The sequence below is a fragment of the Micromonospora sp. NPDC000089 genome (assembly GCF_042899365.1).
Classification (GTDB): Bacteria; Actinomycetota; Actinomycetes; order Mycobacteriales; family Micromonosporaceae; genus Micromonospora.
The window spans coordinates 1-57,671 of record NZ_JBIAZT010000006.1 but is presented as its reverse complement, the minus strand read 5'-3'; the positions used below and the strand labels follow the sequence as shown (position 1 = coordinate 57,671).

At 73.8% G+C, this 57,671-nt stretch carries 31 protein-coding genes and 1 pseudogene (1 of these 32 running past the window's edge); 17 read left to right on the top strand and 15 right to left on the bottom strand.

What is annotated here, in order from left to right:
- A protein-coding gene (gene rfbH, locus ACFY3U_RS13635) for a lipopolysaccharide biosynthesis protein RfbH (protein WP_387200057.1) crosses the window boundary here: on the top strand, positions 1 to 579 show its 3' end. 729 nt of this gene lie to the left of the window's left edge; only the last 579 of its 1,308 coding nucleotides appear in the window; the start codon falls outside the window, past its left edge; its stop codon occupies positions 577 to 579.
- 129 nt (positions 580 to 708) lie between these two features.
- On the opposite strand, the gene ACFY3U_RS13630 is transcribed toward rfbH, so the two are convergent.
- From ACFY3U_RS13630 to ACFY3U_RS13620, 3 genes are all read right to left on the bottom strand, one after another.
- Entirely contained in the window at positions 709 to 885 is a 177-nt protein-coding gene (locus ACFY3U_RS13630) for a hypothetical protein (RefSeq protein ID WP_387200054.1), read from the bottom strand.
- A gap of 289 nt (positions 886 to 1,174) precedes the next feature.
- Complete coding sequence (locus ACFY3U_RS13625) at positions 1,175 to 2,503, bottom strand: aspartate aminotransferase family protein (RefSeq protein ID WP_387200051.1); 1,329 nt, start codon at positions 2,501 to 2,503, stop codon at positions 1,175 to 1,177.
- Positions 2,504 to 2,685: 182 nt separating this feature from the next.
- A complete protein-coding gene (locus tag ACFY3U_RS13620; RefSeq protein WP_387200047.1) occupies positions 2,686 to 3,705 on the bottom strand; it encodes a Gfo/Idh/MocA family protein in 1,020 nt (339 codons plus the stop codon).
- A 651-nt stretch (positions 3,706 to 4,356) separates the two neighbouring features.
- Here ACFY3U_RS13620 and ACFY3U_RS13615 point away from each other — a divergent pair.
- Positions 4,357 to 5,805: an NDP-hexose 2,3-dehydratase family protein gene (locus ACFY3U_RS13615; RefSeq protein WP_387200044.1), complete on the top strand. Its 1,449-nt coding sequence runs from the start codon at positions 4,357 to 4,359 to the stop codon at positions 5,803 to 5,805.
- Positions 5,806 to 5,978: 173 nt separating this feature from the next.
- Here the strand turns inward: ACFY3U_RS13615 and ACFY3U_RS13610 are convergent, their stop codons facing one another.
- Both ACFY3U_RS13610 and ACFY3U_RS13605 read right to left on the bottom strand, forming a co-directional pair.
- Entirely contained in the window at positions 5,979 to 7,571 is a 1,593-nt protein-coding gene (locus tag ACFY3U_RS13610) for a bifunctional 3-(3-hydroxy-phenyl)propionate/3-hydroxycinnamic acid hydroxylase (protein WP_387200041.1), read from the bottom strand.
- An 87-nt stretch (positions 7,572 to 7,658) separates the two neighbouring features.
- Positions 7,659 to 8,441 carry a thioesterase II family protein gene (locus ACFY3U_RS13605; protein WP_387200038.1) on the bottom strand — a complete coding sequence of 261 codons (783 nt, stop codon included), beginning with the start codon at positions 8,439 to 8,441 and terminating at the stop codon, positions 7,659 to 7,661.
- A 1,192-nt stretch (positions 8,442 to 9,633) separates the two neighbouring features.
- On the opposite strand from ACFY3U_RS13605, the gene ACFY3U_RS13600 reads away from it, so the two are divergent.
- From ACFY3U_RS13600 to ACFY3U_RS13585, 4 genes are all read left to right on the top strand, one after another.
- Complete coding sequence (locus ACFY3U_RS13600) at positions 9,634 to 10,968, top strand: LuxR C-terminal-related transcriptional regulator (protein WP_387200035.1); 1,335 nt, start codon at positions 9,634 to 9,636, stop codon at positions 10,966 to 10,968.
- A gap of 31 nt (positions 10,969 to 10,999) precedes the next feature.
- Positions 11,000 to 11,824: an SAM-dependent methyltransferase gene (locus tag ACFY3U_RS13595; protein WP_387200032.1), complete on the top strand. Its 825-nt coding sequence runs from the start codon at positions 11,000 to 11,002 to the stop codon at positions 11,822 to 11,824.
- A 188-nt stretch (positions 11,825 to 12,012) separates the two neighbouring features.
- On the top strand, positions 12,013 to 12,663 hold the full coding sequence (locus tag ACFY3U_RS13590; RefSeq protein ID WP_387200624.1) for a thiamine pyrophosphate-dependent enzyme: 651 nt from the start codon (positions 12,013 to 12,015) through the stop codon (positions 12,661 to 12,663).
- On the top strand, positions 12,660 to 13,571 hold the full coding sequence (locus tag ACFY3U_RS13585; RefSeq protein ID WP_387200030.1) for a transketolase family protein: 912 nt from the start codon (positions 12,660 to 12,662) through the stop codon (positions 13,569 to 13,571). The genes ACFY3U_RS13590 and ACFY3U_RS13585 overlap by 4 nt, the downstream gene beginning before the upstream one ends.
- A gap of 672 nt (positions 13,572 to 14,243) precedes the next feature.
- Here the strand turns inward: ACFY3U_RS13585 and ACFY3U_RS13580 are convergent.
- A complete protein-coding gene (locus ACFY3U_RS13580; RefSeq protein ID WP_387200028.1) occupies positions 14,244 to 14,876 on the bottom strand; it encodes a response regulator in 633 nt (210 codons plus the stop codon).
- A 260-nt stretch (positions 14,877 to 15,136) separates the two neighbouring features.
- Between ACFY3U_RS13580 and ACFY3U_RS13575 the strand changes: the two genes are divergently transcribed.
- Both ACFY3U_RS13575 and ACFY3U_RS13570 read left to right on the top strand, forming a co-directional pair.
- Positions 15,137 to 16,093, top strand: coding sequence for an RICIN domain-containing protein (locus tag ACFY3U_RS13575; protein WP_387200025.1), 957 nt, complete (start codon positions 15,137 to 15,139; stop codon positions 16,091 to 16,093).
- A 162-nt stretch (positions 16,094 to 16,255) separates the two neighbouring features.
- Positions 16,256 to 17,485 carry a sensor histidine kinase gene (locus ACFY3U_RS13570; protein WP_387200022.1) on the top strand — a complete coding sequence of 410 codons (1,230 nt, stop codon included), beginning with the start codon at positions 16,256 to 16,258 and terminating at the stop codon, positions 17,483 to 17,485.
- A gap of 72 nt (positions 17,486 to 17,557) precedes the next feature.
- Here the strand turns inward: ACFY3U_RS13570 and ACFY3U_RS13565 are convergent, their stop codons facing one another.
- The 6 genes from ACFY3U_RS13565 to ACFY3U_RS13540 all read right to left on the bottom strand — a co-directional run bounded on the left by ACFY3U_RS13565 (position 17,558) and on the right by ACFY3U_RS13540 (position 21,960).
- On the bottom strand, positions 17,558 to 18,592 hold the full coding sequence (locus tag ACFY3U_RS13565; protein ID WP_387200019.1) for an RICIN domain-containing protein: 1,035 nt from the start codon (positions 18,590 to 18,592) through the stop codon (positions 17,558 to 17,560).
- Between the two features lie 186 nt (positions 18,593 to 18,778).
- Positions 18,779 to 19,615 (bottom strand): shikimate dehydrogenase family protein, encoded by an 837-nt coding sequence (locus ACFY3U_RS13560; protein ID WP_387200016.1) that lies wholly within the window; start codon positions 19,613 to 19,615, stop codon positions 18,779 to 18,781.
- The gene (locus tag ACFY3U_RS13555) at positions 19,567 to 20,139 is read right to left on the bottom strand and encodes an NADPH-dependent FMN reductase (RefSeq protein ID WP_387200013.1); all 573 of its coding nucleotides are present in this window, start codon (positions 20,137 to 20,139) and stop codon (positions 19,567 to 19,569) included. Before ACFY3U_RS13555 ends, ACFY3U_RS13560 begins: the two co-directional genes overlap by 49 nt.
- Entirely contained in the window at positions 20,136 to 21,101 is a 966-nt protein-coding gene (locus ACFY3U_RS13550) for an ROK family protein (RefSeq protein WP_387200011.1), read from the bottom strand. The genes ACFY3U_RS13555 and ACFY3U_RS13550 overlap by 4 nt, the downstream gene beginning before the upstream one ends.
- A gap of 7 nt (positions 21,102 to 21,108) precedes the next feature.
- On the bottom strand, positions 21,109 to 21,462 hold the full coding sequence (locus tag ACFY3U_RS13545; protein ID WP_387200007.1) for a DoxX family protein: 354 nt from the start codon (positions 21,460 to 21,462) through the stop codon (positions 21,109 to 21,111).
- Positions 21,463 to 21,528: 66 nt separating this feature from the next.
- The gene (locus tag ACFY3U_RS13540; RefSeq protein WP_387200004.1) at positions 21,529 to 21,960 is read right to left on the bottom strand and encodes a type II 3-dehydroquinate dehydratase; all 432 of its coding nucleotides are present in this window, start codon (positions 21,958 to 21,960) and stop codon (positions 21,529 to 21,531) included.
- 184 nt (positions 21,961 to 22,144) lie between these two features.
- Here ACFY3U_RS13540 and ACFY3U_RS13535 point away from each other — a divergent pair, with 184 nt between their 5' ends.
- Genes ACFY3U_RS13535 through ACFY3U_RS13525 form a run of 3 tightly spaced genes read left to right on the top strand, consistent with a single transcriptional unit; the run spans position 22,145 to position 25,147 of the window.
- The gene (locus tag ACFY3U_RS13535) at positions 22,145 to 23,302 is read left to right on the top strand and encodes a DegT/DnrJ/EryC1/StrS family aminotransferase (RefSeq protein ID WP_387200001.1); all 1,158 of its coding nucleotides are present in this window, start codon (positions 22,145 to 22,147) and stop codon (positions 23,300 to 23,302) included.
- Positions 23,299 to 24,420 carry a Gfo/Idh/MocA family protein gene (locus tag ACFY3U_RS13530; RefSeq protein ID WP_387199998.1) on the top strand — a complete coding sequence of 374 codons (1,122 nt, stop codon included), beginning with the start codon at positions 23,299 to 23,301 and terminating at the stop codon, positions 24,418 to 24,420. Before ACFY3U_RS13535 ends, ACFY3U_RS13530 begins: the two co-directional genes overlap by 4 nt.
- A gap of 37 nt (positions 24,421 to 24,457) precedes the next feature.
- On the top strand, positions 24,458 to 25,147 hold the full coding sequence (locus ACFY3U_RS13525) for an HAD-IA family hydrolase (protein ID WP_387199994.1): 690 nt from the start codon (positions 24,458 to 24,460) through the stop codon (positions 25,145 to 25,147).
- Between the two features lie 19 nt (positions 25,148 to 25,166).
- On the opposite strand, the gene ACFY3U_RS13520 is transcribed toward ACFY3U_RS13525, so the two are convergent.
- A complete protein-coding gene (locus tag ACFY3U_RS13520; RefSeq protein WP_387199991.1) occupies positions 25,167 to 26,219 on the bottom strand; it encodes a 3-dehydroquinate synthase family protein in 1,053 nt (350 codons plus the stop codon).
- A 50-nt stretch (positions 26,220 to 26,269) separates the two neighbouring features.
- Positions 26,270 to 27,034, bottom strand: coding sequence for a hypothetical protein (locus ACFY3U_RS13515; RefSeq protein ID WP_387199988.1), 765 nt, complete (start codon positions 27,032 to 27,034; stop codon positions 26,270 to 26,272).
- 186 nt (positions 27,035 to 27,220) lie between these two features.
- On the opposite strand from ACFY3U_RS13515, the gene ACFY3U_RS13510 reads away from it, so the two are divergent.
- From ACFY3U_RS13510 to ACFY3U_RS13500, 3 genes are read left to right on the top strand one after another with little or no spacing between them, the layout of a single operon-like run.
- Entirely contained in the window at positions 27,221 to 41,836 is a 14,616-nt protein-coding gene (locus ACFY3U_RS13510; RefSeq protein ID WP_387199986.1) for an SDR family NAD(P)-dependent oxidoreductase, read from the top strand.
- 29 nt (positions 41,837 to 41,865) lie between these two features.
- Positions 41,866 to 43,428, top strand: coding sequence for a bifunctional 3-(3-hydroxy-phenyl)propionate/3-hydroxycinnamic acid hydroxylase (locus ACFY3U_RS13505; RefSeq protein WP_387199983.1), 1,563 nt, complete (start codon positions 41,866 to 41,868; stop codon positions 43,426 to 43,428).
- 29 nt (positions 43,429 to 43,457) lie between these two features.
- Positions 43,458 to 44,345, top strand: a complete 888-nt coding sequence (locus tag ACFY3U_RS13500) for an SAM-dependent methyltransferase (RefSeq protein ID WP_387199980.1) — start codon at positions 43,458 to 43,460, stop codon at positions 44,343 to 44,345.
- Between the two features lie 52 nt (positions 44,346 to 44,397).
- On the opposite strand, the gene ACFY3U_RS13495 is transcribed toward ACFY3U_RS13500, so the two are convergent.
- A complete protein-coding gene (locus ACFY3U_RS13495) occupies positions 44,398 to 45,153 on the bottom strand; it encodes a thioesterase II family protein (protein WP_387199977.1) in 756 nt (251 codons plus the stop codon).
- Positions 45,154 to 45,386: 233 nt separating this feature from the next.
- On the opposite strand from ACFY3U_RS13495, the gene ACFY3U_RS13490 reads away from it, so the two are divergent.
- From ACFY3U_RS13490 to ACFY3U_RS13480, 3 genes and pseudogenes are all read left to right on the top strand, one after another.
- Positions 45,387 to 50,816: an SDR family NAD(P)-dependent oxidoreductase gene (locus ACFY3U_RS13490; RefSeq protein ID WP_387199974.1), complete on the top strand. Its 5,430-nt coding sequence runs from the start codon at positions 45,387 to 45,389 to the stop codon at positions 50,814 to 50,816.
- Between the two features lie 21 nt (positions 50,817 to 50,837).
- Positions 50,838 to 50,885, top strand: a pseudogene (locus tag ACFY3U_RS13485) (polyketide synthase docking domain-containing protein); the annotation flags it as partial.
- A 3-nt stretch (positions 50,886 to 50,888) separates the two neighbouring features.
- On the top strand, positions 50,889 to 57,671 hold a 6,783-nt coding region (locus ACFY3U_RS13480), incomplete at its 3' end, for a type I polyketide synthase (RefSeq protein WP_387200620.1).

Sequence of the window (57,671 nt, the reverse complement as noted above, 5' to 3'; positions counted from 1 at the left end):
TTCCGCGACTGGGGCCGCGACTGCTGGTGCGAGCCCGGCGAAGACGACCGCTGCCTGAAGCGGTTCGAACTCCAGCTCGGTACGCTCCCAGAGGCATACGACCACAAGTACGTCTTCTCCGAGGTCGGCTACAACCTCAAGAGCACCGACATCCAGGCCGCACTCGGGCTGAGCCAGCTGGCCAAGCTGCCCGACTTCATCGAGGCGCGCAAGCGCAACTGGCGCCAGCTGCGGGAGGGCCTGGACGGCCTGCCTGGCCTGCTCCTGCCCGAGCCAACGCCGGGCAGCGACCCGAGCTGGTTCGGCTTCATCATCACGGTGCTGCCGGACGCGGGCTTCGACGTCGCGGACATCGTCGGCTATCTGGAGGGCCGAAACATCCGCACCCGGCGGTTGTTCGCGGGCAACCTCACCCGTCACCCCGCCTACCTGGGCCGGCCACAGCGCATCGTCGGCTCGCTGGCCAACAGCGATACGGTGACCGAGCGGACGTTCTGGATCGGCGTCTACCCGGGCATCACCACGGAAATGATCGAATACGTCATCGGCACGCTCAAGGAGTTCGTCGCCTCGCGCTGAATGAGCGAGCTCGCTCAGCGCGCCGTCCGCGGCAGCGGACGGCGCGCTGTGTCACGCGCTCGTCCGGAGCTGGTGCCGTGTCGGGCAACCAGGCATGCCGAACGGCTTGCTGCGCTGATGCACTTCACCTCACAGACGTCGTCGGACGTGCCGGTGCAGTTTCTGGTCCAGTGGGACGACATGACGCCGCGAGACCAGAGCCTGGCATTGTTCGATGCCCTGGCCTCGGCTGAGACGCTGCACGCCGACGCCGGCGGGCACCGCGATGTACCCGTCGATCGAAGTGGACAGCTCGCTGAGGATCATCGCCCGGCGCCTGAGCTGGCGGAGAGCGCAGTGCTCCTCGCGATGGCCGGAACGTCGAGCGGCGGGTGGCAACGAAACCACCCGCCACGCCGCCGTCATACCCGGCCAGACGCGAGCTCGCTGATGTCTCCGTCGAGCTCGCCCGCCGCGTGCATCACGTGGAGCTGGTGGGCGTCCCGAGCGGTATCGTCTCCAACTCCCACCTGGGGCTGCGGAAGCTGCCCGCCAGGCTGGTGCGCAGGTAGGCGAGACGCCCAAGGTGCTGGCCAGATCCTGCGGGCGGTCGCCATCACTCGATCGGCGAGTCCACGCGCTCGCCGAGCCCGACCAGCGACGTGCGCAACGCCTGGCCGAGAAAGTCCAGGTCGGCATCCGTGGCGTTCAGCGGCGGCGCCACCAGCAGGCCCTCACCACTGCCATCTCTGCGGTATCCGACGAACGGGTACAGCAGCAGGCCGTTGCTCCTGGTGATCTTGAGGGCGTCGCCGACGGTGCCCGGGGCCAGCTCGATGCCGTGGAAGTAGCCAAGGCCACGCACATCCGTCACGATCGGCAGATCCCGCGTCACCTCGGCTACGATCTGACCCACCGCCGCGCCGCGTACCTGGTCGCGGTCAAGAGCACCGAGCTCGTCCAGTACCGACAGCACCGCGAGCCCGACCCGGGCCTGTAGCGGGGTCGCGGACATCGTCCCCATGAGAGGCAGCCATCTGCCGCTCGACAGGATGTCCTCGGCCAGGTCGGGTGCGATCATCGTGGCAGCCAGTGGGATGAAACCCGCTCCGAGCCCCTTCGCCAGCGTCACGATGTGCGCCTCTGCGCCCGGCGCGTGGTGCGAGCCCAGCGGGAGCCCAGTGCGGCCCAGGCCGGTGAGCACCTCGTCATGGATGAGAAGGACACCGTACTCGTCGCAGATCTCGCGGACCGCCCGCAGATATCCCGCCGGCGGAACGTACCCGCCTCCGGTCGTGCCGTTGACGGGCTCCATCAGCACCGCGGCGACGGTCTCCGGACCAGCCGTGACGATGGCCTCGCGTACGGCCTGCGCGCATTCCACTCGGCAGGCAGGAAAGGGACAACCGAGATGCTGGCCGGGGTAGGGCGGATCGAAGGCCGGTCCAATGCCGAAGCTGTCGTCCTCGTGCGGCCTCCGAGAGCGGTGACCGGACAGGGCGAGCACGAAAGCGCTGTTCCCGTGGTAGCCCAGCGACCCCGTCAGCACCTTGTGGCGGCTCGTCTCACCCCGTGACCGCTGCGCGAGTCTGGCCAGCGCGATGGCGGCCTCTACGGCATGCGTGCCGGTGGGGGTGAACATGACGCGGTCGTCCGGCCTGTGCACGGCCCGCGCAGTGGCGGAGGCCAACTGCTCCATGTGGCCGGCCACCAGCGATCCCGGGCTGGCGTAGGTGCAGATCCCCGCCTGGTCCCTCAGTGCTTCTACCACTGTGGGATGGGCGTGGCCGATGTTCACGTTGATGATTCCACTCGATGCGTCGAGATAGCGCTGACCGTCGGAGGAGAATATCCAGGATCCATAGGCGTGGGTGTAGGAAATCGGTGGAATCTGTAGCCGCGCGGCCAGGAGCTGCGGCGAGGCCTTAGCACTAGTCGTAGTCACGGGCGGGATCCTACTGGCACCTCAACCCCAGGCCCACTGTTCCAGACGTCAAATAGCTGCATGCAAAACTCCTGCCATGTTCGTGTGTCAGCGGACCGGCCCGTGATCGGGAATGAGCTGTCTGAGCATGGAATAGCTGAGGGGGCGGGGCGTCTCCGATTCGTCGGCCAGCACCGGCGCCCTCATACCAACTTCTCCGTCCGGATGGCGTCCGCCTGCTCGATGGGGTGATCGCCGTGAAGCCTCGCTTTGGTGCGTATATCGTTGACAAGGACAGCCTGCCGCAGAACGCTGCCATTGTCGGGGAGCTGTCCCGACCGGACGGCCGTCGCGAAGGCGCTCACCGAGTTCGCCACCTGGTCGTCGGGCGCCAACCGAATCTCCTGAACGCCCGACTGACGCTCCAGGCGCACCACCGGGACGTGGTCGGCGGGTGGGGTATAGGCATGCTCGACGACGATTCGTCCCTCGCTGCCCCAGAGCTCGTAACTGGACCGGTAGGAGTGGTCGAGGCCGAAGGTCACCTGCGCTCCCACGCCGCCGTCGGTACACAGCAGCGCCTGCCCGGAGGTCTCGACGGGATGGCCGTGAGGGAGGGTCAGAACCGCCGAGAGGACGTCCAAAGCGCTGCCGCCCAAGAAGCACATCGCCGCGCGGACCGGATACACCCCGGTGTCCATCAGGGCACCGCCCCCGAGTTCGGCGCTGTAGCGGACATCGTCGACCGGGCGCCTCGGCACGCCGAACGAGGCGTGGAAGGCGCGCAGGTAGCCGATCGCGCCGTCTTCGAGCTTGTTCCGCACCACCGCGTGCTGGCTGTGGTGAAGGAACATCATGTTTTCCATGAGCACCAGACCGCGGGACCGCGCCGTGGCTATCAGCTCGGCCGTCCGGGACACGCTGGTGGTCAGCGGCTTTTCGGCCAGCACGTGCTTGCCGGCGTGCAGGGCGTCCTCGATCCAGCTGGCATGCATGGCGTTCGGCAGCGGAATGTAGACGGCATCAGCCTCATCGAGGTCCAACAGCGCCTCGTAGCCCTCGACCGCGCGGCAGCCGTAGGTCCGGGCGACCTCCACGGCCTTGTCGAGGTCCCGGCTGGCGACTGCCGCGATCTCGATCTCGGGAAGGGCGGCCATGGCGGGGAGCATCTTCCGGCGGGCGATGCTCGCGCATCCCATGATCCCGATTCGCACGGGAGTCACAAGATCTCCTTCCCTAGTGTCATGGCAGGCCTGCGGCAGTCCCCGCCGGGACGCAGACTTGGCGGCCGTGCCGGACCAGCGAGGGCGACCCCCACAACGGACCGTCGCTGGCGGAGCCGTGTCGAGCCTCAGACCGGCGATGGTCCCTTGGGGATAGTAGGACAGCTGTGGCTCGACCGGCATCCCTAGTTCTGATAGGACGCCGGCCGGTTGCACTGCTCGCGGAGCCATCAGATCGAGGGATACCGGGTCGATCGCGCCTGATCTAGCGTACCGATGAATCACGCAGGTCGCTGTTGATCGAAGGGTGGTCAGGCACATGGCAGAGCTCGACCACTGCGTTGACCGGCGGCGCTCCGCCGCGGTGCTGGGTGGCGAGGCACCACCGGACGTGCTGCGGAGCAGTGATGCCCCGTCGGCCGGGGGACAGGCTGAACACGGCAGCCCTGCACCGAGCGGCGTGCCATGAGTGTCGGGTAGCGACAGGCACGGCCGGCGTCAACCCCAGGGCATGGGCGGCCTGCTCCGCCCCGCTCCTGAGGAGAGGCTTCAGCGACCGGGACCCCGATCTGTGGCACTGGCACCTCACCGCCATCCACCGGTTCCGGGTCGGCTGACCCCGACGAGTAGGCACGACATCGAGGGGATCATGTGATCGACAGCGCGAGCGCGACACGCACAGATGCGAAGACGGTACGCTCCGGACGGGCCATCGCCTCGGCCGACAACGCGATCACTTCCATGGCGGACTTCCACTCCTGGTTCAACGCGCGGACCCGTGCGAACAGCTTCCGGGTGGATCGGATTCCGTTCGCGGAACTTTCCGGGTGGAACTTCGATCCGGACACGGGAAACCTCCTCCACGAGAGCGGGCGGTTCTTCTCCGTGGAGGGCCTGCGGGTCCGGACCAACCGGCCGTGGGTGAGCGAGTGGGGCCAGCCCATCATCGTGCAGCCGGAGATCGGCGTGCTCGGCATCCTCGTCAAGCGGTTCGACGGTGTCCTTCACTGCCTGATGCAGGCCAAGATGGAGCCGGGCAACATCAACGGCCTACAGATCTCTCCGACCGTGCAGGCCACTCGCAGCAACTACATGAAGGTCCACGGCGGCGCGGGCACCAAGTACCTCGAGTATTTCCGCCCGGACTCCCGCGGCAGGGTGCTGTTCGACGGGCTGCAGTCCGAGCAGGGGTCGTGGTTCCTGCACAAGCGCAACCGCAATATCGTCGTAGAGACCAGCGACGACGTACCGCTCGACGAGGACTTCTGCTGGCTCACCCTCGGCCAGATCCGCCGCCTGCTGTTACTCGACCACATGGTGAACATGGACTCCAGAACGGTCCTGTCCTGCATCCCGCCAGCGCTGACCGGGCCGAACGACAGGGACGCCGGCGACGACTCGTTCACCCATGCGGTCCTGTGTTCGCTGTCCGGTCACGGCAAGGCCCTGCACGCCGACGGGAAGATCCTCAGCTGGCTCACCGAGGTGCGAGCCGGCCAGGAGCTGGTGCAGAGCCGGGTGCCGCTCAGGCACCTTGCCGAGGACGGCTGGCGCCTCGGCGCCGACGTCATCGACCACCGCGACGGCAAGTACTTCGACGTCGTCGCGGTGGCCGTACAGGCCAGCAATCGCGAGGTCGCCGCGTGGACCCAGCCGCTGGTGGCCCCCAAAGAACCCGGTCTGCTCGCCTTGCTGGTCAAGCGGATCGGTGGCACGTTGCACGCGCTGGTCCAGGCCCGTAGCGACGCGGGCATGCTCAACATCGCCGAGCTGACCGCCACCGTGCACTGCCAGCCGGGCAACTACGTTGACGTGCCAGCGGAACACCGCCCGCCCTACCTCGATTACGCGCTGGCGGTACCCGCCTGCCGCGTCCGGCTGGATGTCATGCACTCCGAGGAGGGCGGCCGCTTCCACCACGCCCAGAACCGATACCTGATAATCGAGGTGGAGGACGAGGACGACCTCGCCGAGTCCCACGACCGGTACCTGTGGACCACGCTGCACCAACTCACGTCGCTGCTGCCGCACAGCAACTACCTGACGGTGGAACTGCGCAGCTTAATGGCTAGCATGCGAAGCCTGACTCAGCGCTTCTGACAGACACAGGGAAGGCCCTCCATTCTCACCACCACCTGGTGCCGAGCCGGCGCAGGCGGCGGTGGCAGCGTCGACAATCAACTCGCCGAGTTGCCCGTTGCCCCGCTGCCGGTGGGGCCCGTCCCCGCCGGGTGGCGCGATGTCACCCTCGGGCCTCCTCGACGGGTGCCGCGTCAGGCGGCCCGCGGCGGCACGCCGGCCGACACCGGGGCCCGCAGCTGGTTCCGCAGGTCGTCCACCAGGTCCCTGGTGTCGCCTGGTCCGCTCACGGCACCGAAGACGTGGTAGTCGGGACGGACAAGCAGGGAGGTCGCCCTGAACTGCGCCAGGTATGGGTGGTAGACGTTATCCACATCCACCACGCCGTGCTTCGGTGCGTCTCCGGGTGGTAGCAGCCGCACAACGTGTGCGTCGAGCTCGGCGAGGAAGGACAATCGGTCGTCGTCGAGCGCGGCGTGCGGGTCCTCGGTGGTCAGCAGGACGAAACCGCGGCCGACGACGTCGTCGAACAGCCCGGTGGCACCGTGCAGGGTCACTCGTCCCTGCGGTACGACCGCACCCGCCGGTGGCTCGGCCGCGTCCGCTCCGGGCCGTCGGTGGAGTAGCCCGTCCGAGAGCGACTTCGCCGGCTCCGGCCGGTTCGCCGGCTGCCCGCGGCGGTTGGCCAGCACCGTGGCGTCCCGCTCGGCGGCGGCCGCCGGGTCGGTCACGCAGATCACCCTCCCCAGCTGGACCGAGGCCAGGATCGCCGCCTTGGCCTGTGCGCGGCGCTCCTCCGTGTAGGAGTCCATAAGCGACTCCGGCGCCAACCCGCGGAGGGTGAGGTCGAGCTTCCACGCCAAATTGACGACGTCCCGGATGCCGGAGCACATGCCCTGCCCGGCGAACGGCGGCATGAGGTGGGCCGCGTCGCCGGCCAGCAGGATGTGACCCACCCGCCACTGCTCGGCCCACCTGGCCTGGAAGATGTACGTGGTGCTGCGCAGCAGGGTGGCGGTGTCGGGGCGCACGCCGAACGGTGCCAGCAGGCGCCACGCCGTCTCGTCCTTGTTCAGCTCGGCCGTGCTCTCGCTGGGCAGGCGCATGAATTCCCAGCGCCGTCGCCCTGGACCGCTGCCCACCTGGGTCGTGGGCCGCGCCGGATCGCAGATCTGCACGTTCGTTGGGACGAACTCACGCGGCTCGTGCAGTTCGACGTCGCAGAGCAACCACTCGTAGGAGAACCCGAGGTCCGTGACGGAGACGTCGAGGTGGTTGCGGACGAAGCTGTTGGCGCCGTCGCATCCCACCACCCACCGCGCGGAGAGGGGCCGGGTGGCGCCGTCCTCGTCGGTGGCGAGCACTTCGACCAGATGGTCGCGGTCGGTGACGCCCACGACCTCGTGTCCGCGCAGCACGGTGATGCCGGGAAGCGTCGCCACCCTGGTCGCGATGAGCTCCTCGAGGGCCGGCTGGTGCATTGTGTTCGCGTCCGGCCAGCCGTACGGGCCGGTCGTGCTGAACGCGATGTCCAGCAGCGTCTCGCCGGCGGTGGTGCGCCACTGGTAGCCGCTGGCCGGAGCCGTGATCCGGCCGAGGTCCGGGCCTATCCCGGTGGCAGCCAGCAGACGGGCGGTCTCGCCGTCGAAGCTGGTCGCCCGGGGAAGCCGATACGGTCGGGGGCGGCGTTCGAGCACGGTTACCCGCCAGCCGCGTTGGGCGAGCAGCACCGACAGGGTGGCACCAATCGGCCCGTTGCCAACGATGACGACGTCCGCGTCCGTCACGGAAACCTCACAGGTCGACGCTGTGTAAAGGGCGGAAACAGTGACCCGTCATCGGGTCGAGCCGGTTGATGTGAAGCTGACCAATGCTCATCGGGTCCGTCGTTCGCCGGTTGGTGTCCTATCCACCAGTTCCCGCTTCAGAGTCCCGATCACGTTCTCGCTCTGGTCGATGAGGAAGAAGTGCCCCCCCGGGAGAACCTTGAGGTCCGTCGGCCCGGTGGTGTGCTCGCTCCAGGTGTGAGCCTCGTCAATGGACACCCGAGGGTCACTGTCGCCGGTAAGAACGGTGATGGGGCAGTCCAGTCTCCGCTCGGGGTCGTGGCGGTACGACTCGACGGCGTGGTAGTCGCTGCGGACGGCCGGCAGGATCATCTCCAACAGTTCCGGGTCGGCCAGCATGGCCGGTGCGGTGCCGCTCAGGGCCCGGAGCTCGGACACGATCCGGGCGTCCGACAGCTGGTGCACCCGCTCGTCGCGGTAGCGGGACGGGGCCCGTCGACCGGAGACGAAGAGGTGCGCCGGTGACGGCAGTCCGGCGTCCCGCATCCGCAACGCCACCTCGTAACCGAGGACCGCACCCATGCTGTGCCCGAACAACGCCAGGGGACGGTCGTCCAGGTGGCGCAGCGCGTCGAGGATCTGGTCCGCCAGATCCGGGATGTTGCCAACAGGCGGCTCGTGGCGCCGCTCCTGGCGACCCGGATACTGGACCGCCAGGACCTCCACCGCGGGGGCGAGCGCCTTGGACACCGGGTGGAAGAAGCTTGCCGAGCCGCCGGCGTGTGGCAGGCACACCAGACGGGCCACACAATCGGGCGCCGGGTGGAACCGGCGCAGCCACTTCTCGACATGCTCCGCAGATTGAGGCACGGCCAGAATTCCTTTCCGGGATGTCCGTGGCGGTGTGACTTCACGACGCCGGGGGTCTTCAGACGGCCTTCTGCTGGTGGTTGCTGGTCCGGCGCATCCGGGGCCGCCGCATGTGCGGGCCTCTCCTTGGGCGGCATCGCGAGGGACAGCTCCGGGATCCGGGCGGACATCCCGGGTGGTGCACCTCCGCCTTCCGGTAGGCCCGCCCGTGGCCACCAGTGACGGGTCTACCTTCGGCCACGCGAACTGGTCCGGGTTCTCGGGGAGGACAAGCACCGAGATCCCGATCAGGTTCTTCGCTGTCTGCCCTCGGGACGTCACGAGGCTGAGGAGAGTCCCGACCGTCGAGTCCGCCGGCGGGTTGCTGAGGGGCGCGGGTCGGCGGTCATGTGGCTCTTCCTTCCGGGTCGGAAGGCCGACGATCCGCCGGCCTCGGACGGACGCGCTGCGGCCCCTCTTCGCCAACGATAGGGATGAGCCGGGCCGCCGAGCACCCCTCAACCTGGTAGCGCCAGGAAGCCACCGTGCCTGGATCTGCTCCAGCAGCGGTGCGATCGCCGGACTCGTCCTACGGCACCCTGCCATCAGGCCGGTGACACCGCAGACCCCCAGCTCATTAACACCCTCAGGCGCCTACGCGAAGCCCCGCAAAGCTGTCTTGATCACGTCCGACCCGAAGTGCTTGGCGATGGTGGCCTTGGAAATCAACGACCGACCCTCGTAAGAGCCACAATTGGAAGAAGTTCTCCGGAACTTTTCGCCGAACTCGTAGCGGCAAATGCTTTGACTTCTTGAATCTGTCGGCGGCTCGGTGTCGACGCTGCGCCTTCTTGGGTTTGCCGGAGTGGTCCGCCCGCGAGGCCGCCCGCTGGAGGCTCGGATCTTGCCCCATGGCCGTGGTGTCGCGTGATCCTACCTGCGACTACACCCGCACCAAGGCGCTTTCGCACCTGCTGCTGCGCCGGCGATGATAGATATCCTCCTATGCAGTGTCAACGCTTAGCCGATTCTCACAGGAGCCTAGTAGTGCGCAACGCTGTGACCAGCGGAGATGTTGATCGCGAAGCACTTCGCAATCTCCACTGGACGCAGGGCCTCGCCGGTAGTAGTGTCGGTGATGGGTTAGCTACTACAAGTAATTGCCCATAAGGCAATTATTTGAGATCTGCTGGGGGGATTCTTGTCGTCTTTGTTGACGCTGGCGTATGCCAGCGCGGAGATTCCCTGTGACCGAAGCCGTTACGCGCCGCGGGTGTCTTTTCCTCAACATCCGTTTGTCGGATGCGCGGATGATATCCCGGCGAGCTCGTGTGAAACCGCCGTTCTTTTCCGCCGCTCCGCTCTGTCGTGGTACGGCGGGCGGCTCGACGCGGGATTGCAGTATTCGGCGGCGGCAGTTGGTGTCAGATGTGAAAGAGGTCACGAGTTCTGTGAATTGGCCCCCCTGTGGCACGTTGCGTTGCTGACCAAGGCCAGGGAACTTGAGGCTGGCTGGCAGGCGATCAACTCCCTTGAGGCGCGCAGGGACAAGTCGAATTCGCAACTCATGACTGCGACGACGCTCATCATTCGGGGTGAACTGCTATTCGCCATGGGCTGTGCCGACGACGGTCTCGCCGAGGTCAACGCGGGGCTGCGGATCGCAGAGTGTTGCGATGCCCGGTCGTTGCTGCCCACCGGCTACGTCGTGATGGCACTCGCAGCGCTCCGCCGGGCGGACATGAGAACCTGCCTTCAATTTGTGGACAAGCTGACCGGTGAAGCCCTGCTCGGCTACTTCGGGCAGGCTGCGGGGGCGTGGGTGACCGCTCAGGCGGCGGAGGCACGTGGCGGGGTGGACAGGGCGGCTGGTCTCATTGCTGGAATAGTCACCAATCACCTTGTTCTTCGTCAGCTTCTGGTCTCCGAGCCGGCGGCGGCTTCGTGGCTGGTTCGCGCATCCCGCAAGTTGGGCGCCCAGGACCTCGCGGAAGCAGCGGTGGCGGCGGCCGATGCGGCGTCAGCCGCACATCCGGGTTTCAGTGTCGTTCGAGGGGCGGCGTTGCACGCCGCCGGCCTGCTGGAGGAGGACTCCAGTAAATTGCTTGAGGCGGCGAATATCTATCCTGATCGGTGGTGCGGGGCGTCCGCGCGGGAGGACCTGGCCGACTTGTTGGCCAAGCGACGCTCCGAACGGAACGACACAGTCCGCATCTTCGAATCGGCTCTGCATTCCTACACCGCGGTCGGTGCCGCGCGTGATGCTTCCCGGGTCGCGAACAAACTCCGCGAGTTCGGCGTGCGACGCGGCGTGATCCGGACCGTGGAGCGTGAAGGCCATTTGCCACACGGACTCACCAACACGGAGTTCGCGGTCGCGGAGCTCGTGAGCCAAGGGCATACCAACAACGAGGTCGGCAGGCAGCTGTTCATCTCTCGGCACACCGTGGCTTTCCACCTCAAGAAGGTGTACCAGAAGATGAGCCTCACATCGCGGGTCGAATTGGCGGCCAGCTGGAGATCCAGGCAATTGCGGAATGAGTCCTAGGATTATGGAAGATGATGGTGGAGGGGCACTGGTGAAAAAGCCGACGCCGAACGAGATTGGTCAAGGCTATGACGTGTTCGCAGATCTGCTAGACCAACTCTGGGGCGAGAATCTGCACCACGGCTACTGGGACGACACGTCCGACGACGTGTCGGTGGAGGACGCCGCCAATCGGTTGACCGACAAACTGACCGGACTACTGGCCATTGAGCCGGGCGATCGCCTGCTCGATCTCGGTTGTGGCATCGGCGAGCCGGCCATCAGGCTGGCCACGGCGCACAAGATTGAGGTTGTGGGGGTCTCGATCAGTCGGCGGCAGGTGGAACGGGCAACTGATCGCGCTGCGTCCGCCGGCTTGGCCGACCGATTGTCCTTCCAGTTGGCCGACGCGATGGACCTGCCATTCCCGGATGACTCGTTTGACATCGTCTGGGCACTGGAGTCCCTGCATCACATGCCAGATCGGGGCCATGTTCTCCGTCAGGCAGCCAGGGTGCTGCGACCCGGGGGGCGGATGGCGATCGGTGACTTCATGCTGCTCCCGAGCGCCGACGGGTACGGAGCTGGCGCCGCCCGTGTCAAGCAGGCCAGCAAGGGTGTCCTGTCGGTCGTTGGACTTGACGAGTACCTGTCCGTCATCCGGGCAGCCGGACTCGTTCCCGAGGCCACCGAGGACGTCAGCAAATACACCCGGCCGTCATGGGCCAAGGCGGCGGAGCGGTTCGCGGCCTTGCGGGAACAGGCCCTGCCGCACATCGGGGCGGAGCAGTTCGACCTCACGCTCTCCAGGTTCCGCGCATTCAGCGAGGAGCCGGCGTTGGGGTACGCCCTTCTGACTGCCCGCAAGGCCGCCTGACCATCCACGATCCGCTGGTCGTGGCACGTGACGAGGTCGCGGGCTGGTGGGCGGCGAGATAGACCCCACACCAAGTGAACACCGCATTGCCCAGGCAGTGGGGAGCACGGCCCTTTCTCCACTATCGACATCTCCCAGGTGGGATCATGCAGACGACAGAAGAGACGTTACGAGGCCTTTTCGGCAGGATGGTCGGGGACGAGAAGCACCTGTGGGCGGCAGCGTCGACGCTGAACGCCATCTGGGTGCTCTACGATCGTGTGCTCGACATCTCGCCGGCCAACATCGACGACCCCGACCGGGACAGGTTCTATCTCTCCAAGGGCCACGGACCGATGGCCTACTACGCCATGCTCGCCGCGAAGGGCTTCATGGCCCCCGAAACGCTGGACACCTGGACGCAACTGGGCTCACCGCTCGGCCTTCACCCGGACCGCATGCTGGTGCCCGGCGTGGAGATCAGCAGTGGCTCGCTCGGCCACGGGCTCCCGCTCGGCGTGGGGACCGCACTCGGGCTGCGTGCCGAGGGGCGGCGCTCCCGCGTGGTGGTGCTGATCGGTGACGGCGAGTTCGACGAGGGCAGCAACCACGAGGCCATCGCGATCGCCGGTCGCCTCGGGCTCGATCGCATCACTACGGTCGTGATCGACAACCGCTCGGCGAGCCTTGGCTGGCCGGATGGTATCGCCAGGCGCTTCGAGGTGGAGGGCTGGCGCGCGACCACGGTGGATGGGCGCGACAACGACGAGCTCTACCGAGCACTGACTCAGGAACCCGACGGACGGCCGCAGGCCGTGATCGCGGAGATTCGCCAGACCCGGGAAGGGAGCGCGGCATGAGCACCCAGGTGGACCGGAAGCAGATGCGCGCCGTCTTCGTCGACACCGTGATCGAGTCGCTGGCCACCCACGAGAAGCTGGTCCTGTTGACGGCGGACATCTCGTCGTGGTCGTTCGACGCGGCCCGGGAGACCTACCCGGACCGGGTGATCAACGTTGGGATCCGCGAGCAGGCGATGATCGGCATGGCCGGTGGCCTGGCGCTGAACGGCTTCCGGCCGGTGGTGCACACCTACACGCCGTTCCTGATCGAGCGTCCGTTCGAGCAGATCAAGCTCGACCTCGGGCACCAGGATGTCGGTGCTGTGCTGGTCAGCATCGGTGGCTCCTACGACGACCTGGCGCGGGGTCGGACCCATCAGGCGCCCGGCGACGTAGCGCTGCTCGACACGCTGCCCGGCTGGACCGTGCACGTACCAGGGCACGAGGACGAGGCCGAGAAGCTGATGCGGAACGCACTGTCCGGCGAAGGGCGGGTCTATCTGCGGCTGTCCGACAAGGCCAACCGCGAGGCGATGCCTGTCCTGGACGGCTTCACCGTGCTGCGCCGAGGCGGCGCCGGCGTGGTGGTGGCGGTCGGACCGGTACTGGACGACGTGCTCGCCGCCACGTCCACGGCGGACGTGACGGTGCTGTACGCCTCCACGATCCGGCCGTTCGACCACGCTGGCCTGCGAGCGGCGGTGGCCGACGCACGACCGAACGTGGTGGTGGTCGAGCCGTACCTGCGGGGGACCTCAGCACACGAAGTAGCCGAGGCGCTCGGTGACGTGCCACACCGGCTGCGGTCGCACGGGGTGCGGCGGGACCAGGAGGTGCGTGCCTACGGCAAGGCTGCGGACCACGACCGGCTGCACGGCCTGGACGCCGCGAGCCTGGCTGAGTCGATCAGTGACTTCCTCCGATAGCCCCTCTGCCGGGCAGTGGGATCCGGATCCTGCTGTCACTGGCCGGGTCGAACGGCCTTGAGGTCGATCGTGGTGGTGTTGGTGGCGTGACGGACGTGGGTCGTGCTGGCTGCAGATCGGCGAGCACGGCCCGGTCGAGGCTCCGACGAGGTCGATGGTGGTTGTGGCGATCCCCCCGACGGCTGCTCGTCACCACGCTGGCCAGCAGTGTTGACGAGTTGTAGGCGGACGCCGTGCTGGGGCCTCGGCGTGATCTGCCCGGCAGGCAGGTCACGCTGACCGACGTACCGTTCCGGGACCATGTCCTCCGGCTGCGCGACGGCACCGCCGAGGCGGCCTGCCGTTGGCCGCCGTGCACCCTGGATGCGACGAGTGACCTCCACCTGGAGACAATCGGCGTCTTCCCGCGCCTGCTCGCCGTTCCCGAGCGCCACCGTCTGGCCGGGGCGGCGGGAGGTGACCGTCGACGATCTCGCCGGTGAGCCGCAGGCGCCGCTGCCGGCCGACGTCGAGGCCGCCGTCGTCGCGCGCCGGGCCCGTCGAGCACCCGCCGGTTGACCGCCGGTCCCGGGCACCGCTGCGGCCTGCCCGGTCGCGCGCGTCCGCCCCAGCTACTCGATCACCCCCGCTCACCCGCCGGAGCGGGACCCGGCCCGATTGGGGTCGTACCGATCAGCAGGGCTGGTCGGGCGGGTGCTGCGGCGATCGGCGCAGGGCGACCCGGGTCAGCTCCGCCTTGTTGCCCACGTGCAGCTTGGCCCGGATCCGCTCCACGTAGGTATCCACGGTGGCCTTGCTGACGCCCATCCGGGTCGCCGCCTGTGCGTGGGTGAATCCTCGGGCGATCAGATCCAGGGTCTGCTCCTCGCGCGGCGACAGGCGCACCTCGGCCTCGGCCGGCGCGCTGAGCAGCGTCTGCATGATGTCGGCCAACTGGGAGGAGAGCCAGAACCCTCCGCCGGCCACCAGCTCGACGGCGGCCACGAACTCCGCCGGTTGGGCGTGTTTGGTGAGGTAGCCGCGGGCGCCGGCCCGGACCGCGCCCAGCACGTCCTTCGGCGCGCCGGACGCCGACATCACCAGCACCCGGGCACGTGCCGACAACCGGGTCACCTCGGGCAGGCAGGGGCGCTGGTCGTGGTAGAGGTCCAGGACGATGACGTCGGGCAGCGCGTCGGGCGCGTCCACCAGCGCGGCCGGCGAGTCCACCGAGGCGACCAGCTCGAACGTGCCACTCTCGGTGAGGGTGGCCTGCACCCCTCGACGGGCGATCGGATGGTCGTCGACGATGGCGACGCGAATCATCTCGCGATGCCGTTCCGGCCCGTTGTCATCGGTCGCTGTCACATCGTCTCCGGCCCGCCGCGTCCACCGATCGACCGGCCCCGCCGGTCGACGCGCCCAGCATGACCCCGTCCCGGCGCCGGTGTCACGTCGGACATGTGCACCACGCGGCTGTGGTGCGACACGGTCGACGAATCACGGATCCTGCCCACACTTCGACAGCTGGCGATGCTTTCGGTGCAGGTCGTCACCCGACGGCCCTTGGACAGCGGGAGCTGCTCATGTCTGTTCGTACCCGTGTCGTCAACGCGGTGGTCGCGCTGGTCACCGCGCTGGCCGCCACGTTGCTCGGCCTCGGCGGAGTCGCGCACGCGACGACCGGCACCAACGACTACCCGTACGCGGGGTCGGGGGTGGACCAGGTGGACCGGTGGAACTTCTACACCCGGGAGTGCACCTCCTTCGTCGCCTGGCGGATCAACAACGACGCCCACGTGAACTTCACCAACCAGTACGGCGGGGTGACCTGGGGAAACGCCAGTAACTGGGCCAACGCCGCGCGGCAGACCGGCGTGCCCGTCGACGGGACCCCGACCGTGGGATCGGTGGCGCAGTTCCCGCCGGACGTGGACGGCGCCGGCCCGGCGGGCCACGTGGCCTGGGTGATCGGCGTCGGCAACGGCACCGTCACCGTCGAGGACTACAACTACGCCGGCCCGTGGAACGGCAACGCCTACCACGTGTACGGCCAGCACACGGTTGCCACCGCCGGTCTGAACTTCATCCACTTCGGTGGTGCGGTCGGCACCCCGGGCGGCCCGGAAACCTGGATCAACCCGGCCACGAACAAGTACCTCGACCTGGACCACTCCTCGGCCACCAACGGCACCAAGATCCAGATTTGGACGGGCAACAAGACCGACGCCCAGTGGTGGATCCGCAAGAGCAACGGCGACGGCTACTGGCGGCTCACCAACAAGGCCACCGGCAAGTGCGTCGGGGTGGGCGGCGGTCGCACCGACGACGGCGCCCCGGTCGTCGAGTGGGACTGCAACGGCCACGCCGACCAGCTCTGGGCCTGGGAGAGCAGGGGCCGGACGGTCAACGGCTGGCCGGTCTGGCAGATCCGCAACCGCAACAGCGGCAGATGCCTGGACATCACGGGCCGGGGCACCACCGACGGGACCCCGCTGCAGCAGTGGAGCTGCGGCGGCGGCGCCAACCAGGAGTGGTACTGACCTGACCTCGCTCCACCGGCGCCCCGCCCCCTCCGGGCGGGGCGCCGTCCTTGCCCGTCGCACCATCCATAGGGGACGATCTGAGCGGATCGATTGCCGAGCGGGCGGGATGACGACATGGCCCAACGGGGCTCGTCCGGGCCGGGTGGCCAGGGTCAGGCGGTGCGCTCCGACCGTCGACCGGCGCCCACCGCAGGGCCGACGCCGTCCGTACCGGTGCCCACTCTCGGGGCCAACGGGCTGCGCGCCGAGACGGTGCTGACCCGGGCGGCGGTGCTGTTCCGGCTCGGCGCCCTGGCCCAGCTCGCCCTCGCCCTGCCCGCGGTGGCGGGCCAGCTCCCCGACCTGGGCGTGGCCCTCGTGCTCGCGCTGGTGGTGACCGGGGAGTCGCTGGCCCTCAGCACGTACTGGTGGCGGAAGCGACGGGTGGACCGCCGTACGCTCACCGCCGACGTGCTGTTCTGCTCCGTCGCGCTCTACGCCGAGGCCTGGCTGCCGACGTCGTCCGGCCTGCACACCTGGGCCTTCTTCATGTATCCGTTCACGCTGCTGGCGGCGATCGCGATCGGCATCGGCTATCGGCGGCTCGGCCAGGTGCTCGCCGCGGCCGCCGTGCTGATGGTGGCCTACTGGAGCGCCCGGCTCACCGTGCAGGGGGAGTCGTTCGGCAACTTCATCCCGGACTCGCTCAGCTACGGCATCAACGCCGTGGTCACCTTCCTGGTCTCGAGCGGGGTGCGCCGCTCCGGCGCGGTGGCCGACGCCGCCGAGGAGCAGGCGATGGCCCGTGCCGCCGAGGCGGCCGCCCAGCGGCAGGCGGCCGAGTACGCCCGGGTGCTGCACGACCGCGCCCTGCAGACGCTGGAGATGCTGAGCCGGGACGCCACGCTCACCGACCCGGAACTGCGCGCCCACGTACGGGACGAGGCGGTGTGGCTGCGGGCGCTGGTCGAGGGCGGCCGGCCCGGGCCGACGGATTCCCTCCTCGGTGTGTTGCACGAGGTGGTCCGTGAGCAGACCCGGCGCGGACTGCGGATCGACCTCAACGTGGTGGCCCTGCGGGCGGGCCCGCCCGGCGCGGACCCCGGTCCGGGTGCCGCGGCCGCCATCGGCGGCGCCGTCCGGGAGGCGCTCACCAACGTGGCCAAGCACGCCGGGGTACGCAGCGCGGTGGTGCGCGCCGCGCGGGATCCCGGCGGCCGGCATCTCGTGGTCAGCGTCGTCGACAACGGCGACGGGTTCGACCCCGGCGCCGTCGAGGAAGGGCTGGGCCTGCGGTGTTCCATCCGGGAGCGGATAGCGGCGGTGGGCGGTCACGTGTGTGTGACGAGTCAACCCGGCGCCGGCACCGACGTGGAGCTGTGGATCCCGATCCGCGACGAGCCGGCCTGACCCCGCCCGCGCGGCGCGAGGTCGAGGATCCCAGCCCCCGGCTGTTCCCGGCCCCGATCCGCCGCCGGCGGCTCAGTACCAGCGCTGGTCCGGGTTGCCGTTGCAGCTCCACTGCACGGCGATGGCGCCCTGTGCCCGGCTGCCGCCACTGATCCCCAGGCACAGCCCGGACTTCTCGTTGACCAGGTTGTAGGCGGGCCAGCCGTCCTGCCAGGCGCCGGTCGAGCGCCAGTACCAACGCTGGTCCAGGTTGCCGTTGCAGTCCCACTCGATGACGTGGGCGCCCGCTGCCGTGCTGCCGCCCGAGACGCCCACGCACTTACCGGTGGGCCGGCTGAACAGCTCGTACGCCCCGTCGCCGGTCACGGCGCGGTTCCACCACTGCGGCTCGGTGTTGTTGATCGACCACTGGTGGATGGCGGTTCCGTTGGCGGAGTTGCCGTGGTCGAGGTCGAGGGCCATCGAGGAGTTGACGTTGTCCCAGGTCTCGCCGAGCCACCCGGTGCTCCACTCGGAGCCGAGGGCGTTGAACCAGTTGTTCGGGTACGGGTTGGTCTGGACCCAGGGCAGGCCGGGGACGCCGTACGCGCTGAGCACCCGGTAGGTGGCGTCCAGGCAGTTGTTCCCCACCCCGGCGTACCCGGAGGACTTGGTGTCGGCGACCGCGGTGTTCGCGGCGCCCACCGAGCTGTTCGCGGTGCTGCGGCATCGGTAGGTGGTGTAGGGGTGGCCCGGGACGGGCTGCTTGGTGGTGCCCGGGAAGTGCGCCTGGAAGGTGAAGGCCGCCATCATCTGCTGATAGCTGCCGTTCGCGCTCCACGCGCCGTTGAACAAGCCGGCGTCGATCGTGGTGTTGCCGTTCGGGTTCTCCGTCGAGCCGAAGACCCAGGTGCTGGTGCCGCCGACGAGGTAGCCCCAGCCGATGTGGCCGGCGTTTCGCCCGAGAACCTGCCCGCCCTGAGGTTGCAGGAACACGCAGGCCTCACCGGGCCCGAGCGCGAGCGCCGGTTGGGCGGTGAGCACGGTCAGGCCGGTCGCGGCCAGCAGTGCGGCCAGCACGATGCCGAGGGCGCGGCCGAGCCGGTCGCGCAGGTGGTGCAGTCCCATGGCTCTTCCTCACGTCCACGGGTGTCGTCGGGGGACGTCACCATGTCCCCGCAGCATCCATCGACCCGGCCGGCGCGTCGCGTCGGGTGATGGCGGGACGACGCGGTGTCCGCCCGACGCACCACACGCCCGCCCGTCGCCGCGGTCACGAGCCCGCATCGGGATTGAATGGGAGCGCCCACCCGTTCAGAGGCCGAAGAAGTCGAGGTAGCCGTCGATCTGGTGGGTCAGCATCGGCTCACCGGGATGGGCGGGCAGCCCGCGGTCGCGGGCCGCGCGCAGCAGCGGCGTCTCCGCCGGGGACATGATGATGTCCGCGACCACCGCCCGCGCGGGCAGCTCCGCCACGGGAAACGGTGGCCCGTCGGTCGGGCGCAACCCCACCGGCGTCGCGTTGACCGCGAGGTCCGCGTCGCCCAGTCGCGGTCGGGACGCGGCGTGGACCCGACCCGGGTACGCGTCCGACAGCCGCCCACCGAGCGCGGCTAACCGGGCCGGGTCGGTGTCCGCCACGTGCAGCTCGGCCACCCCGGCGTCGAGCAGGGCCACCGCGATGGCGCTGCCCGCGCCGCCGGCGCCAACCAGGCACACCCGCCGGCCCCGCGGGTCGTGCCCGGCCGCCACCAGCCCGCGGACGAACCCGTCACCGTCGAAGGTGTCGCCCGACCAGGTGCCGTCCGGCTCGCGCCGCAGCGCGTTGACGCTGCCGGCCCGGCGGGCCCGGTCGGTGACCCGGTCGGCCAGCTCCAGCAGGGCCGCCTTGTGCGGCACGGTCACCAGCATTCCGTGCAGGTTGGCAACCTGCCGCAGCCCGGCCACCACGTCCGGCAGCGCGGCGGCCGGCACGTGCACCGGGACCAGCACGGCGTCGACGCCGCGCCGGGCCAGCACCGGGTTGAGCAGGCCGGGCGCGCGTACCTGGGCGATCGGGTCGCCGAGCAGCGCGTACAGGCGGGTGCCGCCGCCGATCACGGTCACCGCACCGGCTGGGGGCGGCGCAGCGTCCGCAGGGCGCCGGCCCACGCCACCACCTCGTCGAGCATCGCGCCGACCGCCTCCCGCTGGTGCGGCCCGGGACGGAAGTCCCGGAAGGCCACGAAGTCGGTGTGCAGGGAGAGCGCCACCTGGGAGCGGACCACCGGCACCGACACCTGCCCGAGCACCAGCCGCAGGTGCTCGGCCGCGCGGGTGCCGCCGTGCACCCCGTAGCCGACCAGCCCAGCGGGCTTGTGGTGCCACTCCTGGTAGAGCGCGTCGATGGCGTCCTTGAGCACGCCCGGGATGGAGTGGTTGTACTCCGGGGTGACGAAGACGAACGCGTCCAGCGCGCCGACGACCGTGCCCCAGCGCCGGATCGCCGGCCGGCTCGACGGCGCCATCGACGGTGGCAGCGGCTCGGCGAAGTGCGGCAGCGGGTGGTCCGCCAGGTCGACGACCTCCGCGCTGACGTCCGGACGCCCGGCGGCGATGTCGCACACCCAGCGCGCCACCGCGTCGGCCTTGCGGCCGGGGCGGGTGCTGCCGGCGACGACCCCGATCCTGATCATTGACTGGCCTCCCTGGTCGGCTCCCGGGTCCCGGACGGGACCGGAGCACTGGTAGGTACCACCGCGCCCGCGAGGTCGCGGGCGAGTTGAAGCGCGCCGTGCAGCGAGGAGAGCCCGCCGAGCGCGGCGGCGGTGACCCGGGGCGCGGGCCGCCCCGGACGGCCGGCGGCGGCGACGAGCCGCCCGACCAGCGGCACGAATCCGGGCAGGCCGGTGGCGAACCCACCACCGACGATCGCCAGGTCGGCGGCGACCAGCTCACCGAGGCTCACCACCGCGGCGGCCAGCGCGGCGCCGGCGGGGTGGACCGCGTCCAGCGCCCACGACCGGCCGTCGCCCAGGCCGGCGCGCAGCCGGTGGTGGTCCACCGGCCCACCGCGCAGCCGGGCGGCGCGACGCAGCGTGGCCGGCCCGGAGGCGATCGCCTGGAGGCAACCGGACCGCCCGCAGTCGCACCGCTCCCCGTCCAGGTCGACCACCATGTGCCCGACCTCGGCCGACCGGCCGGCCGGGACGTTACGGCCGGCGAGCACGATCCCGCCGCCGACGCCGGTGCCCACACCGAGGTAGAGCACGTCGGCGCGGCCGGCGTGTCGGGCCTCGGCCAGCGCCGCCAGGTCGCCGTCGTCGGCGTACCCGGTCGGGGTGTCCGGGAACAGGCGACGCAGCGCGCCGGCCAGGTCCAGGCCGACCCAGCTCGGCCGACCGGGCCAGGCCACGACGGCGCCGGCCCGGTCGACGGTGGCCGGCATGGCCACGCCGACCGCGCCGACTGGCCCGAAGCCGGCGCGCAGCGCGGCCACCTCGGCGGCCAGCACGGCCAGGTCGGCGGCCGGGTCCGCGCCGGCCGGCCAGGTGACGATCCGTTCGTACGCGGGCCGGCCGGCCGCCTCGGCGCGCAGCGCGACCTTCGTGCCCCCGACGTCGACGCCCAGCACCGCGGCGCCCGGCCCGCCCGTCACGCCGGCCTCAGTGCGCCAGCAGGTGCAGGAACGCCAGCGCGGCCGAGGCGAACGCGAAGAACAGCGGCACCATGATCACCTTGCCGTCGTCCTTGGCGCGCAGGTGGTACGCGACGGCGGCGATCAGCAGTACGGTGATCGCCACCGCGGCGGCCACGCCGAGCTGCCAGAACTTCAGGCCCAGCAGCAGCCCGGCGACGCCGGCCAGCTCCAGCAGGCCGATGACGCGGGTCAGTCCGGCGGAGACGCCGAGGTGCGACATCCGCTGGCGCATCTGCGCGTTGCCGGTGAGCTTCTGCACGGCCAGCGGGATCAGGATGATGGCCAGCAGGATGGTGAGAACGATGATCGCGACGGTCACAGGGGGAATCCTCGGGGGTCGGGTCGTCGCGGCGGACGACCGGTACGGGTGCGACGGGGTGGACGGTCAGGGAACGGTGGCGACGAGCGCGCGGGCCGCCAGCCGGTAGCCGAGCGCACCGAGGCCCACGATCACCCCCGAGGCCAGCGGGGCGAGCACCGAGTCGTGCCGGAAGCTCTCCCGGGCCCACACGTTGGACAGGTGGACCTCCAGCCACGGGCGGGGATAGTTGGCCAGCGCGTCGCGCAGGCTCCAACCGGCGATCATCAACGCGCCCGGGTTGACGATCGCGCCCACCGTTTCATAACTGTCCTGGATGGTACGGATCAGCTCACCCTCGCAGTCGTGCTGTCTCGCCACGACGCGCCACCCCCGCCCGGCCACCTCCTCGCCGACCGCCCGTTCGATGTCCGCCAGCGTGTCGGTGCCGTAGATCTCCGGCTCCCGTCTGCCGAGGATGCCCAGGTTCGGGCCGTTGAGCAGGAGCACCTCGGACACGTGGCACCTCACCGGGAGCGGACGACGACAGGCCCTCAGAGTATCGGCCCGGCGCCGCCTCCGGCTCCCGTCCCGCAGGGGGCGGTTAGGGGCGGCTAGGGGCCGTTAGGGGAGGTCAGCGGCGTGCCGGCCCGGCTACCGTCCAGCCGGGGGAGTTCCTATCTGGATCAGGGAGTGGGACATCATGAGTGATCTGCCGGCACCGGAGTTCCCCGAGTGGCCGCAGTTCGGTGACGAGGAACGGACCGGCCTCATCCGGGCCCTCGAGCAGGGCCAGTGGTGGCGCGTCGGGGGCAACGAGGTCGACACGTTCGAGGCCGAGTTCGCCGCGTACCACGGGTCGTCGCACGCGCTGGCCGTCACCAACGGCACCCACGCGCTGGAGGTCGCCCTCGAGGTGCTGGGCGTCGGCCCCGGCACCGAGGTCATCGTCCCGGCCTTCACCTTCATCTCGTCGTCGCTGGCCGCGCAGCGCCTCGGCGCGGTCGCGGTGCCGGTCGACGTCGACCTGGACACGTACTGCATCGACCCGGCGGCGGTCGCGGCGGCCGTCACCCCGCGGACGAAGGTGATCATGCCGGTGCACATGGCCGGGCAGTTCGCCGACATGGACGCGCTGGACAAGATTGCGGCCGACGCCGGCGTCGCGCTGCTCCAGGACGCCGCACACGCGCACGGCGCGCAGTGGCAGGGCCGGCGGGTCGGTGAGCTCGGCTCGGTGGCCGCGTTCAGCTTCCAGAATGGCAAGCTGATGACCGCCGGTGAGGGCGGCGCGGTGCTCTTCCCCGACGAGGAGAGCTACGAGAAGGCGTTCCTCGTGCACAGCTGCGGCCGGCCCCGCACGGACCGCGACTACCTGCACCGCACCACCGGCTCCAACTACCGGATGAACGAGTTCAGCGCCGCCGTGCTGCGCGCCCAACTGTCCCGGCTGGACGGTCAGATCGCCGTGCGTGAGCAGCGCTGGCCGCTGCTGGCGAGCCTGCTCGCCGAGATTCCGGGCGTGGTGCCACAGGGCAGCGACCCGCGCGGCGACCGCAACCCGCACTACATGGCGATGTTCCGCATCCCCGGGATCACCGTGGAACGGCGCCGGGCCGTGGTCGACGCGCTGATCGCCCGGGGCGTCCCGGCGTTCGTCGCGTTCCGCGCCATCTACCGCTGCGAGGGCTTCTGGCTGGCCGGCGCGCCGGACGAGAGCGTCGAGCAGATCGCCGAGCGCTGCCCGAACGTCGAGCAGATCCACGCCGACTGCGTCTGGCTGCACCACCGCACGCTGCTCGGCACCGAGGAGCAGATGCACCAGATCGCCGCCGTGCTCGCCGACGTGCTGGCCGGATGACCGGGCCGCAGCCGGCCGCCGCGCCGGGGCGTACCGTCCGGGTCGCGGTGGCCGGTCTCGGCTGGGCCGGGCGGCAGATCTGGCTGCCCCGGCTGGCCGCGCACCAGCGGTTCACGGTGACCGCCGTGATCGACCCGGACGTCCGCGCCCGGGACCGGGCCCGCGCCGCGCACGGCGTCCCCGACGCGTACGCCGACGTGACCGACCTGCCCGCCGACGCGGCCGACCTGGTGGTGGTGGCGGTCCCCAACCACCTGCACGCCGAGGTCGCGGCCCGGCTGCTGCGCCGGGGCGTGGCGGTGTTCCTGGAGAAGCCGGTCTGCCTCACCTCGGTCGAGGCCGACGACCTGGCCGCCGCCGAGCGGGCCGGCGGCGCGGTGCTGCTGGCCGGCAGCGCGGCCCGCTACCGCGCCGATGTGCGGGCCCTGCTCAGGGCCGCCCCCGACCTCGGGACGATCCGACACGTCGACGTCGCCTGGGTACGCGCCCGCGGCGTGCCCGCCGCCGGCGGCTGGTTCACCCGGCGGGACCGCTCCGGCGGCGGAGCGCTGGTCGACCTCGGCTGGCACCTGCTGGACACGGTGCTGCCGCTGCTCGGCCCGGCGCCGATCGTGCACGCCGTGGGCAGCGTCTCCGACGACTTCGTCAACGACGGCGCGGCGCGGGCCGCCTGGCGGGACACCGCCGGCCCCGGCGGGCGGGGCGACGTCGAGGACACCGCGCGGGCGTTCCTGCTCACCGCCGACGGCGCGTCCGCCGCGCTGCACGCCTGTTGGGCCTCGCACGAGGCCACGGACCGGACCACCGTCGCCGTGCACGGCACGCGCGGCTCGGCGACGTTGCGCTGCACGTTCGGCTTCAGCCCGAACCGGCTCGGCGCGCCGGAGCTGACCCGTACCCGCGACGGCGAGACCGTCGACCTGCCGTTCCCGGCCGAGCCGGTCGGCGCCGAGTACGACCGGCAGCTCGACGCGCTGCCCGGCCTGCTCCTCGACCCGGCCAGCCGGGGCGTGGCCGCCGCCGACGCCCACCGCACCATCGACGCCATCGAACGTGTCTACCGCAGCGCCCGGCCCACCCCGCCGGTGCCCGCGCTGGCGGGAGCGCCCGACCGGTGAGAACCACCGGCGACCTTCTTACCCCTGGGGAGCAGCCATGAGCCAGCCGCCGTCGACCGCCGGCGCCGCCGTCCTCGCCCCGCGACCGGGCCCGATCCGCGCCGTCGTGTTCGACCTCGACGGGGTCGTGGTGGACAGCTCGGCGGTGATGCGCGAGGCGTTCAGCGTCGCGTACGCCGAGGTGGTGGGCGGCGGCCCGGCGCCGTTCGAGGAGTACAACCAGCACATGGGCCGGTACTTCCCGGACATCATGCGGTTGATGGGGCTGCCGCTGGAGATGGAGGCGCCGTTCGTCCGGGAGAGCTACCGGCTCGCCCACCGGGTGCCGCTGTTCCCCGGCATCCGGGAGACCCTGGAGGCGCTGCACGAGCGCGGGGTGCGGATGGCGGTCGCCACCGGCAAGAGCGGGCCCCGGGCCCGGTCCCTGCTCGACCTGCTCGGCGTGCTCGCCCTGTTCGACCACGTGATCGGCTCGGACGAGGTGCCCCGGCCCAAGCCGGCGCCGGACATCGTGCTGCGCGCGCTGGAGCTGCTCGACCTGCCGCCCGGGGTGGCCATGATGGTCGGCGACGCGGTCACGGACCTGACCAGCGGCCGGGACGCCGGCGTGACCACGGTCGCCACGACCTGGCACGGCGGGGACGTCACGGCGCTGCTGGCCGCCGGCCCGGACCTGGTCGCGCACAAGCCGGAGGAGCTGCTCACGCACTGCCCGGCGGTGCGCTGACCGCCGCGTCGCCCAGCCGCTACATCTCGGTCAGGGCGGCGCGGACCTCGTCCTCCGGCACGTCCGCGACCAGTTCCGGGCCGTTCGCGCCGTCCAGCACGAAGGTCAGGCCGGCGGTGGACTTCTTGTCGCGGCGCATGAACGCGATCAGCTCGTCGTGCGCCACCCCGCTCGGCAACGTGGTGGCCAGGCCGTAGCCGGCCACCACGTCGCGGTGCTCGGCCACCCGCTCGGCGGGGATCCGGCCGAGCCGGCCGGCCAGGAGGCCCGCGAAGACCGTGCCGACGCCGACCGCCTCGCCGTGGCGCAGCCGGAAGTCGGTGGCCCGTTCCAGCGCGTGGCCCAGCGTGTGGCCGTAGTTGAGGATGTGCCGCAGCCCGGCGTCGCGCTCGTCGGCGGCCACCACCAGGGCCTTGAGCGCCACGCACGCGGTGATCTGCTCGGTGACCGACCGGCCACGCAGGTCACCGGCGCCGATGAAGTGGGCGCGGGCGATCTCACCGTAGCCGTTGCGCCGCTCCACCTCTGGCAGCGTGCTCAGGTATTCGGTGTCGCAGAGCACCGCCCGCGGCTGCCAGTAGACGCCGACCAGGTTCTTGCCCTCCGGCAGGTTCACCGCGGTCTTGCCGCCCACGCTGGCGTCCACCTGGGCCAGAAGCGACGTCGGCAGGTGCAGCACCGCGACGCCCCGGTGGTAGAGACCGGCGGCCAGGCCCACCACGTCGGTGGTGGTGCCGCCGCCGCAGGAGACCACCGCGTCCGCACGGGTCAGCCCGAACTCGGCGAACGCCCGGCACAGCGCCTGCACGGTGGCCAGCGTCTTGTCGTGCTCGCCGTCGCGCGCCGGCACCACCCGGTGCGGCACACCCGGGTCGGGCGTCCACTCCGGCGGCCGGGCCGAGACCACCACGACCCGGCGGGCGCCGGTCCGCGCCACCTCGGCGGCCAGCCGGTGGCGTACGCCCGGACCGACGAGCACCGGGTACGCGCGGTCGCCGAGCTCCACGTCGACGCGATCCGGCCCGGTCCCGCGGCCCGGCGTCGACGCGACCGGAGGGTCGGACACGGTCATGCGGCTCTCCCAGGGGTCGAGGGGGGTGTGGCGCGGCGTCGCCGCCCCGGTCACGCGGGCGCCCCGGCGGCCGGGCCGGCCAGGCGCAACGCCAGGGCGGCCAGCGAGTCTACCGTCGGGTCGATGCCCCACCGGCGGTGACTCAGCTGGGCGTGCTCGGCCAGCAGGAAGCCGCGCGGGGCGGCCGGATGGTCCTGGGCGGCCACCTCGGTGACCCGGTCCAGGTAGCCCCGCCAGGCCACCGACACCGGGCCGCCGGCCAGCGGCAGGTCGGCGGCGGTCAGCACGATCTTGTCGGCGCCGGCCTGCGCCTGCGCGGCGAGGTCGCGGCGCTGCGCCCCGGTCAACGGTCGGCTGCGGTCCTGCCAGTGCAGGAACAGGAAGGCCGCCCGGTCGCCGGCCGGCAGCAACCCGCACAGGTGCCGCAGGTGCGCCACCGCGAGCGGCAGCTCCAGCCCGGCCAGCCACGGCGGCTCACCGCCGAGCAGGGCCAGCGCCAGCTCACTGCCGGCGTGGGCGAGCGGCCCGCCGCGGGCCGGATCCCGCACCGCGTACGCCGGTGGCGCCGGCCGGGCGGCCGGGCCGAGCCGGTCGCGCGCCAGGTCGAGCGCGGCAGGCCCGGCATGCACGCCCAGCCGCAGCCGCGCCGGGCCGGGGACGTCGGGCCGGTCGAAGAACCAGCATCCGCCCGGGTCGGCGGCGCGCAGGTCGGACACGAGGGCCGCCACCACGGTGCCGACCAGCTCGGCGGCCCGAGCGTGGACGCATCCGGTGCCGGGCACGGCGAGGTCGGCGAACAACCAGGAGCGTTCCATGGCACCTCGACTGTCGGCGGGTGGGTACGCGGCGTCCTCGGGGCCTGCCCATCATCACCGCGCCGGCCCGCCGCACGACCCGCGGGCGGCCGGGAACCGGGGTCCGGTTAGGGGGCGGCAGGGGTAGGTCCCCGCCTGGCCGCTGGCCAGACTTGGGCCGTTACGGCGAAGGACGGATGTGGTGACATGCTTCGGAGCGACCTGGTCCAGCCGTTGCCCGAACTGCTCCGGGCGCACGCCGAGCGGCTGCCGGACCAGACGGCGTTCCGCGACGCGTACCGGACAGTGACCTGGGCCGGGCTGGAGGCGGTCACCCGCCGGCTGGCCGGGCACCTGGTCGACGCGGGCGTCGGCCGGGGTGAGCGGGTCGCGTTCTGCCTGGGCAACCGGGTGGAGACGGTGGAGACCTGGCTGGCCGTCACCCGGGCCGCGGCGGTCGGCGTACCGCTCAACCCGCGCAGCACGGGCACCGAGCTGGCCCACCTGCTGGACGACTCCGGCGCGGTGCTGGTGGTCACCGACCCGCAGCACCTCGACCAGGTGGCGCGGCTGCGCGCGGACCGGCCCGGCCTGCGGATCTGGGTGACCGGTGCCGGACCGGGTGCGGACGGGGTGACGGCCTGGCCGGCGCTGGTCGACGTGGCGCCGGTCGCCGACGCCCGCGACGACCTCGGCCTGGACGAGGTCGCCTGGATGCTCTACACCTCCGGCACCACCGGCCGGCCCAAGGGCGTGCTCTCCACCCAGCGCACCTGCCTCTGGTCGGTGGCCGCCTGCTACGTGCCGGTGCCCGGCCTGACCTCCGCCGACCGGGTGGTGTGGCCGCTGCCGCTGTTCCACAGCCTGTCCCACATCGGCTGCGTGCTGAGCGTGACAGCGGTCGGCGCGAGCGCCCGCCTGGTCGACGGGTTCGCCGCCGCCGACGTGCTGCGCGCGGTCACCGAGGACGAGGCGACCGTGCTGGCCGGCGTCCCCGCCATGTACCACCACCTGGTCGACGCCGCCCGCGCCGACGGGTTCCGCGCGCCCGCGCTGCGGGCCTGCCTGGTCGGCGGTGCGATCACCACCGGGGAGCTGCGTCGCGCGTTCGAGGACGTCTTCGACGCGCCGCTGCTCGACGCGTACGGCAGCACCGAGACGTGCGGCTCGATCGCGGTGACCCGCCCGGACGAGCCCCGGGTCGAGGGCTCCTGCGGTCGGGCCGTGGACGGCGTGCAGGTGCGCCTGGTCAGCCCGGACACCGGCCGGGACGTGCCGACCGGCGACGAGGGCGAGGTGTGGGTACGTGGCCCGAGCGTGATGCTCGGCTACCACGGGCTGCCCGAGGCCACCGCGGCGGCGCTGCGGGACGGCTGGTACCGCACCGGTGACCTGGCCCGCCGCGACGCCGCCGGGAACCTCTTCGTCACCGGCCGGCACCGGGAACTGATCATCCGGGGCGGGGAGAAGGTGCACCCGACCGAGGTGGAGGACGTGCTGCGCGCCGTGCCCGGCATCGCCGACGTGGCGGTCACCGGCCGCCCGCACGAGGTGCTCGGCGAGGTGCCGGTCGCGTACGTGGTGCCCGGGCCGGACGGGTTCGCGCCGGCCGCCGCGTACGCCGCCTGTCGGGAGCGGCTCGCCTACTACAAGGTGCCGCAGGAGCTGTACGAGATCGACGCGGTGCCGCGTACCGCCTCCGGGAAGGCCACCCGGCGGCTGCTGCGGGACCAGCCGGCCCGGCTGCGCGCGGTCAACGGCCCGCAGCACGAGGCGCTCACCCGGCTCACCTGGCGGCCGCTGGAACCGGCCGAACGGGTGCCCGGCCGGCGCTGGGCGGTCGTCGGGGCGGACGCCGGTGCGGTCGCCGCCGCGCTCACCGCCGAGGGCGAGGATGCCCACACCGTGGCGCCCGAGGCCGGCGCGGACGTGCTGGTGTTGACCGACGCCGAGCCGGCGGTGCTGGCCGGCTTGCTCGACGACCAGCGGTACGCCGCCGCCCGCCTGGTGGTGCTGACCACCGGCGCGGTGGACGCCTCCACCGTGGACACCCCCGACGACCCCGACCTGGTGCCGGGCGCCGACGTCGCCTGGGCGCGGGGACGCTGCCGACAGGCCGCCCGGCCGGGCCGGATCGTGCTGGTCGACCGGGACACCGACCCTCGTTCCCTCGCGCTGCTGCCGTCCGTGGTGGAGGCCGGCGCCGCCCAGGTCGCGCTGCGCGCCGGCGCCGCCCGGTACGCCGTGCCCGCGCCGGCCACCGCGCCGGCCCGGGAACGCGCCGCCACGGTGCTCGACCCCACCGCGCCGGTGGTGCTGGTCGGCACGGACACCGCCGAGGGCGCGGCGCTGGCCAGACACCTGGCCGGAGCGCACGGCGCCCGGATCGTCCGCCCGCTGCCGGCCGGTCCCGGTCCCGCCGCCGCACCCGAGGGCACCGGGCGGCACCCCGACGGCCGGCACGATCCGGCCGGCCCCGACGGCACGCCGGTCGACGTCGCCCGGCCCGAGCCGGCCGGCCGCGACGGGACGACCGCGGAGCACGAGCGGATCGGGGCTGCCGTGCTGCGGTTCTCCGACACCGACCTGACCGACCCGGACCGGGCCGCCGAGCTGCTCGACCTCGCCGGCCGGTTGGACCTGCGCACCCGGCACGCCGCCGCCACCGCGTACACCGTGCTCGTCCCCGCCGACCTGCTGCTCGGCGCGGCCGGGCGAGAACCGGCGGCCGGCGCGGTGGCCGCGCTGCACGCGCTGGTCGCCCGGCGGCACGCGGCCGGACTACCGGCGCGGCTGGTCGGCGTGGCCGGCCCGGCCTGGGCCGAGGCGGCCGCGTTCGACGCCGCGCACGACGGCGACGACCTGGTGCTGGTGGCCGGCCCGGCCGAACGGGTGGCCACCCACCCGGCCTGGCGCGGCCCGGCCCGCGCCGACGGCGACGCGGACGCGCTGCGCCGCCGCCTCGCGGCGCTGACCACCGCCGACGGCGACCGGCTCCTGGCCGACCTGGTCCGCGCCGCCACCGCCGAGGTCGCCGGGCTGCCCGGCCCGGGTGCGGTCCGACCCGGCCGGGCGTTCACCGAACTCGGGTTCACCTCGATACGCGCGGTCGCGCTGCGTGACCGGCTGATCCGGGCCACCGGCGCCCGGCTGTCGGCCACCGCTGCGTTCGACCACCCCACCCCGGCCGCGCTGACCCGGCACCTGGCCACGCTGCTGCGCGGCGCCGGCCCGGCCGACGCCACCGTCCGGACCGCGGACGCCGCCGCCCGGGCCGCGGCCGCCGCCGCCGACGATGCGGTGGCGATCGTCGCCATGGCCTGCCGGCTGCCCGGCGGTGTCACCGGCCCGGACGAGCTGTGGGAGCTGCTCGACGCCGGCGGGGAGGGGCTGACCGGTTTCCCCACCGACCGGGGCTGGGACCTGGCGCACCTGTTCGCCGACGACCCCGACCGGGCCGGCACCTCGTACGTGCGGGTGGGCGGGTTCCTGGCCGGCGCGGGGGACTTCGACGCCACCCTCTTCGCGATCAGCCCGCGCGAGGCACTCGCCATGGACCCGCAGCAGCGGCTGCTGCTGGAGACGTCCTGGGAGCTGTTCGAACGGGCCGGGATCGACCCGACCGGGCTGCGCGGCAGCGCCACCGGCGTGTTCACCGGCGTGATGCACCACGACTACGCGGCCAACGTCGGCCAGGCGCCGCCCGGCACCGAGGGCTACCTCGGCGTCGGCACCGCCGGCAGCGTGGTGTCCGGGCGGGTCGCGTACGCGCTGGGCCTGGAGGGGCCCGCGGTGACCGTGGACACCGCCTGCTCGTCGTCGCTGGTCGCGCTGCACCTGGCCGCGCAGGCGCTGCGCGCCGGGGACTGCGCGCTCGCGGTGGCCGGCGGCGTCGCCGTGATGGGCACCCCGCAGGCGTTCGTCGAGTTCAGCCGCCAGCGCGGCCTCGCCCCCGACGGGCGGTGCAAGGCGTTCGCCGAGGCCGCCGACGGCACCGGCTGGTCCGAGGGCGTGGCCGTGCTGCTGCTGGAACGGCTCAGCGACGCCCGCCGCCACGGCCACCCGGTGTTGGCGTTGCTGCGCGCCAGCGCGGTCAACCAGGACGGGGCCTCCAACGGGCTGACCGCCCCGAACGGCCCCGCCCAGGAACGGGTGATCCGGCGGGCGCTGGCCACCGCCGGCCTCGGACCGGGCGACGTGGACGCGGTCGAGGCGCACGGCACCGGCACCCGGCTCGGCGACCCGATCGAGGCGCAGGCGCTGCTGGCCACGTACGGGCAGGGTCGGCCGGACGACCGGCCGCTGCTGCTCGGCTCGCTCAAGTCGAACCTCGGCCACACCCAGGCGGCGGCCGGCGCGGCCGGCGTGATCAAGATGGTGCTCGCGCTGCGCCACGGCACGTTGCCGCGCACGCTGCACGTGGACGCCCCGACCGGTGAGGTGGACTGGTCGGCCGGCGCGGTGGAGCTGCTCACCGAGCCCCGACCATGGCCCGACGTCGACCGGCCCCGCCGGGCCGGCATCTCCTCGTTCGGCATCAGCGGCACCAACGCCCACGTCGTCGTGGAGGCGGCACCCGCCGCACCGGCGTCACCGCCGGTCACCCGGCGGGCCCGGGCCACCGCCGTGCCGTGGCTGCTCGCCGCGGCCAGCGGCGAGGGCCTGCGCGACCAGGCGGCCCGGCTGCTGAGCTGGCTCGACCACACCGACACCGACCCGGCCGACGTGGCGTACGCGCTGGCCACCACCCGGGCCGCGCTGGAGCACCGGGCGGCGCTGCTGGTCGGCGACCCGGCCGACGCCCGCGCCGGGCTGACCGCGTTGAGCCGGGGCGACACCGAGCCGGCCGGCGTGCTCACCGGCCGGGTCGGCGACGGACGGCTCGCCGTCCTGTTCGGCGGCCAGGGCGGGCAACGCCCCGGCATGGGCCGCGAGCTGCGCGCGACGTACCCGGTCTTCGCCGAGGCGTTCGACGCGGCCTGCGCCGAACTGGACCGGCACCTCACCGGGAACCCGGTCGCCGACGTGGTCCTCGCCCCGGACGGCGACCCGCGGGCGGCCCTGCTCGACGAGACCCGCTACACCCAGCCCGCGCTGTTCGCCGTCGAGGTGGCGCTGCACCGGCTGCTCGAATCCTGGGGCGTCCGCCCGGACCTGCTGCTCGGCCACTCCATCGGCGAGATCGCCGCCGCGCACGTCGCCGGCGTGCTCACCCTCGCCGACGCCGCCGCGCTGGTCGCCGCGCGGGGCCGGCTCATGCAGGCGCTGCCGGCCGGCGGCGCGATGGTTGCGGTCGAGGCGGACGAGACCGAGGTGCTGCCGCACCTGACCGACCGGGTCGGGCTGGCCGCGGTGAACGGGCCGCGCAGCGTGGTGCTCTCCGGCGACGCCGACGCGGTCGAGGCGGTCGCCGCGACGCTGCGCGCCGCCGGGCGCCGCACCAACCGGCTGCGCGTGTCGCACGCCTTCCACTCGCCCCGGATGGCGCCGATGCTCGACGCGTTCCGTGCGGTCGCCGCCGGGCTGACCTACCGGGTGCCGCAACTGCCGGTGGTGTCCACGCTGACCGGCGCGCCGGTCGACCCGGCCCGGCTCGCCTCGCCCGAGCACTGGGTCGCGCACGTGCGCGACACGGTGCGCTTCCGCGACGGCGTACGCGCCCTGCACGCCGAGGGCGCCACCACGTTCCTCGAGGTCGGCCCCGGTGGCGTGCTCAGCGCGCTGGCCGCGGACTGCCTCGCCGACACGGGCGACGACCTCGCGTTCGTGCCCACCCTGCGCGCCGGCACGCCCGAACCGGCGGCGCTGCTCACCGCCGCCGCCCGGCTGCACGTGCGCGGCGCGCCGGTGGACCGCGCCGCGCTGGCCGGGCCCGGCCCGCACGCGCCGGTCGCGCTGCCCACCTACGCGTTCCGGCACCGGCACTACTGGCTGCCGGCCAACCCCGGCGCGCCGGCCGGCGACGGCGGGCACCCGCTGCTCGCCTCGGTGCTGCCGGTCGCCGGCACCGGCCAGGTGCTCGCCACCGGACGGTTCACCGCGAGCCGGCACGGTGGCGCGCCGCTGCTGCCCGCCACCGCGCTGCTCGACGCGTTCGGCCACCTCGGCGAACGCCTCGACACGCCGGTGCTGGCCAGCCTGCGCATGCCGGAACCGGCGCCGCTGCCCGCCGGCCTGGCCGTGGAGCTCCAGATCGACGTCGCCGGCCCGGACCCCACCGGCCGCCGCGCCGCCCGCTGCCACGTCCGTGCCGGCGAGAACGAGCCCTGGCGGGCGGTCGCCGACGCGGTGCTCGCCCCGGCCGACCCGCTCGCCGCGCCGGGCGTACCGGCACCGACCTGGCCGCCGGCCGGCGCCCGGGCGGTGGACGCGGCGCACCCGCTGCTGCGGGCCGCCTGGACCGCCGGGGACCGGCTGCACCTCGACGTACGCCTGCCCGACGACACCGCCGACCCGGACGCCGAGCGGTACGGCGTGCACCCGGACGTGCTCGACGCCGCGCTGCGCCTGCTGCCGCTGGCCGATTTCGCCCCGCCGGCCGGCCCGGGGGAGCAGCTCGTGCCCACCGGATGGACCGGGGTGCGCCGGCACGCCGGCGGCGCGTACGCGCTGCGGGTCAGCCTCGCCCCGGCCGGCGCGGACGCGGTGACGCTCAGCGCCGTCGACGACGCCGGCCGGCCGGTGCTCGACGTCGACCGGATCGCGCTGCGGGCCGTGACGCCGCCGGCGGCCGGGGACCCGACCCCGGAGACCGGCCCGGCCGCCCTGTACACAGTGGACTGGCTGTCCGCCCCGACCGGCCCGGTGCCCACCTGGACGCTCGCCGACGCCGTACCGCCGGCCGGCCCGCTGCCCCCGGTGCTGGTGCTGCGCCTGCCCGACGGCGACCCGGACGCCACCGTCGCGCGACGCGCCGACGCGATCGGCCTGGACCTGCTCGGCGTGCTCCAGCGCTGGCTCGACGACCCGCGCGCCACCGACACCCGGCTCGCGGTGGCGGTCCGCGACGGCGACCCGGCGCACGCCCCGGCCGCCGGACTGCTGCGGGTGGCCCGGGCCGAGCACCCCGACCGGTTCCTGCTGCTGCACCTGGACGCCTTCGACGACGCCACGGTCCGCGCCGCGCTCGCCGCCGCCGATGACGAGCCCGAGGTCGCCGTCCGCGACGGCCGCGCCCTGCTGCCCCGGCTGCGCCCGGCCGCCGACCCCGACGCCGACGCGCCGCCCACCCTGGCCGGTGGCGCCGTCCTGCTCACCGGCGGCACCGGCGGCGTCGGCCGGCACGTCGCGGTCCACCTCGCGCGGGCGTACGGGGTGCGCGAGTTGGTCCTGCTCAGCCGCACCGGCCGGCCCGCGCCGTGGACCGAGGAGCTGGCCCGCACCGGCGTCACGGTCCGGGCGGTCGCCGCCGACGTGGCCGACCGGGACGCGCTCGCCGCCGTGCTGGCCCCGCTCGCCGACCGGCTGGTGGCCGTCGTGCACGCCGCCGGCGCCACCGACGACGCGCTGCTCACCGACCTCGACCCGGACCGCTGGGCCGGCGCGCTGCGGGCCAAGGTGCACGGCGCCTGGCACCTGCACGAGCTGACCGCCGGCCTCGACCTGGCCGCGTTCGTGCTGTTCTCCTCCGCCTCGGCCACGTTCGGCAGCCCCGGCCAGGGCAACTACGCCGCCGGCAACGCGTTCCTCGACGCGCTCGCCGCGCACCGCCGCGCCCACGGGCTGCCCGGCACCGCGCTCGCCTGGGGCCTGTGGGCCGAGACCGACGGGATGGCCGGCCGACTCACCGCCGCCGACCTGGCCCGGCTCGCCCGCACCGGCACCCGTCCGCTGGACGCCGCCGCCGGGCTGGCGCTGTTCGACGCCGCGCTGCGCGCCGAGCCGGCGACGCTGGTGCCGATCGGACTGGACCTGGCCGCCGTCCGCGCCACCGGGGAGGTGCCGGCGCTGCTGCGGGCGCTGCTGCCGCCGGCCCCGCGTCGGGCCGTCGTCGCCGAACCCGGCACCAGCACCGGAACCGGCTTCGCCGACCGCCTGGCCGGCCTCGGCGAGCCGGAACGGGCCGCGCTCCTGCTCGACCTGGTCCGCACCCGCTGCGCCACGGTGCTCGGCCACTCCGGCCCGGAGCAGATCGAGCCGCGCCGGCCGGTCAAGGAACTCGGCTTCGACTCGCTGATGGCGGTGGAGCTGAGCAACCGGCTCTCCGCCGCCACCGGCGTCCGGCTCGCCGCGCACGCCGTGTTCAACCACCCCACCCCGGAGCTGCTCGCCGCGCACCTGCACGCGCGACTGCTCGGCACCGCCGCCACCGAGGTCACCGACGCCGCCACCGTGGCTCTGGACGAACCGGTCGCGGTCGTCGCGATGGCCTGCCGGTTCCCCGGCGGCATCGGCTCCCCGGAGGAGCTGTGGCGGGTGCTCGACGCCGGCGGCGAGGTGATCGGCGACCTGCCCACCGACCGGGGCTGGCCGCTGGCCGACCTGTACGACCCGGAGCCGGGCACCCCCGGCCGCACCTACACCCGGGCCGGTGGCTTCCTCACCGGGCTCGCCGACTTCGACGCCGCGTTCTTCGGCATCAGCCCGCGCGAGGCGCTCGCCATGGATCCGCAGCACCGCCTGCTGCTGGAGACCTCGTGGGAGGCCCTGGAACGGGCCGGCATCGACCCGGACGCGTTGCGCGGCAGCCGCACCGGCGTCTTCGCCGGCACCCACGGGCAGGACTACACCGACCGGATCGTCCCCGGCGCCACCTCCGACGACGGGGAGACCACCGCCGACGAGGGGCACCTGCTCACCGGCACCGCCGCCAGCGTCCTGTCCGGACGGGTCGCGTACGCGCTCGGGCTGGAAGGACCGGCGGTCACCGTGGACACCGCCTGCTCCGCCTCGCTGGTGGCGCTGCACCTGGCCGCGCAGGCGCTGCGGCAGGGCGACTGCGACCTCGCCCTGGCCGGCGGCGTGTCGGTGCTGTCCGGCCCGGCCGGGCTGACCGGCTTCAGCCGCCAGCGTGGCCTCGCCCCGGACGGCCGGTGCAAGGCGTTCGCCGAGGACGCCGACGGGTTCGGCATGTCCGAGGGCGTCGGCGTGCTGGTGGTGGAGCGGCTCTCCGACGCCCGGCGGCGCGGCCACCCCGTCCTCGCCGTGGTGCGCGGCTCGGCGGTCAACTCCGACGGCGCGTCCAACGGGCTCACCGCCCCCAACGGGCCGTCCCAGGAACGGGTGATCCGGGCCGCGCTGGCCGCGGCCGGGCTCGACCCGGCCGACGTGGACGCGGTCGAGGCGCACGGCACCGGCACGCCGCTGGGCGACCCGATCGAGGCCGAGGCGATCCTCGCCACCTACGGCCGGCGGCCCGACGGCGCACCGCCGCTGCTGCTCGGCTCCGTGAAGTCCAACCTCGGCCACACCCAGGCCGCGGCCGGCGTCGCCGGGATGCTCAAGGTCGTCCTCGCCATGCGGCACGGCCGGCTGCCCCGCACGTTGCACGCCGAGCACCGCACCAGCCGGGTCGACTGGGCGGCCGGCGCGGTCGACCTGCTCACCGAGGCCCGGCCGTGGCCGCGTACCGACCGGCCGGCACGCGCCGGCGTCTCCTCGTTCGGCATCAGCGGCACCAACGCCCACGTGGTGCTCGAGGCCGTGCCGGACGAGCCGGCCGTCGACGCCGAGCCGCCGGCCGGGCCGGTGGCGCTGCCGTGGCTGCTCTCCGCGCGTACCCCGGAGGCGCTGGCCGGGCAGGCCCGCCGGCTGCGGGACCACCTCGCCGACCGGCCCGACCAGCGACCGCTGGACGTGGCCTGGTCGCTGGCCACCACCCGGGCCGGCTTCGACCACCGGGCCGTGCTGGTCGGCGGCCCGGCCGAGATCACCGCCGGCCTGGACGCGCTCGCCGCCGGTGAACCCGCCACCGACCTGGTACGCGGCGAGGCCACCGCCGCCGGCAAGGTGGTGTTCGTCTTCCCCGGCCAGGGCTCCCAGTGGGCCGGCATGGCGGTGGACCTGCTCGACGAGTCACCGGTGTTCGCCGAGCGGATGGCCGCCTGCGACGCCGCGCTGCGGCCCTGGCTCGGCCACCCGCTGCGGGACCTGCTGCGCCAGGCGCCCGGCACGCCCGACGCCGAGCGGGCCGACGTGGTGCAGCCGCTGCTGTTCGCGGTGATGGTGTCGCTGGCCGAGCTGTGGCGCTCGTACGGCGTACAGCCCGCCGCCGTGGTCGGCCACTCGCAGGGCGAGATCGCCGCCGCCTGCGTGGCCGGCGTGCTGTCGCTGACCGACGCCGCCCGACTGGTGGCGCTGCGCGCCCGCGCGCTGCGCAAGCTGGCCGGCGCCGGGGTGATGGCCGCCGTGCCGCTCCCGGTCGAGGTGGTCCGCGAGCGGGTCGCCCGGTACGGCGACCGGCTGGCCGTGGGCGCGGTCAACGGCCCGGCGAACGTGGTGGTCTCCGGCGAACCGGACGCGGTCGACGCGTTCGCCGCCGAGCTGGACGCCGACCGCATCCGGCTGCGCCGGATCCCGATCGACTACGCGTCCCACTCCCCGCAGGTCGCGCGGATCCGCGCCGAGCTGGCCGAGGCGGTCGCCGGCGTCACGCCCGGACCGGCGGCCGTGCCGATCTACTCCACCACCGACCTGTGCTGGCTCGGCGGCGAGGAGATGGACGCCGACTACTGGTACCGAAACCTGCGCCAGCCGGTCGAACTGGCGGACGCGGTACGCGCGCTGACCGCCGAGGGCCACCACACGTACGTCGAGTGCAGCCCGCATCCGGTGCTCACGCCGGGCATCGAGCAGACGCTCCAGGAGCACGACCACCCGGCGGTGGTGGTCGGCTCGGTGCAGCGCGGCCGGGGCGACCGGGCCCGGTTCCTGCTCTCCGTGGCCGCGCTGCACGTGCGCGGCGTGCCGGTGGACTGGCAACCGGCGCTCGCCGGAGGCCGCCGGGTCGACCTGCCCACGTACGCGTTCGCGCACCGCCGCTACTGGCCCCGCCCGGTCACCGGCGCCGCCGACGTCGGCGCGGCCGGGCTGGCCGCCGCCGGGCATCCCCTGCTCGGCGCGTCGGTGCCGCTGGCCGACGGGCGCGGGCACCTGTTCACCGGCCGGCTCGCGGTCGCCGAGCAGCCCTGGCTGGCCGACCACCGGGTCGCCGGCCGGGTGCTGGTGCCCGGCACCGGGCTGGTCGAGCTGTGCCTGCGCGCCGGCGACGAGGTCGGCTGCCCGGTCCTCGACGAGCTGGTCATCGAGGCGCCGCTGGTGGTGGGCGAGGCGACGGCCACCCAGGTGCAGGTGGCCGTCGGGCCGGCCGCCGACGACGGTCGCCGCCCGGTCACCGTGCACTCCCGGCCCGCCGCCGGCCCGGCCGACGCGCCGTGGACCCGGCACGGCAGCGGCATGCTCTCCGCCGCCACGCCCGCCCCGGCGGCGGTGCCGGCCGGACCGCCGCCGGACGCCCGCGCCGTCGACCTGACCGGCTTCTACGAGCGCCTGGTCGACGAGGGGTACGGCTACGGGCCGGCGTTCCAGGGCCTGCGCGCCGTCCGCGCCGGCGACGACGAGGTGTACGCCGAGGTGGAGCTGCCGACCGGGCCGCACGCCGACGCCGACCGGTACGCGCTGCATCCCGCGCTGCTCGACGCCGCCCTGCACGCCGCGCACTTCGGCGGCCTCGCCGACGCCGGCGGTGACCGGATCCTGCTGCCGTTCGCCTGGAACGGGCTCGTCCTGCACGCCACCGGCGCCACCACGCTGCGGGTACGGCTGCGCCGGGTCGGCCCGCACGCGTTCGCGTTGACCGCCACCGACCCGGCCGGCGCGCCGGTGGTCGAGGCGGCGTCGCTGGCCATGCGCCCGATCTCCCGCGCCGAGCTGGGCGCCCGCGACGACGCCGTCACCGAGGCGTTGTTCCAGCTGACCTGGCAGCCCCTGCCGGTGGCCCCGGCGCCCGCCCCGGCCCGGATCGTCGTGCTCGGCCCCCCGACCACCGGTTCCGACTCGACCGCTGCTCCCGGCTCGCCGGCAGCTTCCGACCTGCCGCGCCACGCCGACCTGGACGCCCTGGCCGCCGCGATCGACGGCGGCGCCCCGCTCCCGGACGCGGTGATCGCCCCGCTGACCCCCGGGATCCTGACGAGTGCCGGTCCGTACCGCGCGACGAACCGTCACGATGCGCCGGGCGGCAGCGCCGCGGTGCCGGACCGGGCGCGACGGTTCGCCTGCGACGCGCTCGCGCTGGTGCGGCGCTGGCTGGCCGAGCCCCGCTGGGCCGACACCCGGCTGGTGCTGGTCACCTCCGGCGCGGTCGGCGTGCACGCACCCGCCGAGGTCCACGACCCGGACGCGGCCGCCGCGTGGGGGCTGGCCCGGTCCGCCCAGTCCGAGCACCCGGACCGGTTCGTGCTGCTCGACGCGGCCACCGGGACCGACGCGGCCACCCTGACCGCCGTCCTCGCCGCCGACGAGCCGCAGGTGGCGCTGCGCGACGGCGGCGCGTACGCGCCCCGGCTGGCCCGCCGCGCCGACGCGCCCACGCTCGCCCCGCCCGTCGACGCGACCACCTGGCGGCTGGACGTGCCCCGGCGGGGCAGCCTCGACCATCTGGCGCTGGTGCCCACCGACGCGGCCGACGCGCCGCTCGGCGCGTACGACGTCCGGGTCCGGGTCCGCGCCGCCGGCCTGAACTTCCGCGACGTGCTCAACGCGCTCGGCCTCTACCCGGGCGATCCCGGCCCGCCCGGCGGGGAGGCCGCCGGCGTCGTCGTCGAGGTCGGCGCGGCGGTCACCGACCTGCGCCCCGGCGACCGGGTGCTCGGCGTGTTCACCGGCTGCTTCGGCCCGGTCGCGGTCACCGACCGGCGGCTGCTCGCGCCGGTGCCGGACGGCTGGACGTTCGCGCAGGCCGCGACCGTGCCGGTGGTGTTCCTCACCGCCTGGCGGGGGCTGGTCGGGCTGGGCCGGCTGCAAGCCGGCGAGTCGGTGCTGGTGCACGCCGCCGCCGGCGGCGTCGGCATGGCCGCGGTGCAGATCGCCCGCCACCTCGGCGCCGAGGTGTTCGCCACCGCCAGCGAGGGCAAGTGGCCCGCGCTGCGGGAGCTGGGCATCCCCGCCGACCACCTGGCGTCGTCCCGCACGCTCGACTTCGAGGCCCGCTTCCTCGCCGCCAGCGGCGGGCGGGGCGTGGACGTGGTGCTCGACTCGCTGGCCCGGGAGTTCGTCGACGCGTCGCTGCGGCTGCTGCCGCGCGGCGGCCGGTTCCTGGAGATGGGCAAGACCGACCTGCGCGACCCGGCCCGGGTCGCCGCCGACCACCCCGGCGTCGACTACCAGGCGTACGACCTGACGCAGGTCGACCCGGACGAGATCCAGCGGATGCTCACCGAACTGTTGGCGCTGTTCGCCACCGGCGCGCTGCGCCCGCTGCCGGTGCGCGCCTGGGACGTGCGGCAGGCCCCGGACGCGTTTCGCTACGTCAGCCAGGCGCGGCACGTCGGCAAGGTGGTGCTCACCATGCCGGAGACGTGGGACCCGGACGGCACGGTGCTGCTCACCGGCGGCACCGGCCTGCTGGGCGGCCTGGTGGCCCGCCGGCTCGTCACCGGGCACGGCGTACGGCACCTGCTGCTGGCCAGCCGGGGCGGCCCGGACGCGCCCGGCGCGGCCGAGCTGACCGCCGAGCTGACCGCGCTCGGCGCCACCGTCACCGTGGCCGCCGCCGACGTCGCCGACCGGGACGCGGTGGCGGGGCTGCTCACCGCCGTGCCGGCGGCGCATCCGCTCACCGCCGTGGTGCACCTGGCCGGCGTGCTCGACGACGGGGTGGTCACCGCGCTCACCCCGGACCGCATCGACACCGTGTTCCGCCCCAAGGTGGACGCCGCCCGCCACCTCGACGAGCTGACCCGTGACCTCGACCTCGCCGGGTTCGTGCTGTTCTCCAGCGGCGCCGGCGTGTTCGGCGTGCCCGGCCAGGGCAACTACGCCGCCGCCAACGCCTGGCTGGACGCGTTGGCCCGGCACCGGCGCGGCGCCGGCCAGCCCGCCCGCGCGTACGCCTGGGGGCTGTGGGCGCAGGCCAGCGCGCTGACCGCCGGCGTGGACCGCGCCGGCACCACCCGGGACGGGCAGCTCGCCATCCCGTCCGACCTGGGCATGGCACTGTTCGACGCCGGCCTGGCCGCGCCGGAGGAGCACCTGGTGCCCACCCGCGTCGACCGGGCCGCGCTGGCCGGCCGGCCGCAGGTGCCGGCGCTGATGCGCGGCCTGGTCCGCGCCGACCGGCCGAAGGCCCGGGCCACCACCACCGGCGGGGGAGACCTGGCCGGGCGGCTGCGCGCGCTCACCGGCGCGGAACAGTCCGCGCTGCTGCTCGACCTGGTCCGGGCCACCGCCGCGGCGGTGCTCGGCCACGGCAGCCCGGACGCCATCCGGGAGGGCCAGGCGTTCCACGAGTTGGGCTTCGACTCGCTGACCGCGGTCGAGCTGCGTAACCGGCTCACCGAGGCGACCGGGGAACGGCTCCCGGCCACCGCCGTCTTCGACTACCCGGACCCGGCCGCGCTCGCCGCGTACCTGCGCTCCCGGCTGGCGCCCGACGGCGCGCAGGCCGCCCCGGCGGTGCTGACCGAGCTGGAACGCCTCGAACGGGCGCTGGCCGAGACCACCGTCGAGGCGGAGCTGCACACCCAGGTGGCGGCGCGGCTGGAGGTGCTGGTCGCCAAGTGGCGGACCATGCGCGGCGCCTCCGCCAGCGACGACGACCTGGACCTCGACCGGGCCAGCGACGACGAGATCTTCAGCCTGATCGACACGGAACTCGGGCTGTGACGGCCCAGGCGGACGAACGAGGGACGGCGATGACCGACGTACTGATCGTGGGCTACGGCCCGGTGGGCCAGGTGGCCGCGATCCTGCTGGCGCAGCGCGGGTTCACGGTACGGGTGCTGGAGAAGTGGGCCACCCCGTACAGCATGCCGCGGGCGGTCTCCTACGACGGCGAGGCCAGCCGGATCCTCGCCGCCTGCGGCGTGGCCGACCGGCTCGGCGACGTGACCGAGCTGTCCGGCGAGTACACCTGGAAGAACGGCTTCGGCCGGACCCTGCTGCACGTGCGCGCCGCCCCGGACGGCCCGGCCGGGTGGCCCGACTCCACGTCGTTCTACCAGCCCGGCGTGGAGGAACGGCTGGCCGAGCGCGGCGCGGAACTGCCCGGCGTGCAGGTGCAGCGGGGCGTCGAGGTGACCGGCCTGGCCGACCACGGCGACCGGGTCGAGGTGACCGCCGTGGACGGCGACGGCGACCCGCACACCTACACCGCGTCCTGGGTGCTCGGCTGCGACGGCGCGAACAGCTTCGTCCGGGACTGGCTCGGCTCGGGCGTCACCGACCTGGACTTCACCCACGACTGGCTGGTCTGCGACGTGGTGCTGCACACGCCGCGCGAGTTCACGCCCAACAACCTGCAGATCTGCGACCCGGCCAGGCCGCGGACCGCGGTCTCCGCCGGGCCGAACCACCGCCGCTGGGAGTTCATGCGGGTACCGGGGGAGACCCTGGAGGAGTTCCGCACCGAGGTGAGCGCGTGGCGGCTGCTCGGCCTGTTCGACATCACCCCGGACAACGCCCGGCTGGACCGCTACGGCGTCTACACCACCCAGGCCTGCTCCGCCGACCTCTGGCGGCGCGGCCGGGTGTTCCTGGCCGGCGACGCCGCGCACGTCATGCCGCCGTTCCTCGGGCAGGGCATGAGCTCCGGCTTCCGTGACGTGGTCAACCTGGCCTGGAAGCTGGACCTGGTGCACCGCGGCCGGGCCGGGGAGACGCTGCTGGACACCTACCAGGCGGAGCGGCGGGCGCACGTGCAGCACGCCATCCGGATGTCGATGGACTCCGGCGCGGTGATCTGCGAGACCGACCCGAAGAAGGCCGCCGGGCGGGACTCGGTGATGCTGGCCGCGCTGCGCCGGCGTACCCAGCAGCGGCACGTCCGCTCGCTGCGCGAGGCGATCGTCGACGGCGTGCTGCACCGCGACGCCACCGGCGCCCCCGCGCCGCGCGCCGGTGAGCCCGTGCCGCAGGGACGGGTGACGGCCGGCGGGCGCACCGGCGGCTTCGACGACGTGGTGGGCGTCGGCTTCGTGCTGCTCACCCGGGAACCGGCCACCCTCGACGCCGACGCGGTCGCGTTCCTGGACGACCTCGGCGCGTACCGGCTGACCGTGCGGCCCGCCGGCGACGGCGCGGCGGCGGACGAACTGGCCGACCTCGACGGCACCTACCTGGGCTGGCTGGGCGGCGCGGACGCGGCGCTGCTGCGGCCGGACTTCTATCTCTTCGGCGCGGCGGCCGGCCCCGACGCCGCCGCCGGCCTGGTGGCGGACCTGCGCCGGCAGGTCTCCGCCCCCGCCCTGCACCCCTGACCATCCCTGCGCAGCCCTGAGGAGCTGACATGCTGGAGAACCTCCGCACCCTCGGCCGGGTCGTCCGGACCCTGGCCACCAAGGACCCGGTGACCCGGGTCCGCCGGTTCTACGAGATCCAGTCGCCGGACGTCGAGTTCGCGGCCCGCACCTCCCGCTACATGAACGTGGGCTACTGGGAGGAGGGCGTCACCGACATCGACGTGGCCGGCGAGGCGCTGGCCAACAAGCTCGCCGACGCGGCCGGGTTCAAGCCGGACGACACCCTGCTCGACGTCGGCTTCGGCTACGGCGACCAGGACTTCGCCTGGCTGCGGGACCGCCGGGTGGCGAAGGTGCACGGCATCAACGTGACCCCCCGGCACGTCCAGCACGCCCAGGAACGGGCCCGCCGCGAGGGCCTGGCCGACCGGGCCGACTTCCAGCTCGGCACCGCCACCGCCCTGCCGTTCCCGGACGCCAGCGTCGACCGGGTGGTGGCGCTGGAGTCGGCGTTCCACTTCCACCCGCGCAGCGCGTTCTTCGCCGAGGCGTTCCGGGTGCTGCGGCCGGGCGGCACGCTGGCCACCGCCGACATCATCCCGCTGAGCGACGACACCGCGCGCATGTCGATCAGCTCGGGCCCGCTCAGCTTCGTCAAGTTCAGCCTGCCGGACGAGAACTGGCACGACCGGAAGACCTACGGCGAGCAGCTCACCGCGGCCGGCTTCGACGGCGTGGAGGTGAACTCCATCGCCGACCGTACCTGGGAGGGCTGGCGTCGGTACCAGGCCGCCCGCCCGTCCGACCCGGCGTTCCGCGCCGCCGCCGACAGCAGCGCGGTCAAGGGGATGGCCAACCACTGGCGGGACACCGAGCTGATCAAGAAGGAGCTCGGCCTGCTCGACTACGTCATCGCCGTGGCGCGGAAGCCCTGAACCGTCCCGGCCCCCGCCGTCCGGACCGGACGGCGGGGGCCGGCACACCCGCTCAGCCGGTCGCCGCGCGGGTCAACGCCGCGGAGAGGGTACGCAGGATCGCCGGCTGGTGAGACGCCAGGAAGAAGTGGCCGCCCGGGAAGACGTGCAGGTCGAACGGCCCGGTGGTGTGCTCCGCCCAGGCCTTCGCCTCGTCCACCGTGGTCTTCGGGTCGTCGTCCCCGGTGAACACCGTCACCGGGCAGGAGAGCTTCGGGCCCGGGGTGTACGCGTAGGTCTCCGCGGCCCGGTAGTCGCTGCGGATCGCCGGCAGCGCGGCGCGCAGCATGTCCGGGTCGCCGAGCACCGCCGAGTTGGTGCCGCTGAGCTTGCGCACGTCGGCCAGCAGGCCCTCGTCGTCGAGCAGGTGCACCGTCTCGTCCCGGTGGCACGACGGGGCCCGCCGCCCGGACGGGAACAGGTGCGCCACCGCCCCGCCCTCCGCCTCGAGCAGCCGCGCCACCTCGAAGCCCAGCGTCGCGCCCATGCTGTGCCCGAAGAACGCCAACGGCCGGTCCCGCCAGGGGCGCAGCACGTCGGCCAGGTGCCGGGCCAGCTCACCGATGCTCGGCACGCACGGCTCGTGCCGGCGGTCCTGCCGGCCCGGGTACTGGATGCTGAGCACCTCCACGGCCGGCGACAGCGCCCGGGACACCGGGAAGAAGAAGCTCGCGGAGCCACCGGCGTGCGGCAGGCACACCAGCCGCGGGGCGTCCGCCGGGGCCGGGTGGAACCGGCGTACCCACAGGCCGTTGTCGTGGTCGGTCATCGTCAGGCGGTCCTTCCAGCGGTGGTGCCCGCGCCGCGGGCGCCAGGGCGGTCCACCGGACGCTAACCGCGCCGCCGCCAGCCGGGCCACCCCTAGCCCGACGGGCGTACGGGTTAGGGGTTGTCGCAGCTCAGCGCGGTGCCATAGCTTCCCCGCAGAGGGGACCCGTGGCTCTGGAGATGACGCGTGGGCGCCGGACGACGGCAGGTTCCCGCCGACCGAGGGTCAGGTTGATGGACACCGAAGAGAAGCTCCGGGAGTACCTGAAGAGGGTCACCACCGACCTGCGGCGGACCCGGCAACGGCTCCGCGAGGTCGAGGACTCCGCCCACCAGCCGATCGCGGTGGTCGGCATGGCCTGCCGTTTTCCCGGCGGCATCACCTCGCCGGACGCGCTCTGGGACCTGGTGGCCGCCGGCGGGGACGCGATCGGCCCGTTCCCCGACGACCGGGGCTGGGACCTCGCCACGCTCTATGACCCGGGCCGGGAGCGCCCCGGCACGTCCTGCGTTCGCGACGGTGGCTTCCTCGCCGACGCCGGCGGCTTCGACCCGGCCTTCTTCGGCATCTCGCCGCGCGAGGCGCTGGCCATGGACCCGCAGCAGCGGCTGCTGCTGGAGGTGTCCTGGGAGGCGTTCGAGTCGGCCGGGGTGGACCCCACCGGGCTGCGGGGCGGCCGGGTCGGTGTCTTCGCCGGGCTGACCCACGCCGACTACGCGGCCGGGGCCGCCGACGTGCCGGAGGCGGTCGCCGACTACCTGGGGCTGGGCAGCGCCGGCAGCGTCAGCTCCGGCCGGGTGGCGTACGCCCTCGGGTTCGAGGGACCGGCCGTCACGGTGGACACCGCCTGCTCGTCGTCGCTGGTGGCGCTGCACCTGGCCGTGCGGTCGCTGCGCTCCGGCGAATCCGACCTGGCGCTCGCGGGCGGCGTGACCGTGCTGCCCACCCCGTCGATCTTCGTGGACTTCACCCGGCAGAACAACCTGTCCCGGGGGGCCCGGTGCCGGGCGTTCGCCGACGCCGCCGACGGCACCGCCCTCGGCGAGGGCATCGGCGTGCTGCTGGTGGAACGCCTCGCCGACGCCCACCGGCTCGGCCACCGCGTCCTCGCCGTGGTACGCGGCACGGCGGTGAATCAGGACGGCGCCTCGAACGGGCTCACCGCCCCGAACGGGCCCTCGCAGCAGCGGGTGATCCGGGCCGCCCTCGCCGACGCCCGGCTCTCCGCCGCCGAGGTGGACGTGGTGGAGGCGCACGGCACCGGCACCACGTTGGGTGATCCGATCGAGGCGCAGGCGTTGCTGGCCACGTACGGGCAGGAGCGGGAGCAACCGCTGCTGCTCGGGTCGATCAAGTCGAACATCGGCCACACCCAGACCGCCGCCGGCGTGGCCGGCGTGATCAAGATGGTGCAGGCGATGCGGCACGGCGTGGTGCCGGCCACGCTGCACGTGGACGCGCCGTCGACCAAGGTGGACTGGTCGACCGGCGCGGTCGAGTTGGCCACCTCGGCCCGCCCCTGGCCGGCTGTCGACCGGCCCCGCCGCGCCGCCGTCTCCTCGTTCAGCATCTCCGGGACCAACGCGCACGTGATCCTGGAGGCGCCCACAGCGGTCGAGGACGAGCCGCCGGCCGTCCTCGACGCGGATGCGGTGCCGGTGCTGCCGTGGCTGGTGTCGGGGCGGTCGGCGGACGCGCTGGCGGGTCAGGCGGCGTGGCTGCTCGACCACCTGCGCGCGCACGTCGACGTGTCGCCGGCCGAGGTCGGCTTCTCCCTGGCGACGACGCGGGCGGCTCTGGAACACCGCGCGGTGCTGCTCGGCGCGGACCGGGATGCGCTGCTGGCCGGCTTGTCCGCGCTGGCCGAGGGTGCGTCGGCGGCCGGCGTGGTGAGCGGTGAGGTGTTGTCGGGTCGTCGGGCGGTGTTGTTCACCGGTCAGGGTGCGCAGCGCGCCGGGATGGGTCGGGAGTTGTACACGGCGTTCCCGGTGTTCGCGGACGCGTTCGACCGGGTGTGCGCGTCGTTCGAGGGTCGTCTCGACCGTCCGTTGCGGGAGGTGGTGTTCGACGGCGGTGACGGCCTGTTGGATCAGACCGTCTACACGCAGGCGGGCCTGTTCGCGGTCGAGGTGGCCCTGTGGGAGCTGCTCTCGTCCTGGGGAGTCGGCGTCGACTATGTGGCGGGGCATTCGATCGGTGAGGTGACGGCCGCTCATGTGGCGGGTGTCCTGTCGTTGGCGGATGCGTGTGTGCTGGTGGCGGCGCGGGGTTCGTTGATGCAGGCGTTGCCGGCCGGTGGCGGGATGTTGGCGGTGGGGGCGTCGGAGTCCCAGGTCCGGGAGCTGGCCGACGTGGATGTGGCGGCGGTGAATGGTCCGTCGTCGGTGGTGGTGTCGGGTGCGTTGGCGGAGCTGGATCGGTTGGCGGGGGAGTGCGCGGCCAGGGGTTGGCGGGTGAAGCGTCTCAGGGTCAGTCACGGGTTTCATTCCCGGTTGATGGAGCCGATGCTGGCTGATTTCCGGGCTGCCATCGCCGGCCTCGAGTGGCAGTCCCCGCGGGTGCCGGTCGTGTCGAATGTGACCGGTCGGCTCGCGGACCCGACGGAGATCGCGGGTCCGGATTACTGGGTGCGGCACGTGCGGGAGGCGGTGCGGTTCGGTGACGGGGTGGCCGCGTTGCACGAGTTGGGTGTGTCCACGTTCCTGGAACTCGGCCCGGATGCGACGTTGACGGCGATGGCCGCCGACACGATCACCGACCGGCCGGTGCACCACATTCCGGCGTTGCGTCGGGGCCTGGACGAGGTGACCGCGTTGGCCACGGCGTTGGCCCGACTGCACGTGACCGGGACGCCGGTGGAGTGGGCGGCCTGGTTCACCCGGGCCGGGCGGCGGCCGGCCATCGTGGACCTGCCCACGTACGCGTTCCAGCACCAGCGCTACTGGCTCGACGCCCGCACCGCCGGCCACGACGCCGCCGGCCTGGGCGCCCACGACGCCGGTCACCCGCTGCTCGACACCGCGCTCACCACCGCCGCCGGTGACATCCGCGTCCACGGCGGTCGGCTGTCCGTGCGTACCCAACCCTGGCTCGCCGACCACCTCGTACGCGGCCGGGTCGTGGTCCCCGGCACCGCACTCGTCGAGCTGGCGCTGCACGCCGGTGCGCAGGCCGGCTGCGACACCCTCGAGGAGCTGACGCTCGCCGCTCCGCTCGTCCTGCCCGACGACGGCGCCCGCACCCTCCAACTCCAGCTCGCCGCGCCCGACGACGGCGGCCGGCGCCGCATCACCATCCACTCCCGACCCGCCGATGAACCGCACGCCGACTGGACCGGCCACGCCGACGGCGTCCTCGCCCCCGGCGAGGGAGAACCCGCCGAGTCGCTGACCGAGTGGCCGCCACCCGAGGCCGACGCCGTGCCGGTCGAACCGATCTACGTCCGGCTCCGGGAGCTCGGCGTCGCCCACGGGCCCACGTTCCGCGGGCTGCGCGCCGCCTGGCGTACCCCCGAAGCGGTCTTCGCGGAGGTGGAGCTGCCCGACGGCACCGCCACCACCGGGTACGCGCTGCACCCGGCGCTGCTGGACGCCGCGCTGCACGTCGTCGGCCTCGCCGCCGACGACGCCGACGACACCGGCGCCCGCCTGCCCTGGGCCTGGACCGGCGTCAGCCTCGCCGCCGAAGGCGCCACCCACCTGCGGGTACGCCTCACCCGCAGCGGCCCGGCCAGCACGCTCACGCTCGCCGACGCCGCCGGCGCGCCGGTGGCCCGGATCGCCGCCCTGGTGTCCCGGCCACTCGCCGCCGACCAGCTCGACGCCGCCACCGCCGACCTGCCCCTCTACGACCTGCGCTGGAACCCGGTGCCGCTGCCGGCCCGGCCGGCCCACGGCATCGTGCCGCTCGACCCGGACGGCGGGCTCGCCGCGCTCGCCGACGACGCCCGGCTGGTGCTCGCCCCGGTCGGAACCATCGCACCGGACGATCCGCTCGCCACCACCCGCACCCGGCTCGCCGACACCCTCGCCCTGCTTCAGGGCTGGCTCGCCGACGACCGGTTCGCCGGCCGGCAACTGGTCGTGCCCACCCGCGGCGCGGTGCCCGCCGACGGCGACGTCACCGACCTGGCCGGTGCCGCCGTGTGGGGCCTGGTCCGGGCCGCGCAACTCGAACACCCCGGCCGGTTCGTCCTCGCCGACCTGGCCGGCGAGGACGACGCCGACCTGCTCGCCCGCGCGCTGGCCGCCGACGAGCCACAGCTCGCGCTCCGCGCCGGCCGGCTGCTCGTACCGCGCCTCGCCCCCGCCGAACCCGACCCGACCGGCGCCGTCGACCTGGTGCCCGACGGCACCGTGCTGGTCACCGGCGCCACCGGCGCGCTCGGTGGCGTCGTCGCCCGGCACCTCGTCACCCACCACAAGGTCCGGCACCTGATGCTGGTCAGCCGGCACGGCGCCGACGCGCCCGGTGCCGCCGACCTGCTCGCCGATCTCGGCCGCCTCGGCGCGCGGGTCAGCCTGACCGCCGCCGACGTGGCCGACCGCGACCAGGTCGCCGGTGTGCTCGCCGCCGTCCCCGCCGAACACCCGCTGGCCGGCGTGGTGCACGCCGCCGGCGCGCTCGACGACGCCGTGGTCACCGCGCTCACCCCGGAGCGCACCGACACGGTGCTGCGCCCCAAGGCCGACGCCGCGTGGCACCTGCACGACCTCACCCGCCACCTCGACCTGCCCATGTTCGTGCTGTTCTCCTCGATCGCCGGTCCGCTCGGCGCACCCGGTCAGGGCAACTACGCGGCGGCCAACGCCTTCCTCGACGGCCTCGCCCACCACCGCCGGGCCGCCGGTCTGGCCGCCACCTCGCTGGCCTGGGGACCGTGGGCGGAATCCGGCGGAATGACCCGTGACCTGGGTGCCGCCGGCCGGGACCGGCTCGCCCGGCAGGGCATCGTCCCGCTCACCACCGATCGGGCGCTCGCGCTGCTCGACGCCAGCCGGCGCGGCCGGCGACCGCTGCTGCTCCCGGTCCACCTCGACCTGGCGGCGCTGCGGACCCGCACCGGCCGTGACCACCTTCCGGCGCCGCTGCACGGCCTGGCCGGGGGGCCCACGCGTCGCACCGTCGCGGCCACGACCGGTTCCCTCGCCGACCGGCTCGCCGGGGCGTCCGCCGAGGACCGGGCCCGCCTGGTCGCCGAGTTGGTCGCCGGCCAGGTCGCCGACGTGCTCGGGTACGCCTCCCCGGCCGCCGTCGCACCCGAACGTTCCTTCATCGAACTCGGCGTCGACTCCCTGACCGCGGTCGACCTGCGCAACCGACTCACCACCCGGACCGGGCTCGCGCTGCCGGCCACGCTGGTCTTCGACCACCCCACCCCGGCCGCGCTCACCGGCCACCTGCTGTCCCGGCTCGGCCCCGCCGCGACCGCCCCCACCGTCCTCGACGAGCTGGACCGCCTGGAGGCGGCGTTCGCCGCGACCCCGCCCGACACCCTCGCCGAGCTGACCGCCGACGACGAGACCCGGGCCACCGTCGCGGCCCGGCTCCGCGCCCTGCTGGCCCGCTGGGACGGCGAGAGCGGCGAGGTCTCCGCCAGCCTCGACGAGGCCAGCGACGACGAACTGTTCGACTTCATCGACAGCCGCTTCGGCCGGTCCTGACCCGCGACAGGTGAATCCCCGATGGCGAACGAAGCCAAGCTCCGTGAGTACCTCAAGCGCGTCACCGCGGACCTGCACGAGACCAGCGAACGGCTGAGGGCGGCCGACGCCAGGGACCACGAGCCGATCGCCGTCATCGGGATGAGCTGCCGCTACCCGGGTGGCGTGCGCTCACCCGAGGAGCTGTGGGAGCTGGTCGCCACCGGTGGTGACGGCGTCACCGGCTTCCCCACCGACCGGGGCTGGGACACCGAGCGGGCGTACGACCCGACCGGGGAACGGCGGGGCAGCACGTACGCCCGGGAGGGCGGCTTCCTGCACGACGCCGGGAACTTCGACCCGGAGCTGTTCACCATCTCCCCGTACGAGGCGCTGGCCATGGACCCGCAGCAGCGGCTCATGCTGGAGGCGTCCTGGACGGCGATCGAGGACGCCCGGATCGATCCGCTGTCGTTGCGCGGCAACCGGGTCGGCGTCTTCGCCGGCATGATGTACCACAACTACGCGGCCGGGCTCGGCGACGTGCCGGACACGGTCGACGGGTTCATCGGCGGCGGCACCGCCAGCAGCGTGCTGTCCGGCCGGGTCGCCTACACGCTCGGCCTGGAGGGCCCGGCGCTCACCGTCGACACCGCCTGCTCGTCGTCGCTGGTGGCGCTGCACCTGGCGGTGCAGTCGCTGCGCTCCGGCGAATCCACCCTGGCCCTCGCCGGCGGCGTGACCGTGATGACCACGCTGGAGACGTTCATCGACTTCAGCCGGCAACGCGGCCTCGCCCCCGACGGGCGGTGCAAGTCGTTCGCCGAGGGCGCCGACGGCACCGGCTGGTCCGAGGGCGTCGGCGTGCTGCTCCTGGAACGCCTCTCCGACGCCCGCCGACGCGGCCACCGCGTCCTCGCCGTGGTGCGCGGCTCCGCGGTCAACCAGGACGGCGCGTCGAACGGGTTGACCGCCCCGAACGGGCCGGCCCAGCAGCGGGTGATCCGGGCGGCGTTGGCGTCGGCGCGGTTGTCGCCGGCCGAGGTGGACGTGGTGGAGGCGCACGGTACGGGTACGACGTTGGGTGATCCGATCGAGGCGCAGGCGTTGTTGGCGACGTACGGGCAGCAGCGGGTGACGCCGTTGTTGTTGGGTTCGGTGAAGTCGAATCTGGGTCACACGCAGGCGGCGGCCGGGGTGGCCGGGATCATCAAGATGGTGCTGGCGATGCGGCACGGGCTCGTGCCGCGGACGATCCATGTCGATGCCCCCTCGTCGCATGTCGACTGGTCGGCCGGAGCGGTGGAGTTGGCCACGTCGGCGCGTCCCTGGCCGGCGGTCGACCGCCCGCGCCGGGCGGCGGTGTCGTCGTTCGGCATCTCCGGCACCAACGCCCACGTCATCATCGAGGCCCCGGAGGCCGAGCCGTCGCCCCAGGCGCCGCCGGTCGCGCCGGCACCGATCACCCCGTGGATGCTGGCGGCCCGCTCGACCGAAGCCCTCGCCGGTCAGGCCGCCCGCCTCGCCGATCACCTGCGCCGGCACGGCGACCTGTCACCGGCCGAGGTCGGCTGGTCGCTGGCGACGACGCGGGCGGCTCTGGAACACCGCGCGGTGCTGCTCGGCGCGGACCGGGATGCGTTGCTGTCCGGCCTGGCGGCGTTGGCCGACGGTGGGTCGGCGCCCGGCGTGGTGAGCGGTGAGGTGTCGTCGGGTCGTCGGGCGGTGTTGTTCACCGGTCAGGGTGCGCAGCGTGCGGGTATGGGTCGGGAGTTGTATGCGGCGTTCCCGGTGTTCGCGGAGGCGTTCGACCGGGTGTGTGCGGGGTTTGAGGGCCGGTTGGATCGGCCGTTGCGGGAGGTGGTGTTCGGCGGTGGTGAGCTGCTGGATCAGACGGTGTTCGCGCAGGCGGGGTTGTTCGCGGTGGAGGTGGGCCTGTGGGAGTTGGTGTCGTCGTGGGGTGTGACGGCTGACTTCCTCGCCGGGCATTCGGTCGGTGAGGTGACCGCCGCGCATGTGGCGGGGGTGTTGTCGTTGGCGGATGCGTGTGTGCTGGTGGCGGCGCGGGGTTCGTTGATGCAGGCGTTGCCGGCCGGTGGCGGGATGCTGGCCGTCGGGGCGTCGGAGGCTCAGGTCCGCGGGCTGCTGCGGTCGGGTGCCGTCGCGGCGGCGACGGGGGATGCCGGGCCGGTGGGCGCTGCCGGTGCGGGCGGCGGAGTCGGCCCGGGGGCGACCTCCGGTGCCGTGGATGTGGCGGCGGTGAACGGTCCGTCGTCGGTGGTGCTCTCCGGTCCGCTCGCGGATCTGGATCGGGTGGCGGGGGAGTGCGCGGCCAGGGGTTGGCGGGTGAAGCGGCTGACGGTCAGTCACGCGTTCCATTCCCGGTTGATGGAGCCGATGCTGGCCGATTTCCGGGCGGCGATAGCCGGCCTGGACTGGCAGTCCCCGCGTCTGCCGGTGGTGTCGAACGTGACCGGTCGGCTCGCGGATCCGGGGGAGATCGCGGGTGCGGACTACTGGGTGCGGCACGTGCGCGAGGCGGTCCGGTTCGCCGACGGTGTCGCGGCGCTGCACGAGTGCGGCGTAAGCACGTTCCTGGAGCTCGGACCCGACGCCACGTTGACGGCGATGGCCGCCGACACGATCACCGACCGGCCGGTGCACCACATTCCGGCGTTGCGGCGGGACCTGGACGAGGTGACCGCGTTGGCCACGGCGTTGGCCCGACTGCACGTGACCGGGACGCCGGTGGAGTGGGCGGCCTGGTTCACCCGGGACGGGCGGCGGCCGGCCATCGTGGACCTGCCCACGTACGCGTTCCAGCACCAGCGCTACTGGCTCGACGCCCGCACCCGCGGTCACGGCGGTGACCCCGACGACGCGGCGTTCTGGCAGGTCATCGAGAACGAGGATGTCGACGGCCTCGCCGCCGCGCTCGCCGTCGACCCCGACGCGCCCCTCGCCGACGTGCTGCCCGCCCTCTCCGCGTGGCGCCGCCGCCGGGAGAGCGAGACCGCGCTCGACGCCTGGCAGTACCGGATCACCTGGCAACCGCTGCCGGAACCCGCCGGCCCCGACACCGGTGACCTACTCCTCGTCGTACCGGCCGAGGTGGACGAGTCGGGCCGGCCGTGGATCGACGCGCTGACCGGGCCCGGGGTGCGGGTGCTGACCGTGCCGGCCGGCCACAGCCGGGCCGACCTCGCCCGCGACCTCACCGACGCGCCCCCGCCCGGCACCGTGCTGTCACTGCTCGGCCTGACCACCGGCACCCGTCCCGACAACCCCTCCGTGCCCTGCGGGCTCGCCGACACGGTCGCCCTGGCCCAGGCGCTCGGCGACGCCGGCGGCACCGCCCGACTCTGGATCGCCACCCGCCGTGCCGTCGCCGTCGACCCCGCCGACCCGGCCGTCGACCCCGACCAGGCGCTGCTCTGGGGATTCGGCGGCGCGCTCCGCGCCGAACACCCGGACCGCTGGGGCGGCCTCGTCGACCTGCCCTCGGCAGCCGACCCGCGGGCCGTACCCCGGCTTCGCCGGCTGCTCGGCGGCGAGCCGACCGAGGACCAGGTGGCGGTGCGGACGACCGGCGCGTACGCCCGGCGGCTGGTCCGGGACGACCGGCCCGCAGACGCCGGACGGGGCTGGACCCCGCGCGGCACCGCGCTGGTCACCGGCGGCACCGGCGCCCTCGGCGCGCATGTCGCCCGGGCCCTCGCCGCGGCCGGCGTCGAGCACCTGCTGCTGCTCAGCCGGCGCGGCCCCGACGCGCCCGGCGCCGCCGACCTCGCCGACGAGCTGACCGCGCTCGGCACCCGGGTCACCGTGGCCGCCTGCGACGCCGCCGACCGGGGCGCGCTGCGCGACCTGCTGGCCGCCGTCCCCGTCGATGTCCCGCTACGCACCGTTGTGCACACCGCCGCCGTCCTCGACGACACGGTCACCGACGCGCTCACCGTCGAGAAGATGACCACCGCGCTGCGGGCGAAGGTCGACGCGGCCCGCCACCTCGACGAGCTGACCCGAGCCCACGACGTCACCGCGTTCGTGCTCTTCTCCTCCCTCGCCGGCACCATGGCCGGCGCCGGGCAGGGCAACTACGCCCCCGGCAACGCCTGGCTCGACGCGCTCGCCCACCGCCGCCGCGCCGAAGGACTTCCCGCGACCTCGATCGGCTGGGGACTCTGGGCCGACGGCGGCGTCAGCGCCGGCGAGTTCGAACGGCGGATGGCCCGTGGCGGCGTCCGCGCCATGGACCCCGGCCGCGCCGTCCGCGCGCTGCACCGGGCGCTCGACCGGGACGAGACCCACCTCGTCGTCGCCGACGTCGACTGGGACCGGATCGCTGCCACCCCCGGCCAGCGGCCCGACCCGCTGATCCGGGACCTGCTCACCGCCCCCGCCGCCACCGGCGACGACCGGTCCTCGGCGCTGCGCCGCCGACTCGCCGACCTCACCCCCGCCGACCAGCGGGACGCCCTCGGCGAACTGGTCCGCGCCGAGATCGCCGCGGTCCTCGGCCACGCCGACGCCGACCGGGTGCCGCACCGGCGCGCCTTCCGGGACCTCGGCTTCACCTCGCTGACCGCCGTCGAGCTGCGCAACCGGCTCGCCGCCGCCACCGGACTCACGCTCCCCACCACGCTGGCCTTCGACCACCCCGACCCCGAGGCCCTGGCCGGCCACCTCCGCGACGCGCTGGCCGGCGGGCCGGCCGACACCACGACCCCGACGGTACGGCCGGTCGACGACGACCCGATCGTGATCGTCGGCATGAGCTGCCGCTTCCCCGCCGGAGCCGCCTCCCCGGCCGGCTTCTGGCAGGTGCTCGCCGACGGCGTCGACGCCATGACCGAGCTGCCCGCCGACCGGCACTGGGACCTGGGCACGCTGCCGCCGGACGTGACCCGGGGCGCGTTCCTGGACGACGCCGACGCGTTCGACGCCGCCTTCTTCGGCATCTCGCCGCGCGAGGCGACCGCCATGGACCCGCAGCAGCGGCTGCTGCTGGAGACGTCCTGGGCCGCGATCGAGGACGCCCGGATCGACCCGCTGTCGCTGCGCGGCACCCGGGTGGGTGTCTTCGCCGGCACCAACGGGCAGGACTTCGACCACCTCATCCGCCACGGCGGCGACCACCTCGCCGGCTACGGCGCCACCGGCGCCTCGGCCAGCGTGCTCTCCGGCCGGGTGTCGTACGCGCTCGGCCTGGAAGGGCCGGCGCTCACCGTCGACACCGCCTGCTCGTCCTCGCTGGTGGCGCTGCACCTGGCCGCCCGCTCGCTGCGCGCCGGTGAGTGCGACCTGGCCCTCGCGGGTGGCGTCACCGTGATGGCCACCCCCGGCGCGTTCGTCGAGTTCTCCCGCCAGGGCGGCCTCGCCGCCGACGGCCGGTGCCGATCGTTCGCCGAGGGCGCCGACGGCACCGGCTGGGGTGAGGGCGTCGGTGTGCTGCTGGTGCAGCGTCTCTCCGACGCGCGCCGCGACGGCCGACCGATCCTGGCCGTGGTGCGCGGCTCGGCGGTCAATCAGGACGGTGCGTCGAACGGGTTGACCGCGCCGAACGGTCCGGCCCAGCAGCGCGTCATTCGGGCCGCGCTCGCCGACGCCCGGCTCTCCGCCGCCGAGGTGGACGTGGTGGAGGCGCACGGTACGGGTACGACGTTGGGTGATCCGATCGAGGCGCAGGCGTTGTTGGCGACGTACGGGCAGCAGCGGGTGACGCCGTTGTTGTTGGGTTCGGTGAAGTCGAATCTGGGTCACACGCAGGCGGCGGCCGGGGTGGCCGGGATCATCAAGATGGTGCTGGCGATGCGGCACGGGGTGGTGCCGGCGACGTTGCACGTCGACGCGCCGTCGTCGAAGGTGGACTGGTCCTCGGGTGCGGTGGAGCTGGTGACGTCGGCGCGGTCGTGGCCGGAGTCGGGTCGGCCGCGGCGGGCGGCGGTGTCGTCGTTCGGCATCTCCGGCACCAACGCCCACGTCATCCTCGAACGGCCCACGCCGGCCGAGCCGACGCCCGACACCGCCGGCGCGTTGCCGGTCACGCCGTGGCTGCTGTCGGCCCGCTCGGCGCCGGCACTCGCCGACCAGGCGACCCGGCTCCTCGACCACCTGCGCGCGCACACCGACCTGTCGCCCGCCGACGTCGGCTGGTCCCTGGTCGCCACCCGGGCCGCGCTGGAGCACCGGGCGGCGGTGCTCGGCGCGGACCGGGAGTCCTTGCTCGCGGGCCTGGCGGCGCTCGCGGACGGGCGGGCCGCCGCGGGTGTGGTGGCCAGTGAGCCTGTGGCGGGTCGGCGGGCGGTGTTGTTCACCGGTCAGGGCGCGCAGCGGGCCGGTATGGGTCGGGAGTTGTACGAGGCCTTTCCGGTGTTCGCCGAGGCTTTCGACCGGGTGTGTGCGGGGTTCGAGGGCCGGTTGGATCGGCCGTTGCGGGAGGTCGTGTTCGGCGATTCCGGCCTGTTGGACCAGACGGCTTATGCGCAGGCGGGGCTGTTCGCGGTCGAGGTGGGCCTGTGGGAGTTGGTGTCGTCGTGGGGTGTGACGGCTGACTACGTGGCGGGGCATTCGATCGGTGAGGTGACCGCGGCCCATGTGGCGGGGGTGTTGTCGCTTGCGGACGCGTGTGTGCTGGTGGCGGCGCGGGGTTCGTTGATGCAGGCGTTGCCGGCCGGTGGCGGGATGTTGGCGGTGGGCGTGTCCGAGGCAGCGGTCAATGAGCTGCTGCGCTCGATGGCCGGTTCAAGCGGTGGCGACGGTCAGGGGGCGGTTTCCGGTTCCGCCGCCGGTGTGGATGTGGCGGCGGTGAACGGCCCGTCGTCGGTGGTGGTGTCGGGTGCGTTGGCGGATCTGGATCGGATCGCGGAGGAGTGC

What these genes read in the sequence shown, in the direction of transcription:
- ACFY3U_RS13500 (WP_387199980.1), top strand. Translation starts at nt 43,458, where the DNA reads ATGCTGGAGAACCTCCGCACCCTCGGCCGGGTCGTCCGGACCCTGGCC.
- ACFY3U_RS13535 (WP_387200001.1), top strand. Translation starts at nt 22,145, where the DNA reads ATGAGTGATCTGCCGGCACCGGAGTTCCCCGAGTGGCCGCAGTTCGGT.
- ACFY3U_RS13555 (WP_387200013.1), bottom strand. Translation starts at nt 20,139, where the DNA reads ATGATCAGGATCGGGGTCGTCGCCGGCAGCACCCGCCCCGGCCGCAAG.
- ACFY3U_RS13515 (WP_387199988.1), bottom strand. Translation starts at nt 27,034, where the DNA reads ATGGAACGCTCCTGGTTGTTCGCCGACCTCGCCGTGCCCGGCACCGGA.
- ACFY3U_RS13510 (WP_387199986.1), top strand. Translation starts at nt 27,221, where the DNA reads ATGCTTCGGAGCGACCTGGTCCAGCCGTTGCCCGAACTGCTCCGGGCG.
- ACFY3U_RS13530 (WP_387199998.1), top strand. Translation starts at nt 23,299, where the DNA reads ATGACCGGGCCGCAGCCGGCCGCCGCGCCGGGGCGTACCGTCCGGGTC.
- ACFY3U_RS13520 (WP_387199991.1), bottom strand. Translation starts at nt 26,219, where the DNA reads ATGACCGTGTCCGACCCTCCGGTCGCGTCGACGCCGGGCCGCGGGACC.
- ACFY3U_RS13575 (WP_387200025.1), top strand. Translation starts at nt 15,137, where the DNA reads ATGTCTGTTCGTACCCGTGTCGTCAACGCGGTGGTCGCGCTGGTCACC.
- ACFY3U_RS13505 (WP_387199983.1), top strand. Translation starts at nt 41,866, where the DNA reads ATGACCGACGTACTGATCGTGGGCTACGGCCCGGTGGGCCAGGTGGCC.
- ACFY3U_RS13565 (WP_387200019.1), bottom strand. Translation starts at nt 18,592, where the DNA reads ATGGGACTGCACCACCTGCGCGACCGGCTCGGCCGCGCCCTCGGCATC.
- ACFY3U_RS13580 (WP_387200028.1), bottom strand. Translation starts at nt 14,876, where the DNA reads ATGATTCGCGTCGCCATCGTCGACGACCATCCGATCGCCCGTCGAGGG.
- ACFY3U_RS13495 (WP_387199977.1), bottom strand. Translation starts at nt 45,153, where the DNA reads ATGACCGACCACGACAACGGCCTGTGGGTACGCCGGTTCCACCCGGCC.
- ACFY3U_RS13490 (WP_387199974.1), top strand. Translation starts at nt 45,387, where the DNA reads ATGGACACCGAAGAGAAGCTCCGGGAGTACCTGAAGAGGGTCACCACC.
- ACFY3U_RS13585 (WP_387200030.1), top strand. Translation starts at nt 12,660, where the DNA reads ATGAGCACCCAGGTGGACCGGAAGCAGATGCGCGCCGTCTTCGTCGAC.
- ACFY3U_RS13630 (WP_387200054.1), bottom strand. Translation starts at nt 885, where the DNA reads ATGATCCTCAGCGAGCTGTCCACTTCGATCGACGGGTACATCGCGGTG.
- ACFY3U_RS13525 (WP_387199994.1), top strand. Translation starts at nt 24,458, where the DNA reads ATGAGCCAGCCGCCGTCGACCGCCGGCGCCGCCGTCCTCGCCCCGCGA.
- ACFY3U_RS13590 (WP_387200624.1), top strand. Translation starts at nt 12,013, where the DNA reads ATGGTCGGGGACGAGAAGCACCTGTGGGCGGCAGCGTCGACGCTGAAC.